56 protein-coding genes (2 of these 56 only partly in view) are annotated in these 56,324 nt (G+C 59.5%); 17 read left to right on the top strand and 39 right to left on the bottom strand.

What is annotated here, in order from left to right; translation table 11 throughout:
- Window positions 1-439: the 5' end (the start) of a propionate-CoA ligase PrpE gene (prpE, locus tag GOV38_RS04995; protein ID WP_171207828.1), read on the bottom strand. It extends 1,451 nt beyond the left edge of the window; the window shows 439 of its 1,890 coding nt (coding positions 1-439); its start codon is at window positions 437-439; its stop codon lies beyond the left edge, outside the window.
- Between the two features lie 245 nt (window positions 440-684).
- The gene (locus GOV38_RS04990; RefSeq protein WP_171207827.1) at window positions 685-2,958 is read right to left on the bottom strand and encodes an NADP-dependent malic enzyme; all 2,274 of its coding nucleotides are present in this window, start codon (window positions 2,956-2,958) and stop codon (window positions 685-687) included.
- 184 nt (window positions 2,959-3,142) lie between these two features.
- Between GOV38_RS04990 and GOV38_RS04985 the strand changes: the two genes are divergently transcribed.
- The 7 genes from GOV38_RS04985 to upp all read left to right on the top strand — a co-directional run bounded on the left by GOV38_RS04985 (window position 3,143) and on the right by upp (window position 9,543).
- Window positions 3,143-3,847, top strand: a complete 705-nt coding sequence (locus GOV38_RS04985) for a hypothetical protein (RefSeq protein WP_171207826.1) — start codon at window positions 3,143-3,145, stop codon at window positions 3,845-3,847.
- Entirely contained in the window at window positions 3,810-4,919 is a 1,110-nt protein-coding gene (locus tag GOV38_RS04980) for a cupin domain-containing protein (RefSeq protein WP_171207825.1), read from the top strand. The genes GOV38_RS04985 and GOV38_RS04980 overlap by 38 nt, the downstream gene beginning before the upstream one ends.
- Before the next feature lie 99 nt (window positions 4,920-5,018).
- Window positions 5,019-5,411 carry a cytidine deaminase gene (locus GOV38_RS04975; protein WP_171207824.1) on the top strand — a complete coding sequence of 131 codons (393 nt, stop codon included), beginning with the start codon at window positions 5,019-5,021 and terminating at the stop codon, window positions 5,409-5,411.
- Between the two features lie 4 nt (window positions 5,412-5,415).
- Complete coding sequence (locus tag GOV38_RS04970; protein ID WP_171207944.1) at window positions 5,416-6,723, top strand: thymidine phosphorylase; 1,308 nt, start codon at window positions 5,416-5,418, stop codon at window positions 6,721-6,723.
- Window positions 6,720-7,931: a phosphopentomutase gene (locus tag GOV38_RS04965; RefSeq protein WP_171207823.1), complete on the top strand. Its 1,212-nt coding sequence runs from the start codon at window positions 6,720-6,722 to the stop codon at window positions 7,929-7,931. The genes GOV38_RS04970 and GOV38_RS04965 overlap by 4 nt, the downstream gene beginning before the upstream one ends.
- Window positions 7,928-8,914 (top strand): adenosine deaminase, encoded by a 987-nt coding sequence (locus GOV38_RS04960; RefSeq protein WP_171207822.1) that lies wholly within the window; start codon window positions 7,928-7,930, stop codon window positions 8,912-8,914. The genes GOV38_RS04965 and GOV38_RS04960 overlap by 4 nt, the downstream gene beginning before the upstream one ends.
- The gene (gene upp / locus GOV38_RS04955) at window positions 8,911-9,543 is read left to right on the top strand and encodes a uracil phosphoribosyltransferase (protein WP_171102307.1); all 633 of its coding nucleotides are present in this window, start codon (window positions 8,911-8,913) and stop codon (window positions 9,541-9,543) included. The genes GOV38_RS04960 and upp overlap by 4 nt, the downstream gene beginning before the upstream one ends.
- A gap of 6 nt (window positions 9,544-9,549) precedes the next feature.
- Here the strand turns inward: upp and GOV38_RS04950 are convergent, their stop codons facing one another.
- Complete coding sequence (locus tag GOV38_RS04950; protein WP_171102306.1) at window positions 9,550-10,563, bottom strand: hypothetical protein; 1,014 nt, start codon at window positions 10,561-10,563, stop codon at window positions 9,550-9,552.
- Window positions 10,564-11,000: 437 nt separating this feature from the next.
- Between GOV38_RS04950 and GOV38_RS04945 the strand changes: the two genes are divergently transcribed.
- The gene (locus GOV38_RS04945) at window positions 11,001-11,777 is read left to right on the top strand and encodes a Hint domain-containing protein (protein WP_171102305.1); all 777 of its coding nucleotides are present in this window, start codon (window positions 11,001-11,003) and stop codon (window positions 11,775-11,777) included.
- A 60-nt stretch (window positions 11,778-11,837) separates the two neighbouring features.
- Here GOV38_RS04945 and GOV38_RS04940 read toward each other — a convergent pair whose 3' ends face one another.
- From GOV38_RS04940 to GOV38_RS04905, 8 genes are all read right to left on the bottom strand, one after another.
- Complete coding sequence (locus GOV38_RS04940) at window positions 11,838-14,039, bottom strand: 3-hydroxyacyl-CoA dehydrogenase NAD-binding domain-containing protein (RefSeq protein ID WP_171207821.1); 2,202 nt, start codon at window positions 14,037-14,039, stop codon at window positions 11,838-11,840.
- Window positions 14,032-14,520, bottom strand: a complete 489-nt coding sequence (locus GOV38_RS04935) for a cupin domain-containing protein (protein ID WP_171128706.1) — start codon at window positions 14,518-14,520, stop codon at window positions 14,032-14,034. The genes GOV38_RS04940 and GOV38_RS04935 overlap by 8 nt, the downstream gene beginning before the upstream one ends.
- The gene (locus tag GOV38_RS04930) at window positions 14,520-15,731 is read right to left on the bottom strand and encodes an acetyl-CoA C-acetyltransferase (RefSeq protein WP_171207820.1); all 1,212 of its coding nucleotides are present in this window, start codon (window positions 15,729-15,731) and stop codon (window positions 14,520-14,522) included. Before GOV38_RS04930 ends, GOV38_RS04935 begins: the two co-directional genes overlap by 1 nt.
- Before the next feature lie 11 nt (window positions 15,732-15,742).
- Window positions 15,743-16,381 carry a glutathione S-transferase family protein gene (locus GOV38_RS04925; protein ID WP_171207819.1) on the bottom strand — a complete coding sequence of 213 codons (639 nt, stop codon included), beginning with the start codon at window positions 16,379-16,381 and terminating at the stop codon, window positions 15,743-15,745.
- Window positions 16,382-16,694: 313 nt separating this feature from the next.
- Entirely contained in the window at window positions 16,695-16,907 is a 213-nt protein-coding gene (locus GOV38_RS04920) for a hypothetical protein (RefSeq protein ID WP_171207818.1), read from the bottom strand.
- A 55-nt stretch (window positions 16,908-16,962) separates the two neighbouring features.
- Complete coding sequence (locus GOV38_RS04915; protein WP_171207817.1) at window positions 16,963-18,744, bottom strand: acyl-CoA dehydrogenase C-terminal domain-containing protein; 1,782 nt, start codon at window positions 18,742-18,744, stop codon at window positions 16,963-16,965.
- 37 nt (window positions 18,745-18,781) lie between these two features.
- Window positions 18,782-19,183, bottom strand: a complete 402-nt coding sequence (locus GOV38_RS04910; RefSeq protein WP_171102299.1) for a MerR family DNA-binding transcriptional regulator — start codon at window positions 19,181-19,183, stop codon at window positions 18,782-18,784.
- Between the two features lie 255 nt (window positions 19,184-19,438).
- A complete protein-coding gene (locus tag GOV38_RS04905; RefSeq protein WP_171102298.1) occupies window positions 19,439-19,807 on the bottom strand; it encodes a MerR family DNA-binding transcriptional regulator in 369 nt (122 codons plus the stop codon).
- Window positions 19,808-19,923: 116 nt separating this feature from the next.
- Between GOV38_RS04905 and GOV38_RS04900 the strand changes: the two genes are divergently transcribed.
- From GOV38_RS04900 to GOV38_RS04890, 3 genes are read left to right on the top strand one after another with little or no spacing between them, the layout of a single operon-like run.
- A complete protein-coding gene (locus GOV38_RS04900; protein ID WP_171102297.1) occupies window positions 19,924-20,343 on the top strand; it encodes a PaaI family thioesterase in 420 nt (139 codons plus the stop codon).
- A 1-nt stretch (window position 20,344) separates the two neighbouring features.
- Window positions 20,345-20,863: a PaaI family thioesterase gene (locus tag GOV38_RS04895; RefSeq protein ID WP_171102296.1), complete on the top strand. Its 519-nt coding sequence runs from the start codon at window positions 20,345-20,347 to the stop codon at window positions 20,861-20,863.
- Between the two features lie 2 nt (window positions 20,864-20,865).
- Window positions 20,866-22,182: an MATE family efflux transporter gene (locus tag GOV38_RS04890; RefSeq protein WP_171207816.1), complete on the top strand. Its 1,317-nt coding sequence runs from the start codon at window positions 20,866-20,868 to the stop codon at window positions 22,180-22,182.
- On the opposite strand, the gene arsC is transcribed toward GOV38_RS04890, so the two are convergent.
- From arsC to GOV38_RS04870, 4 genes are read right to left on the bottom strand one after another with little or no spacing between them, the layout of a single operon-like run.
- Window positions 22,179-22,520 (bottom strand): arsenate reductase (glutaredoxin), encoded by a 342-nt coding sequence (gene arsC, locus GOV38_RS04885; RefSeq protein ID WP_171207943.1) that lies wholly within the window; start codon window positions 22,518-22,520, stop codon window positions 22,179-22,181. The two genes, GOV38_RS04890 and arsC, sit on opposite strands and share 4 nt — an antisense overlap.
- Window positions 22,517-23,575 (bottom strand): quinone-dependent dihydroorotate dehydrogenase, encoded by a 1,059-nt coding sequence (locus tag GOV38_RS04880; RefSeq protein WP_171207815.1) that lies wholly within the window; start codon window positions 23,573-23,575, stop codon window positions 22,517-22,519. Before GOV38_RS04880 ends, arsC begins: the two co-directional genes overlap by 4 nt.
- Entirely contained in the window at window positions 23,572-24,003 is a 432-nt protein-coding gene (locus GOV38_RS04875; RefSeq protein WP_171207814.1) for a DUF1330 domain-containing protein, read from the bottom strand. Before GOV38_RS04875 ends, GOV38_RS04880 begins: the two co-directional genes overlap by 4 nt.
- Window positions 24,000-24,338, bottom strand: coding sequence for a DUF952 domain-containing protein (locus GOV38_RS04870; protein ID WP_171128720.1), 339 nt, complete (start codon window positions 24,336-24,338; stop codon window positions 24,000-24,002). The genes GOV38_RS04875 and GOV38_RS04870 overlap by 4 nt, the downstream gene beginning before the upstream one ends.
- Before the next feature lie 107 nt (window positions 24,339-24,445).
- On the opposite strand from GOV38_RS04870, the gene GOV38_RS04865 reads away from it, so the two are divergent.
- The gene (locus GOV38_RS04865) at window positions 24,446-26,029 is read left to right on the top strand and encodes a bifunctional UDP-sugar hydrolase/5'-nucleotidase (RefSeq protein ID WP_171207813.1); all 1,584 of its coding nucleotides are present in this window, start codon (window positions 24,446-24,448) and stop codon (window positions 26,027-26,029) included.
- Between the two features lie 57 nt (window positions 26,030-26,086).
- Here GOV38_RS04865 and GOV38_RS04860 read toward each other — a convergent pair whose 3' ends face one another.
- Window positions 26,087-27,739: a sulfotransferase gene (locus GOV38_RS04860; protein WP_171207812.1), complete on the bottom strand. Its 1,653-nt coding sequence runs from the start codon at window positions 27,737-27,739 to the stop codon at window positions 26,087-26,089.
- Window positions 27,740-27,794: 55 nt separating this feature from the next.
- Here GOV38_RS04860 and GOV38_RS04855 point away from each other — a divergent pair, with 55 nt between their 5' ends.
- Both GOV38_RS04855 and mnmH read left to right on the top strand, forming a co-directional pair.
- Window positions 27,795-28,463, top strand: a complete 669-nt coding sequence (locus GOV38_RS04855; RefSeq protein ID WP_171207811.1) for an SOS response-associated peptidase — start codon at window positions 27,795-27,797, stop codon at window positions 28,461-28,463.
- A gap of 44 nt (window positions 28,464-28,507) precedes the next feature.
- Window positions 28,508-29,557: a tRNA 2-selenouridine(34) synthase MnmH gene (mnmH, locus tag GOV38_RS04850; protein ID WP_171207810.1), complete on the top strand. Its 1,050-nt coding sequence runs from the start codon at window positions 28,508-28,510 to the stop codon at window positions 29,555-29,557.
- Here the strand turns inward: mnmH and selD are convergent.
- From selD to GOV38_RS04815, 7 genes are read right to left on the bottom strand one after another with little or no spacing between them, the layout of a single operon-like run.
- Window positions 29,548-31,707, bottom strand: a complete 2,160-nt coding sequence (gene selD, locus GOV38_RS04845) for a selenide, water dikinase SelD (protein ID WP_171207809.1) — start codon at window positions 31,705-31,707, stop codon at window positions 29,548-29,550. The genes mnmH and selD overlap by 10 nt on opposite strands.
- 5 nt (window positions 31,708-31,712) lie before the next feature.
- Window positions 31,713-32,099 carry a Na+/H+ antiporter subunit G gene (locus GOV38_RS04840; RefSeq protein WP_171207808.1) on the bottom strand — a complete coding sequence of 129 codons (387 nt, stop codon included), beginning with the start codon at window positions 32,097-32,099 and terminating at the stop codon, window positions 31,713-31,715.
- A 7-nt stretch (window positions 32,100-32,106) separates the two neighbouring features.
- Complete coding sequence (locus tag GOV38_RS04835) at window positions 32,107-32,376, bottom strand: K+/H+ antiporter subunit F (protein ID WP_171102285.1); 270 nt, start codon at window positions 32,374-32,376, stop codon at window positions 32,107-32,109.
- Window positions 32,373-32,870, bottom strand: a complete 498-nt coding sequence (locus GOV38_RS04830) for a Na+/H+ antiporter subunit E (protein WP_171102284.1) — start codon at window positions 32,868-32,870, stop codon at window positions 32,373-32,375. Before GOV38_RS04830 ends, GOV38_RS04835 begins: the two co-directional genes overlap by 4 nt.
- Window positions 32,870-34,414: a monovalent cation/H+ antiporter subunit D gene (locus GOV38_RS04825; protein ID WP_171207807.1), complete on the bottom strand. Its 1,545-nt coding sequence runs from the start codon at window positions 34,412-34,414 to the stop codon at window positions 32,870-32,872. Before GOV38_RS04825 ends, GOV38_RS04830 begins: the two co-directional genes overlap by 1 nt.
- A complete protein-coding gene (locus tag GOV38_RS04820) occupies window positions 34,411-34,770 on the bottom strand; it encodes a Na+/H+ antiporter subunit C (protein ID WP_171128734.1) in 360 nt (119 codons plus the stop codon). The genes GOV38_RS04825 and GOV38_RS04820 overlap by 4 nt, the downstream gene beginning before the upstream one ends.
- Window positions 34,770-37,640 carry a monovalent cation/H+ antiporter subunit A gene (locus tag GOV38_RS04815; protein ID WP_171207806.1) on the bottom strand — a complete coding sequence of 957 codons (2,871 nt, stop codon included), beginning with the start codon at window positions 37,638-37,640 and terminating at the stop codon, window positions 34,770-34,772. The genes GOV38_RS04820 and GOV38_RS04815 overlap by 1 nt, the downstream gene beginning before the upstream one ends.
- 218 nt (window positions 37,641-37,858) lie before the next feature.
- Here GOV38_RS04815 and GOV38_RS04810 point away from each other — a divergent pair, with 218 nt between their 5' ends.
- Both GOV38_RS04810 and GOV38_RS04805 read left to right on the top strand, forming a co-directional pair.
- Complete coding sequence (locus tag GOV38_RS04810; protein ID WP_171102280.1) at window positions 37,859-38,332, top strand: rhodanese-like domain-containing protein; 474 nt, start codon at window positions 37,859-37,861, stop codon at window positions 38,330-38,332.
- Entirely contained in the window at window positions 38,329-39,168 is an 840-nt protein-coding gene (locus tag GOV38_RS04805; protein WP_171207805.1) for a PHB depolymerase family esterase, read from the top strand. The genes GOV38_RS04810 and GOV38_RS04805 overlap by 4 nt, the downstream gene beginning before the upstream one ends.
- 1 nt (window position 39,169) lies before the next feature.
- Here GOV38_RS04805 and mdoH read toward each other — a convergent pair whose 3' ends face one another.
- From mdoH to cbiE, 13 genes are all read right to left on the bottom strand, one after another.
- Window positions 39,170-41,041, bottom strand: coding sequence for a glucans biosynthesis glucosyltransferase MdoH (gene mdoH, locus GOV38_RS04800; RefSeq protein WP_171207804.1), 1,872 nt, complete (start codon window positions 41,039-41,041; stop codon window positions 39,170-39,172).
- Entirely contained in the window at window positions 41,038-42,537 is a 1,500-nt protein-coding gene (locus tag GOV38_RS04795) for a glucan biosynthesis protein (protein ID WP_171207803.1), read from the bottom strand. The genes mdoH and GOV38_RS04795 overlap by 4 nt, the downstream gene beginning before the upstream one ends.
- The gene (locus GOV38_RS04790) at window positions 42,534-43,751 is read right to left on the bottom strand and encodes an OpgC family protein (RefSeq protein WP_171207802.1); all 1,218 of its coding nucleotides are present in this window, start codon (window positions 43,749-43,751) and stop codon (window positions 42,534-42,536) included. Before GOV38_RS04790 ends, GOV38_RS04795 begins: the two co-directional genes overlap by 4 nt.
- A gap of 28 nt (window positions 43,752-43,779) precedes the next feature.
- Complete coding sequence (locus tag GOV38_RS04785; protein ID WP_171207801.1) at window positions 43,780-45,150, bottom strand: tetratricopeptide repeat protein; 1,371 nt, start codon at window positions 45,148-45,150, stop codon at window positions 43,780-43,782.
- A 178-nt stretch (window positions 45,151-45,328) separates the two neighbouring features.
- Window positions 45,329-46,513: a CaiB/BaiF CoA-transferase family protein gene (locus tag GOV38_RS04780; protein ID WP_171207800.1), complete on the bottom strand. Its 1,185-nt coding sequence runs from the start codon at window positions 46,511-46,513 to the stop codon at window positions 45,329-45,331.
- Window positions 46,500-48,131 carry a thiamine pyrophosphate-binding protein gene (locus tag GOV38_RS04775; protein ID WP_171207799.1) on the bottom strand — a complete coding sequence of 544 codons (1,632 nt, stop codon included), beginning with the start codon at window positions 48,129-48,131 and terminating at the stop codon, window positions 46,500-46,502. Before GOV38_RS04775 ends, GOV38_RS04780 begins: the two co-directional genes overlap by 14 nt.
- A gap of 79 nt (window positions 48,132-48,210) precedes the next feature.
- A complete protein-coding gene (locus GOV38_RS04770; protein WP_171128749.1) occupies window positions 48,211-48,669 on the bottom strand; it encodes a DUF302 domain-containing protein in 459 nt (152 codons plus the stop codon).
- A gap of 78 nt (window positions 48,670-48,747) precedes the next feature.
- Window positions 48,748-49,491, bottom strand: a complete 744-nt coding sequence (gene cobF, locus GOV38_RS04765; RefSeq protein ID WP_171207942.1) for a precorrin-6A synthase (deacetylating) — start codon at window positions 49,489-49,491, stop codon at window positions 48,748-48,750.
- Window positions 49,484-50,212 (bottom strand): uroporphyrinogen-III C-methyltransferase, encoded by a 729-nt coding sequence (gene cobA, locus GOV38_RS04760; RefSeq protein ID WP_171207798.1) that lies wholly within the window; start codon window positions 50,210-50,212, stop codon window positions 49,484-49,486. Before cobA ends, cobF begins: the two co-directional genes overlap by 8 nt.
- Window positions 50,209-51,537: a cobyrinate a,c-diamide synthase gene (locus GOV38_RS04755; protein WP_171207797.1), complete on the bottom strand. Its 1,329-nt coding sequence runs from the start codon at window positions 51,535-51,537 to the stop codon at window positions 50,209-50,211. Before GOV38_RS04755 ends, cobA begins: the two co-directional genes overlap by 4 nt.
- Window positions 51,530-52,324: a precorrin-4 C(11)-methyltransferase gene (cobM, locus tag GOV38_RS04750; RefSeq protein WP_171207796.1), complete on the bottom strand. Its 795-nt coding sequence runs from the start codon at window positions 52,322-52,324 to the stop codon at window positions 51,530-51,532. Before cobM ends, GOV38_RS04755 begins: the two co-directional genes overlap by 8 nt.
- Entirely contained in the window at window positions 52,321-52,689 is a 369-nt protein-coding gene (locus GOV38_RS04745; protein WP_171207795.1) for a cobalamin biosynthesis protein, read from the bottom strand. The genes cobM and GOV38_RS04745 overlap by 4 nt, the downstream gene beginning before the upstream one ends.
- Window positions 52,686-53,885, bottom strand: coding sequence for a precorrin-6y C5,15-methyltransferase (decarboxylating) subunit CbiE (cbiE, locus tag GOV38_RS04740; protein WP_171207794.1), 1,200 nt, complete (start codon window positions 53,883-53,885; stop codon window positions 52,686-52,688). Before cbiE ends, GOV38_RS04745 begins: the two co-directional genes overlap by 4 nt.
- Here cbiE and GOV38_RS04735 point away from each other — a divergent pair.
- Window positions 53,884-54,630, top strand: a complete 747-nt coding sequence (locus tag GOV38_RS04735) for a cobalt-precorrin-6A reductase (RefSeq protein WP_171207793.1) — start codon at window positions 53,884-53,886, stop codon at window positions 54,628-54,630. The two genes, cbiE and GOV38_RS04735, sit on opposite strands and share 2 nt — an antisense overlap.
- On the opposite strand, the gene cobJ is transcribed toward GOV38_RS04735, so the two are convergent.
- The 3 genes in view from cobJ to GOV38_RS04720 are tightly spaced (each overlapping or abutting the next) and all read right to left on the bottom strand, a layout consistent with a single transcriptional unit that may run on beyond the window.
- On the bottom strand, window positions 54,621-55,385 hold the full coding sequence (cobJ, locus tag GOV38_RS04730; RefSeq protein WP_171207792.1) for a precorrin-3B C(17)-methyltransferase: 765 nt from the start codon (window positions 55,383-55,385) through the stop codon (window positions 54,621-54,623). The genes GOV38_RS04735 and cobJ overlap by 10 nt on opposite strands.
- Window positions 55,382-56,110 carry a precorrin-2 C(20)-methyltransferase gene (locus GOV38_RS04725; protein WP_171207791.1) on the bottom strand — a complete coding sequence of 243 codons (729 nt, stop codon included), beginning with the start codon at window positions 56,108-56,110 and terminating at the stop codon, window positions 55,382-55,384. The genes cobJ and GOV38_RS04725 overlap by 4 nt, the downstream gene beginning before the upstream one ends.
- On the bottom strand, window positions 56,107-56,324 hold the final stretch of the coding sequence (locus GOV38_RS04720) for a precorrin-8X methylmutase (RefSeq protein WP_171207790.1). 412 nt of this gene lie beyond the right edge of the window; the window shows 218 of its 630 coding nt (coding positions 413-630); its start codon lies beyond the right edge, outside the window; the stop codon is at window positions 56,107-56,109. Before GOV38_RS04720 ends, GOV38_RS04725 begins: the two co-directional genes overlap by 4 nt.

Here is a 56,324-nt window from a genome sequence, read left to right as displayed (position 1 = left end):
CGTTGCTGGCAAAGCCGCCGAACACCACCGAGTGCACAGCACCCAGGCGGGCACAGGCCAGCATCGCCTCAAGTGCTTCGGGGATCATCGGCATGTAGATGATGACCCGGTCCCCTTTCTCAACCCCTTTGGCCCGGAGCGCGCCAGCAAGGGTGGCAACGCGGTTGCGCAGCTCGACATAGGAGATTTCGCGCTTGGTCTGGGTGATTGGGCTGTCGTAGATGATGGCGGTTTGTTCACCCCGACCATTTTCGACATGACGGTCCACCGCGTTCCAGCAGGTGTTCACCCGCGCGTCGCTGAACCATTCGTAGAGGGGGGCGTTCTCCGCAAACAAGGCCTTGCTCGGAGGGCGGACCCAATCGATCCCCTTGGCGGCATCCATCCAGAACCCCTCGGGGTCGCTTTTCCAGCTGTCATATACCTCCTGATAGGCCACGGCGTCCTCCTCTCCATAAACCTGTGATACCGTGTTACGGATCAGCATTGCATCGAACAAGCGGCTCGAATAACGGCGCGGCAGTTTATCGCAAAAAATTTGCAGATGCCGCTAAAATCACCTGCAAATTTTTGCAAACCCAAGAATATGCAAGCCGAATTTCACATGATCTCCCCAGTATTGCAAAACTGCAAATTTCGATCTGCAAACGGTTTGCGCTATCAGAATCAGACTCGGATAAATGCCTACCCGTAGTGGTCCACTGGCGTTCCCGCGATGGCCGCCATGTTCAACAATCCGCGTGCGGTGATCGAAGGTGTTACGATATGGGCCTTGTTCCCCATGCCCATCAGGATCGGTCCAACCTCAAGCCCGTTGGCCTTCATCTTCAGGATATTGCGCACACCGCTGGCGGCGTCCGCATGGGCGAAGATCAACACATTGGCGGGCCCTTCAAGACGCGAATTTGGGAAAATCCGTGCACGCAGTTCCGGGTCAAGGGCCACATCCAGGTTCATTTCGCCCTCGTACGTGAAGTCCCTTGGTTCCGAATCCAGGATCTTAAGCGCGGCCCGCAACCGCTTGCCCGAGCCTTCGGCCTGATTGCCGAATTGCGATTGCGAGCAAAAAGCGATCTTGGGTTCCAGCCCGAACCGTCGCACGTGGCGGGCTGCGCCGATTGTGGTCTCGGCCAGTTCCTCGGGCGAGGGCAACTGCCGCACGTGCGTATCCGCGATGAAGAGAGGGCCATCTTCGAGGATCATCAACGACAGCGCGCCGTGGGGCCGCAGATCACCTTCGTCCAGAACCTGTTCAACATAGTCCAAGTGCCAGCGGTATTCGCCAAAGGTGCCACAGATCAGGCTGTCAGCCTCGCCGCGATGCACCATGATGGCGCCGATGGCGGTTGTATTCGTACGCATGATGGCCTTGGCCAAATCCGGAGTGACACCCCGGCGCTGCATGATCTGGTGGTAGGAGTTCCAGTAATCATAATAACGCGGGTCATTTTCCGGGTTAACGATCTGAAAGTCCTGACCGGGCCTGACCGTCAGGCCCAACCGTTCACACCGCGCGTCGATGACATCAGGGCGGCCGATCAGAATGGGCGTTTCGGTCGTTTCTTCCAAAATCGCCTGAGCGGCGCGCAGAACGCGTTCGTCTTCGCCCTCGGCAAAGACAATCCGGCGCGAGGCATTGGCGGCAGCCTCAAACACAGGGCGCATCAGCAGGGCGGATTTGAAAACGGTCTGGTTCAGCTTTTCTTTGTAAGCCTCCAGGTCGTCAATCGGGCGCTTGGCCACCCCGCTTTCCATCGCGGCCTTGGCCACCGAGGATGACACAACACCAACAAGGCGCGGATCAAAGGGCTTGGGGATCAGGTATTCAGGCCCAAAGGTCAGCTGCTCACCCTTATAGGCTGCGGCAGCTTCGGCGCTGGTTGTTGCGCGCGCCATTTCGGCGATGCCGTCAACACAAGCGATCTCCATCGCGTCATTGATTTCGGTCGCGCCTACATCCAGCGCCCCGCGAAAGATAAAAGGAAAGCACAATACGTTGTTGACTTGATTGGGAAAATCGCTGCGCCCGGTGGCGATGATCGCGTCAGGCGCAACCGCGCGGGCGTCTTCCGGCAGGATCTCGGGCGTCGGGTTGGCCAGCGCGAAAATGATCGGTCGCGCCGCCATTTTCTGCACCATCTCGGGCTTCAGGACATTTGGCCCGCTCAGCCCCAGAAACAGGTCTGCACCCGCGATCACATCATCCAGCGTGCGCAAATCGGATGTCTGCGCGAACTGGTCCTTATGCGGGTTCATGTCTTCGGCACGGCCTTCGTAAACCAGTCCGTGGATGTCACAGAGCCAGATATTCTCGCGCTTTACCCCCAGCTTGACCAGCATGTTCAAGCACGCGATCCCCGCCGCGCCACCACCGGTCGAGACAACTTTGATGTCCTCAAACGCTTTGCCGGCCACATGCAGCGCGTTCTTGGCCGCAGCCCCCACGACAATGGCCGTGCCGTGTTGATCGTCGTGGAACACCGGAATGTTCATCCGCTCGCGACAGAGTTTTTCCACTATAAAACAATCGGGTGCCTTGATGTCTTCAAGGTTGACCGCACCGAAAGTCGGCTCCAGCGCGCAGACGATATCAGCCAGTTTTTCCGGGTCGGGCTGATCGACTTCGATGTCAAAACAGTCAATGCCTGCGAATTTCTTGAACAGGACGGCCTTGCCTTCCATCACCGGCTTTGAGGCCAGCGCACCGATATTGCCCAAGCCCAGAACCGCGGTCCCGTTCGAAACCACGGCCACAAGGTTGCCGCGCGCGGTGTAAAGCTCGGCGTTCGAGGCGTCGGCTTTAATCTCAAGGCTGGCTTCGGCCACACCCGGAGAATAAGCGCGCGCAAGGTCGCGCCCATTGGCCATTGGTTTCGTGGCGCGGATTTCAAGCTTACCGGGTTTTGGATGAGCGTGATAATCAAGTGCGGCCTGCCGCAGGTTTGACGTGTCCGACATAGGCGATTCAACTCCCTCTCCAAAACTGGTTTAGGGGTAATCCTTTTTTCCGGCTTTGGCCATGACGTTACGTTCCGCATGAATAGCGGCCCGTCGGTTTGGAATCTTGCATTGAATATTTTCACAAAACTTTTACATTCTCGCGATCTTCGACCCTGAAAATCGAGCAGCAAGTTTACAAAAGATGAGTCAGCAAGAAGAAAACCCGGACAAGACAGTCGCTTGGCGCGATGCCGTCGTAAGACCAGAAAACCACTTGTGGTATTGGGTTGCGCTGCTTGTTGCTGTTGCTTTGTTGGCCATCGAAGTTCTTTGGCCGATGCAGATCGTTCCGCTCAGCCAGGAAGGCGGATTGCTCGAAACAATTTCGGCTGCTGCGTTGTTTACAGCCGGTATCGTCGCGTTGGTGCGGTATCCGGGCCTCAAGCGTCTCTATCTGGGTGTGGTCTGTTTCTTATTGGCCGAGCGCGAGCTAGAAGCCGATGTCTACGCGCCCGACAGTCTGCCGTTTGCGATTTTGAACGGGTTGGACTGGGCGCTTGACCTGACCGCCGTGCGCGTCGTTTTGCTGCTCGTTGTGCTCTATGGTCTGGTTTTGCACGGTGTTCCGACCGCTTGGAAAGCGATCAAAGCAAGGGCGCCTTTTCTGATCGTGTTTGTCTTGGCAGGGCTGATGGCCGTGATCGCGCAGGTTCTGGAAGAAATCAGTGGCGCATATGGCGCGTCTCTGTCTGTAACAGCGATGACCCGTCTGTTTGTTCTGGAAGAAACGCTTGAGATGTTCTTTTCGATTGGCCTTTTGGCTTCGGTTCTGATCGGATGGCCGAAACGTCAAACCGAAGAGTCCTTGAATGACACGCCCCTCCCAACAGGCCGAAACACGCGCTGAAATTCGTTTGCCCACGCAAGAACTGCGGGACGACATTCCATTCTATACCAAGGTTCTGGGTCTGCGCATGGATATGATCTATCCGGCGGACGATCCTCGGGTCGCGGTCTTTTCGGGCCACGGGTTGCGCATTCGGATCGAAAAGGATGCGCCCGAAAGCCCCGGCACGTTGCGCATCCTGACCAATGATCCTCAAGGCTTTGCGGATGGTCAGCGCGTTTTAGTGGCCCCAAACGGCACGCGGATCGAGATCGATGAGCTGAACCCGCCCATGGTCATGCCTGAAACGGTGCATTCCTTTGTGGTGCGCAGGCTGAAAGACCAGGCGCCCTGGATTATCGGGCGGGCGGGGATGCATTACCGCGATCTTGTGCCCGACCGGTTGGGCGGCTCGATCATTGCCAGCCATATCCGCATCCCGGATGGTGGCCCGGTGCCGGATATGGTGCATTTCCACAAGGTGGGCTTTCAGCTCATCTTTTGCATCCATGGCTGGGTCGACGTGGTCTATGAGGATCAGGGCGACAAGATGCGTCTGACCGCAGGGGATTGCTTTATCCAGCCGCCCGAGATCCGGCACCGCGTGCTGGAAGCTTCGGACAATGTGCAAGTGATCGAAATCGGGGTTCCTGCCGAACATGTCACTGAGATCGATCACGACATGACCTTGCCAACGCCGCATCTGCGGCCCGACCGGGAATGGCAGGGGCAGAAATTTGTGTTCAATCAGGCCGAAGGTGCCGAGTGGGTTCCGTTTCGTCTGCCAGGTTACATTTGCCGCGACACCACGATTGCGGAGAACACCAAAGGCGTGGCCGGGGTTCAGGTGGTACGCAAAGGGCAGGGGCAGCCGCAATGGGCGACCCATGACACCGATATCCACTTTTCCTTTGTGATGAGCGGTCAGGTCACATTGGAAGGTGAGGGACGGGAGCCGTTCCGGCTGGAACAAGGCGATGCCTTTGTCATCCCACCGGCCATGCGCACCCGTCTTACGGATGCCACAGATGATCTTGAACTGCTTGAGGTTACTTTGCCGGGCACTTTCAATACGGTGTTGGACGTGGGCTGATTTTGGACCAAAAAAGCCGCAAACGGGGCTTCAATTCCCCGCGCGCTTTCCAGTAGGGTGGGTCATTCTGACCAGATGATCAAAATTTAGGGAATCGCTATGTCGCTGAAAGACGCTGCCTTGGCCGTGCGGGAAAACGCCTATGCCCCTTATTCGAACTTCAAGGTGGGCGCGGCGGTGCGGTCAGACACGGGTGAGATCTATGCCGGATGCAACGTGGAAAACGTGGCCTATCCCGAAGGCACCTGCGCCGAGGCCGGGGCCATCGCGGCCATGGTTGCTGCGGGTGAGCAGACCTTGACCGAAGTCTATGTGGTGGCCTCAAGCCCTGAACCCGTGCCGCCCTGCGGTGGGTGCCGTCAGAAACTGGCGGAGTTTGGTGCGCGTGACGTCAAGGTCACGCTGGCCACGGCCACTGGGGTTGAGATGGAAACCACAATTGGTCAATTGCTGCCGGGGGCCTTTGATGCCTCGCATATGGCGGACGTGTGATCCGATGGATGCCCGTTCGATCATTGCAAAGCTGCGCCGGGGAGAGGTGCCCACAGGCGATGAGCTGAAATGGTTTGCCCAAGGGCTGGCGGATGGCAGTGTCAGCGACGCGCAGGCCGGAGCTTTTGCCATGGCCGTGTGCATGGGTGGGCTGGGCCCGCAGGGCCGCGCGGATCTGACCATCGCCATGCGCGACAGCGGCGAGGTGTTGCAGTGGGATTTTGACGGTCCGGTCATCGACAAACACTCGACCGGTGGCGTTGGCGACAGTGTAAGCCTTGTGCTTGCGCCGGCTCTGGCCGAGATGGGGGCCTATGTCCCCATGATCTCGGGCCGGGGGCTTGGGCATACCGGGGGGACGCTCGATAAGCTTGAGGCGATCCCGGGCGTCGCCACGCAGATCGGCCAGACGCGGCTGAGGCAGGTGCTGACCGAAACCGGCGCTGCGATCGTTGGTGCCACGGGTCAAATCGCCCCGGCGGACAAGCGCCTCTATGCCATCCGCGACGTGACAGCGACTGTGGAAAGCCTGGATCTGATCACCGCCTCGATCCTGTCGAAAAAGCTGGCTGCCAGCCCGGATGCCCTGGTGCTGGATGTCAAAGTTGGCAGCGGTGCTTTCATGAAAACCCTTGATGATGCGCGCAAGCTGGCAAAAGCGCTGACCGAAACCGCCAATGCGGCGGGTTGCAAGACCTCTGCGATCATCAGCGATATGAACCAACCTCTGATCCCGGCGCTGGGCAATGCGCTTGAAGTGGCGGAGGTGATGAAGGTTCTCACCAGCGGTCAGCCTTCACCTCTGGCCGAGATATCGGCCGAGTTGGGCGGTGTTCTGCTGGCCGATGCCGGGATGTGCGACAGCGCTCGGGCTGGACGAGACAAACTGACCGAGGTGATCCGCGACGGGCGCGCTGCCGAGCGCTTTGGCCGGATGATGGCAGCCGTTGGTGGCCCTGTGCATTTTGTAGACAATTGGGCGCGGTTCCTGCCCGAGGCGAATGTGATCCAGGAGGTGAAGGCCCCCCGAGCAGGTTACATCACGGCCAAAGATGGTGAGGCGCTGGGGCTTGCGGTTGTCGCGCTGGGCGGTGGGCGACAGGTGGAAAGCGATGAGATTGATCCGGCGGTCGGTCTGTCAGGGCTGCTGCGCCTGGGCGACCGGGTGACCAAAGGCGCTCCGCTGGCTGTTATCCACGCGGCCCGCGAGGATGCGGCACAGGCCGCGTCTCAGGCAGTGTTGAACGCAATCACCCTCAGCGACGCGCCGGTAGAGGTGCCACCTCTGGTCCACGAAAGGCTCACCGCATGAGCCGGGCCTTTCTGGTGGTCATGGACTCGGTCGGAATCGGTGGCGCGCCTGACGCGGATCGGTTCTTTAATGGCACGATCCCCGATAGTGGCGCCAATACGCTGGCTCATATTGCACAGGCTTGTGCTGAGGGACGGGCCGAAGAGGGGCGGTCAGGGCCCTTGCACCTGCCGCATTTGGATGCGCTGGGATTGGGCGCGGCGACCCGGCTTGCGTCCGGTGATCCGACCCCAGGGCTGACGGCCCCGCCAACAGGGCTGTGGGGCTGCGCGCGTGAGCATTCGCCGGGCAAAGACACCCCCTCAGGCCATTGGGAACTGGCGGGCATGCCGGTGCCATGGGACTGGCACTATTTTCCGAATACAACACCCAGCTTTCCCAAGGATCTGACCCGCGCAGCGGCCGCGGCAGCGGGAACCGATGGGATCCTGGGAAACTGCCATGCGTCGGGCACGGCCATCATTGCCGAACTGGGGGCCGAGCATATGCAAACGGGCTGGCCGATTTGCTATACTTCAGCCGACAGCGTCTTCCAGATCGCTGCACATGAAGAGAGCTTTGGCCTCGACCGGTTGCTTGAGATGTGCCGCACGCTCGCCCCGCGTTTGCATCATATGAAAGTGGGTCGTGTCATAGCTCGGCCCTTTGTCGGTACGCCTGAGGATGGGTTCACGCGCACCACCAACCGCAAGGATTTCGCCATTCTACCGCCCGCGCCGGTGCTTACCAACTGGGTACAAGACGCAGGTCGCAGGGTTCATGCGGTGGGCAAGATCGGCGACATCTTTTCGATGCAAGGCATCGACACGCTGCGCAAAGGCTCGGATGTGGATTTGATGAACCATCTGTCGGACCTTGTGGACAGTGCCGAAGAGGGCAGCCTGAGTTTTGCCAATTTTGTTGAGTTCGACAGCCTCTATGGCCACCGGCGCGACATCAGCGGCTATGCGCGTGCGCTGGAGTGGTTTGACGCGGGGATCGGCGCATTGCTGGCACGATTGAAGCCCGGCGACCTTTTGGTGCTGACGGCCGATCATGGCAATGATCCCAGTTGGGTGGGCACTGACCACACGCGCGAACAAGTGCCTGTGCTGGTGGCCGGAAAGGGCTCAGGCCAAATCGGTCAGGTCAATTTTGCCGATGTCGCTGCCAGTATCGCCCATCATCTGAATATCCCGGCGCGAGGGCCCGGGCGGAGTTTTCTATGAGCGTCGCAGACCTTCCCAAAATCGAACTTCATCTGCATCACGAAGGCGCGGCCCCGCCCGCCTTTATCCGCCAATTGGCACATGAAAAGCGCATCGACCTCAGCGGGATTTTCAAACCCGATGGCAGCTATGACTTTCGTGATTTCGCCCATTTTCTCAGCGTCTACGAGGCCGCCTGTGAGGTTTTGAAATCGCCCGAAGATTTCCGTCGCTTGACGCTGGCTATTCTGGAGGAAAGCGCGGCCAACGGGGTGGTTTACTCTGAAACCTTCCTCAGTCCCGATTTTTGCGGCGGTGGCGATCTGCAGGCCTGGTGCGACTATCTGGCCGCCATTCAGGACGCGGCGGATGAGGCAGAACGCAAATTCGACATCACCCTGCGCGGTGTCATTACCTGTGTGCGTCATTTCGGGCCCGAGAAAGCCAAGGCCAGCGCTCGTTGCGCGGCTGAGACCGCAGGCGGCTGGATCACCGGCTTTGGCATGGGCGGAAACGAAAGCGTCGGCGCGCAGGGGGATTTCAAATGGGCCTTTGACTGCGCCCGCGAGGCAGGGCTGCGCCTGACCACCCATGCCGGAGAGTTCGGCGGGCCCGAAAGCGTGCGCGATGCGATCCGCGATCTGGGTGTTGAGCGGGTGGGGCACGGTGTACGTGCCATCGAAGACCCCGATCTGATCCGCGAGATCGGGGATCGGGATGTGACGCTTGAGGTCTGCCCGGGCTCAAACGTCGTTCTGGGGCTTTATCCTGACTTTGCCGCCCATCCCATCGCGCGGTTGCGCGAGGCGGGCGTCAAGGTCACGGTTTCGACCGATGATCCTCCCTTTTTCCATACCACAATGCGGCGCGAATATGAGATGCTGGCCCAGGCCTTTGGCTGGGGTGCCGAGGATTTCGCGGCCCTCAATGATACCGCATTGAACGCGGCCTTTTGCGATGAAGAGACCCGCGCGCGGGTCAAGACAAGACTGGAGACACCATGAGCGAACACCTGACCGTCGTAGATCACCCGCTGGTGCAGCACAAACTGACGCTCATGCGGGACAAGGGCACCTCGACCGCCGTGTTCCGGCAGTTGCTGCGCGAGATCACATTGTTGCTGGCCTATGAGGTCACGCGCGAGATGCCGATCACCACGCGCCACATCGAAACCCCGATGGAAGAGATGGACGCGCCTATTCTGGCGGGGAAAAAGCTGGCGCTGGTCTCGATCCTGCGCGCGGGCAACGGCATGTTGGACGGTGTGCTGGAACTGGTCCCCTCGGCGCGGGTCGGCTTTGTCGGGCTTTACCGCGATGAGGAAACACTCAAGCCGGTCCAGTACTATTTCAAGGCCCCCGAAGGGCTGAAAGACCGGTTGGTGATCGCGGTGGATCCTATGTTGGCCACTGGCAACAGCTCGGCTGCCGCCATTGATCTGCTGAAAGAGGCCGGTGCCACGGATATCCGGTTCCTGTGCCTGCTGGCCGCTCCGGAAGGTGTGGAGCGTATGAAAGAGGCGCATCCTGACGTGAAGATCGTCACGGCGTCGCTGGATCGCGAGCTGAACTCGAAAGGCTATATCATGCCTGGGCTTGGCGACGCTGGTGACCGGATGTTCGGCACCAAGTAAGCGCGCTCAACCGCCGCAGATATTCTGAAGCTGGACCCAATCGCGGTCCGGCAGCACCTGTTCCTGAGCGCGACCTGCCATCGGGTCGGCCTCAATCAATCCCAGAACCGTCTCGCCCGTGATATCCTTGGCATAGGCATAAGGGGTCGAGGGCAGGGCGGATCGTGCAAAGACGTCAAGCAGATCGTCATCGTCAAGACGGGGCTTGGGCTCGGTCAGCAATTGTTCGGTATAGTCGTCAATGATCTCGGGCGTCAGCTCTCCGGTGGTCAGCAACCGGAACGCCGCGGTTGTGCCGGTGCGGTCCAGCAGATCGTCCAGCGGATCTTTCAACTCGGCCCGTGCGCGGGCGGCGATCACATAACCTGCGGCGACCGCCGGGTCTTCGTGGTCTTCGACCAGCGCACGGTTCAACAACACGGTGCCTCCGGGCAGGCTCTGGCTGTCAGGCACACCCGCAGGAAGGACCACGATCTGACGCACGCCGGTCCGCCGGGCCAGAGTGTCCAACGAGGTCTGCACATCCGCCGAGCCGCAAGCCTGACCTGACACCCGCTCGATCCGGTTCAGGATTGCGGTTCCGATCTCTTCACGCTTGATCTCGGGCAGGACTTGCACAACATGGCGTTGCAAGGCACCGGGCAACCACAAAAGCAAAACACCCACGACAGCCAGCACAACCCCGACCACGCTGATCCAGCGCAACCGTCCGGGGTGGGGCCGTGTCCGTTCGATCGCGCGCTGCAACCGATCAATGGCATCCAGCATGGTGGTTTCGGTTTCTGCAAGCTCGAGCGTTTCGCCAGGATCGCCATCGGGGTTGAAGATGGCGGGAAACTCGCCTGGGTTTTGGCGTTCAAGTGCCGCAAGCGACCAATGGGTCAGCGCACTATCGTTGAAATCCGAAACAGTAAGCGTGGCTTCGCCAATTGAAATGACCACCTCGCGCCGCTGAGCGTCGGGCGACGGGCGCCACAGACCGGTGGCCTCGATCCGCTGGTACTGTTTTAGGGCTGTCATTTGGACATGCTGCTCGGATTATTATTCTAAATTCATAACATGGTGTAATCAAAAGGCGCAAACCTGTTGCGACCGGAACTGCCGCTGAAAACGCACAAATCAAACATCTAAGTGATTGCCGATACCGGCACCACCTGAGTTTGGGGCAAGGATGCGATCGATCCCGCTTTCCTGGCGGCGCCTACCCCCGGCCTGTGCGAAAACCGCCAGGAGATTCGGGTATTGTTTTGATCGCAAAGGCGAACTTTCGTTTCCGATCAAAATCGCAATTCGCCAGGATCAGCCTTTTTGTTTCGGATTTAGCGTGCAAATAGGCCCGATTAACCCTGATTAAGGCGCAAATGTGTCCCAAATCTGACCCCTGCTAAAAATTAGTGCTACCTAAAAACTGTGTTTGTTTAAGGGTGCCGAGTGGGGGTTGGCACAGGTGTAGGGTAATGAGTGTAGTAGAGTATTCGAACAAACAGGGGCATGTTGCCCCAACGTCGTCGGGTGCCTTGGTTTCTGCGCGCAGAGGGGGTTTTGTGCATGGAACCAAGGTGGCCACGACAAGCGGTTGGAAACCGGTAGAGCGTCTTGTTCCGGGGGACAGGGTTCGGACGTTGGATAATGGTTTCAAGGAAGTGCGACGCATTTCCACTGATACCGTTGCGATCCCTGAGCATGAGCAAAACCCTGACAACCTGCCCATACTGGTGCCGTCGCGTGCTGCGTATAACGGGCGGCCGGTCTGGCTCATGCCGGAACAGGGTATGGCGCTGGACCACAGCAAAATCGATCCGACGACGGCTGGTTCAACCGTTGTGGCCGCGCGATTGTTGAAGGATATCGGTCCCTTGCGCGCTGGAGTTCCAGCGGCAACTTTCGATGTCTGTACGCTGTTTTTCGACGAAGATCAGGTCATTTTTATCGAAGGCGGGCTGCAAGCCTACTGCGCCGCCAGTCGATTTGGGCAACGGTCGATGAACGCGTCCACGTCGTATCACGTCACAGATGAACACGGCGCTGCGGATCTGCTGCGCTACGTGGCAGCACGCGGAAGTCTAACCGTGTTGTCCAATCCGCTAGGCGCATTGCCCGCACCCATTCCCAACGAACCGATTTTTCCTGTGCGTCCGGCGAAGTCCCGTCGGCGACCGGGAAGACCCGGTAGACCGGGATTGCCTACACTGTTCCTGCGCTCCGAATGGATGATGATCGCTCATCACCCGTAAGGAAGATACGCTGAACGGTGGGAAAGCTGGCGCATGAGGGGTATGCGCCAGCTTTTTTTGTCAGGCAGCTTTCGCGTCGGGGGCGAAGCGGCCATAGAAGCTTTGACCTTTCTGCGCCATTTCGCGCAGCAGAGGCGGGCAGACGAAGCGATCACCATAGGCCTTTGCCAGCTGGTCGCAGCGTTCAGCGGCGTAAGGCGTGCCGATGATGTCCAGCCAGCTGAGCGGGCCACCCGACCATGGAGCAAAGCCCCAACCCAGAATGGCACCCACATCGCCTTCGCGGATGTCTTCCAACACGCCTTCTTCCAATGCGCGGACCGCTTCCAGAACCTGAGCGAACATCAGGCGTTCCTGAACTTCGATCAGATCAGGCTGATCTTCGGTGTGCGGATACTTGTCTTGAAGTCCTTTCCAGTACTCGGTGCGTTTGCCCTTATCGTCATAGTCGAAGAAGCCCGCGTTTGCCTTGCGGCCCAATCGGCCCTCGGCCTCCATCCAGAAGATCAGATCATCTGCCGGGCTGTCTGGATAAGCATCGCCCATCGCGGCCTTTGTGGCGCGGGCAATCTTTGCGCCCAGATCAATCGAGGTCTCGTCGTTCAACTGGATCGGTCCCACGGGGAAGCCCAGTTGACGCGCGGCGTTGTCGATCAGCACAGGGCTCACGCCTTCTGTGATCATCCGCAGACCTTCGTTGATATAGGGTATGATGCAGCGGTTGGCATAGAAGAACCGCGCATCATTCACCACGATCGGCGTTTTGCGGATCTGGCGCACATAGTCCAGCGCCTTGGCAACCGCACGATCACCGGTGTCTTTGCCTTTGATGATCTCGACCAGGAACATCTTTTCAACCGGAGAGAAGAAGTGGATGCCGATGAACTGCTCAGGCCGTACGCTGGCCTTGGCCAGATCAGTGATCGGCAGGGTCGAGGTGTTTGACGCAAAGATGCAATCCTCGGGAATGATTGCCTCGACCTTCTGGGTCATCTCGGCCTTGACGCCAGGGTCTTCGAATACGGCCTCAATGATCAGATCACAGCCTTTGAGGTGATCCAAATCAGGGGTCGCGGTGATACGGCCCAGCATTGCCTCTTTCTTTTCTGCCGTGACTTTGCCGCGCTTGATCCCTTTGTCCAGATAGGTCTCGGTATAAGCCTTGCCTTTGTCAGCGGCTTCCTGATTGCGGTCGATCAGCACAACCTCCATACCCGCTTGGGCCGAGACCAAAGCGATACCAGCACCCATCATGCCCGCACCCAGAACCCCGATCTTCTTCACGCGCTGATCAGGTACGTCCTTGGGCCTTACCGCGCCTTTTTCCAGCGCTTCCTTATTCAGGAACAGCGACCGGATCATTGCGCCCGAAGACGGGTTCATCAAGACGGATGTGAACCACCGCGCCTCGATCTTCAGCGCGGTGTCGAAATCGACCAGCGCGCCCTCATAGACGGCACTCAACAAGGCCTTGGCTGCCGGGAAAGCGCCCTGGGTCTTGCCGTTGACCATCGCCGAGGCTCCGACGAAATTCATGAAACCCGCCGGATGATAGGGCGCACCGCCTGGCATCTTATAGCCCTTGGCGTCCCATGGTTTGACAAGATCCGCATCCTTGGCGTTCAGCACCCATTCCTTGGCTGCGGCCATCGGATCTTCGGCGATTTCGTCGACATAGCCTGCGCCCTTGGCCTTCTTGACGTCCAGCATCTTGCCTTCCAGCAACAGAGGAGCCGCCGCGATCGCGCCAACCTTGCGGACCATCCGGGTTGTGCCACCCGCGCCAGGGAAGATACCGACCATGATCTCGGGCAGGCCGAATTTCGCCTTGGGATTGTCCGCCGCAAAAATCCGGTGCGTGGACAGGGGCAGTTCCATCCCGATCCCAGCTGCGGTGCCGGGCAGCACCGTTGCAATCGGCTTGCCACCCTTCTTGGATTTGGGGTCCATACCTGCCAACTCGATCTTGCGCAGCAGGGCGTGCATTTTCATCGTGCCTTCAAACAGGCCCTTGGCCGGGTTGTCACCTGCCTGTTCCTTCATCACGGCCAGCAGGTTCAGATCCATGCCGCCTGCAAAAGAACCGTCCTTGCCCGAGGTGATGATGATGCCTTTGACGTCGTCATCTGCCAGTGCGTCGTCGATGCAGTCGCTCAGCTGCGCGAGCCCGTCAAAGGACATGACATTCATGCTTTTCCCGGGCACGTCCCAGGTGATCGTGGCGACGCCGTCCGCGTCTTTGGTCAGAGTGAATTCAGTCATTGTCATCTCCAATCTGGTCAGGTGTCAGCGGGCTGCCATCTTTACGTGTGAAAGAGAAACCGTTCTCATCATCCTTCACCATCATGTCCAGGTCGCTGTAATAGGCGGTTTCTGTCGGGGTCCGAGTGCCTACCACCAGAAAACTCGCAGGCGCGTCGGTTTTGTTCACAAGGTGATGGCCATTGGCCTCACCGGCAGGCCAGGTCGCGCAATCGCCGGGCAACATCTCATGCTCGCCGTCATCGTCGATCAAAACGCACCTGCCGCTGAGCATGATGGCGAACTCATCCTGCTCCATGTGGTAGTGGCGCAGCGAGGACAAACCGCCCGGTTCAAGCCGCACGATGTTGACCCCGAATTGAGTCAGCCCGCCTGCATCCCCCAGCGCCTGGCCAGAGCGGCCCGAGACCGCATCAGCCAATTTCCCGGGATAGGAGGTGCGGCTTTGGAACGGGATTTTCGAAAGATCCAGTTTGGGCATCAGACACGCTCGATAATGGTTGCGGCGCCCATGCCGGACGCGATGCAGAGCGTGGCCAGGCCGGTTTCCTTGTCCTGACGTTCCAACTCATCCAGCAGTGTGCCGATGATCATCGCGCCAGTTGCACCCAGCGGATGCCCCATCGCAATCGAACCGCCGTTCACGTTCACCAATGCCGGATCGACGTCAAATGCCTGCTGGAACCGCAACACGACCGAGGCGAAGGCTTCATTCACTTCAAACAGATCCAGATCGCTGATCTTCATGCCATTATCGGCCAGAATCTTCTCGGTCACTGGAACCGGGCCGGTCAGCATGATGGTGGGATCAGTGCCGATCTTGGCGGTTGCCTTAATGCGTGCACGCGGCTTGAGGCCGTATTTCTCACCAAATTCCTTGTTGCCGATCAGAACCGCCGCAGCGCCGTCAACAATGCCCGAGCTATTGCCCGCGTGGTGGATGTGGTTGATCCGCTCAAGATGCGGATATTTCAGCATGGCCACCTTGTCGAAACCGGGCATCTGCTCACCCATCATCTGAAAAGACGGGTTCAGAGCGCCAAGTATCTGCATATCGGTGCCTGGGCGCATATATTCATCGCGGTCCAAAATGGTCAGGCCGTTCTGGTCGGTGACGGAAATGACCGACTTTTCAAAGCGATTGTCTTCCCAAGCGGCTGCCGCGCGCTTTTGTGACTCGACCGCCAGGGCATCAGCGTCATCGCGGCTGAACCCGTATTCGGTGGCGATGATATCGGCCGAAATGCCCTGCGGGACAAAATAGGTCTCCATCGCCAAAGAGGGATCAACGGCGATTGCGGCACCATCGCTACCCATTTTGACGCGACCCATCATCTCGACACCACCGGCGATGTAAGCGTCGCCCGCGCCACCTTTGACCTGGTTTGCAGCCAGGTTCACGGCTTCCATTCCGCTGGCGCAAAAGCGGTTGATCGCCAGACCGGGGATCGATTGGTCCAGATCAGAGGCCAACACGGCGGATCGCGCCAAACAGCCGCCTTGCTCCATCACCTGCGTGACATTGCCCCAGATCACGTCTTCAACGGCATGACCTTCAAGATTGTTGCGCTCTTTCATCGCGTTCAGCGTCAGGGCGGACAGACGCACCGAGGTCACCTCGTGCAGGCTGCCATCTTTGCGGCCCTTTCCGCGCGGGGTACGCAGGGCGTCATAGATATAAGCTTCGGTCATAGGTCTTCTCCTTAAGCGCGATCCGACGGGTTGCCGGGCATCAGGTCATAGGGGTGTTTCCAGCCGGGCTGAGCAGACAGGCGCGTCAGCCAGGCATCGATATGGGGCCAATCGGTGCGGTCAAAGCCAAATGGCTCGGGGTAATAAAGATAGCCGCAACAGCTGAGATCGGCATTTGTGATGCCATCGCCGACAATCCAGTCGCGCCCATCCAGATGGGTGTTGAGCGTGTCGTAAGCCGCTTTCAGACGCCCTTGGTTAAAGGCGATGACATCTGGGTTGCGATGTTGTTCGGGCAAGAAATTGATCAGGAACCGGGTCAACCCCGCCATCGAGCTGAGCTTGTGATTGTCCCACAGGACCCAGCGCAGCACGTCATACCGCTCTTGCCGGTCTTTTCCGCCGAACTTGCCGGACTTTTCGCTAACATAAGCCTGGATCGCACCAGACTGAGAGAGGCTGAACTCCCCATCAACCAAAACTGGTGCCTCACCCAACGCGTTGACTTCGCTGCGATATTCCGGTGTGCGCGTCTCGCCGTTGAAAAAGTCGACAAAGACAGGCTCCCATTCTAGCCCCGACATCTCAAGCGCAAGGGCCGCTTTGTAGGAATTGCCGCTTTCTCCGAAACAGTGAAGTTTGATTGTCATTTCAACGCCCCTCCCGTGGCGCGTTTGGATAGGTCGGATTTTCCGTATTTGTAACGAGAAGAAGCCAAGGGGCTTTTCACACGTCGTAAGGCTTCATTAAGGTTAATGTGGTCTTGTCCTGTGTGCGGTACAGGCTGCCGAGCCGATGACCGCACGAGGTGAAGCCCCGCCGTCCCGGTTGCGTTTTGCCAGTTAAGTTTGCGACCCGGATCACGGGGTGGACGAGAATGTGCCTTCTTCTCGTTCCAAATACGGCCGCCGGAGGCGGATTCAGACTTTGCCGTAGGTGAAGTGGTTAATATTGAGCCCTGCATCATCTTTTGCGCGCTTCCAGTTCCGAGTTGAAGATGCGCAGGCGGTGGGTCAGGTTCTCCTCATTTATGACGCTGTTGAAATTCTCGAACAGAAACGACAGCGCCTCACCTTCATCCAGACCTGCCTCGCGGGCAAAGCCGCGAAGCTTGCGAAAACCGTCCTCGGTCATGGCAACCGGAAAGCGACGGGTCAGGCGAAAGCGTTTGGGCATTGGGTCTCCTTTGTGCGGGCGGGCCTGGGCAAATCCGTCCAGGCCCAGACTGCGATCAGAATTGCGCTGCGTCCAATGACATCACGGTGTCTGCCCCGGTCTGAATGCGGGCGAGGTGCATTGCGGTGGCGGGCAGGCGGCGCGCCATATAGAAACGGCCGGTGGTGATCTTGGTCTCGTAGAACGCAGTATCCGATGCACCGCCGTCCAGAGCAACTTGCGCAGCCTTCGCCATCTGCGCCCACATCAGCCCCAGGCACACATGGCCGAACATGTGCATAAAGTCGTAAGATCCAGACAGCGCATTGTTCGGATTTTTCATGCCTTCTTGCATGAAGTACATGCCCGCAGCCTGCAGATCCTTTGACGCGGCCTTCAGAGGTTCGATAAAGGCTTTGTCATAGGCCTCGTCTTTGCCGCCGTTCTCTTTGCAGAAGCTTTTGACCATCTCGAAGAACGCCATGACATGCTTGCCGCCATCCTGCGCCAGTTTCCGGCCCACAAGGTCCAGAGCCTGAACGCCGTTGGCCCCCTCATAGATCATCGCGATCCGGGCATCGCGGGTGTATTGCGACATGCCCCATTCTTCGATGTAGCCATGGCCGCCATAGACCTGCTGGGCCTGTACTGTCATGTCATAGCCTTCGTCGGTCAAAAAGCCTTTGATCACCGGCGTCAGCAGCGAGATCAGGCCATCCGCATCCTTGTCACCGGACCGGTGTGCTTTGTCGATCATCGTGGCGCCCCACAGGATGAACGCGCGTGCGCCTTCGGTAAAGCTTTTCTGATCCATCAGGTTGCGGCGGATATCGGGGTGTACGATCAGTGGGTCAGCCGGGCCATCGGGGTTTTTCACACCGGTTACGTCGCGGCCCTGCAGCCGGTCCTTGGCGTATTCCACCGCGTTCTGATAGGCGGCCTCGGCTTGTGCCAGCCCCTGCATGCCAACGCCCAGACGGGCCTCGTTCATCATGGTGAACATGGCGCGCATGCCCTTGTGTTCTTCGCCCAGAAGATAGCCGGTCGCTTCGTCATAGTTCATCACACAGGTCGAATTGCCATGGATGCCCATTTTCTCTTCGATATTGCCGCAGGCCACACCGTTGCGCGCGCCCAGGCTGCCATCTTCGTTCACGTGGAATTTGGGCACGATAAACAGCGACACGCCCTTGATTCCCTCAGGGCCGCCAACGATCTTGGCCAGCACCAAGTGAATGATGTTATCGGCCATGTCATGCTCTCCGGCCGAGATGAAGATCTTTTGACCCGAGATTTTATAGCTGCCATCTGCTTGCGGTTCCGCCTTGGTGCGCATCAGGCCCAGATCGGTTCCGCAATGGGGCTCGGTCAGGTTCATGGTGCCGGTCCACTCGCAGCTGACCATGTTGGGCAGATAGGTGTTCTTTTGCTCGTCCGTGCCGTGGGCCAGAATCGCCGAAGCCGCGCCATGCGTCAGGCCCTGATACATGGTAAAGGCCTGGTTTGCGGCCGAGAACATCTCACCCACTGCAGTGCCCATCACATAGGGCATGTTCTGCCCGCCATATTCCTCGGGCATGTCCAGTCCGGTCCAGCCGCCTTCCTTGACTTGCTCAAACGCGTCTTTGAAACCAGTGGGCGTGTAAACGACGCCGTTTTCCAACCGACACCCTTCGGTGTCACCTACCACATTCAACGGGTGCAGGACGTTGCTGGCGACTTTGCCGGCTTCTTCCAGCACCGCACCGGTGAAATCGGCTTCCAGCTCATCATAGCCGGGGATGTCCGACTGCGAGACGTTCAGAACGTCATGCAGGATGAATTGGGTATCTTTGGTGGGCGCGGTGTAGATGGGCATGTGAACCTCCCTGGTTTCGTCTGTCCAGAGGGCGGGCTTATTCAGCCGCCTTCTTTTCCTGTTTCATCGAGGCAATGACTTTTTCGCCCCAGCGTAGCTGTTCTTTCAGATCATCGATGGCCTGTGTCAGCTCGTCCCGGCGCGATTCCATATCGGCCAGACGTTCGGTCGCGATCTCATATGTCCGGCACATCTGGGTGAGCTGCTGGTCGCCCACGTGATAGAGATCCAGAAGTTGACGGATCTCTTCGAGGCTGAAGCCAAACCGTTTTCCGCGCAGAATCAGCTTCAGGCGCGCCCGGTCGCGTTTGGTGAACAAACGCTTTTGGCCTTCGCGGATCGGAAACAAAAGCTCTTTCGCCTCATAAAACCGCAGGGTGCGCGGCGTGACATCATAGGCCTCGCACATCTCGCGGATCGTCATCAGGTCTTCGGTCATGTCTCAAACTCTCATCACTGGCGTCATGCCAACCGACTTGCGCAGTCGTCGCGTGTTTTACAACATGCCGATGACGTTTACGTAATGTGGACGCTGCGTCACAAATAAGTTGACGTAACTTCCATTCGCGTAAATGGGCCGCGTTGTAATTTTCTTGCCCTTAGGGCAGCCCAAATTTCAGGTGAAGGGAGAATTGCAACGACCTTCGTGCCTGGAGCGCGCAGATGCACAGGTCAGGCCGCCACGGCGTGTGATCTATTTCAGCAGCTTTGCAGTTTGGTCGCGCAGTTCCTGCAAGGCCGTCATGGCTTCGTCCAACTGTTCGCGTTGCTTTTGCAACTCGGGCATCTGACGATCCGCCATTTCGATGAATGCCGCCATTTGCGCCTGGTTGCCCTGATCCTCGTAGATCAGCAGCCATTGACGGATTTCTTCCAGCGAAAAGCCGAATGTCCGACCGCGCATGATCAGCTTCATACGGGCGCGTTCGCGCGGGCCGTAGTAGCGCGTTCGCCCCTCACGTTCTGGCTGAAGGAGTTCGATATATTCGTAATAGCGCAATGTACGTTTGGTCACGTCAAACGCGTCGCACATTTCGTTCAGTGTCAAACGGCTTTCCGACATACCTTTCCTCCTCGGCTGCACGTTAGGCGGTCACTGTGGGCAGCGCAACAGCCGGGGTTGCTCTTTCTGGTGGTGCGGGCTCATAAAGGGGCACGACCAGAACAGGACGCAAGCCCATGGTAGACAAGACAGTTTTAGCCCGTCAGTTCATTGAGGCGATCCCGCACGCCAAGGCGCTGGGGCTGAACCTGACCAGCATTGGCGAAGGAGAGGCTGAGATCACGATGCCATACAATGCGCAGCTGATCGGTGATCCGCGCACCGGTGTTATCCATGGGGGCGCGGTGTCGACGATGCTGGATACCTGTTGCGGAGCGGCGGTCATGAGCCATCCTTCAGCGCCTGGCGGAACAGCAACAATAGATCTGCGTATCGATTACATGCGAGCCGCCACACCGGGGCAAAGCATACGGACCCGTGCCACCTGCTATCACATCACGCGCAACGTGGCTTTTGTGCGGGCCACCGCAACGGATGATGACCAGGAAACACCGGTCGCAACCGCGTCCGGTGCCTTTACCGTTGAGGGTGGTTAAGATGGCGCGCTCCCGTCCAGAACCCATGCAGGTGGTCAAGCAACGCCGTGACGCGGCGCTTAAAGCGCTGGTCGAAGGCGTGCCCTATATCCGCTTTCTCGACATCACCTTTGATCGGCGCGGCGACGAGCTGACGGGTGTGTTGAACTTTGACGAAAAGCTGATTGGCAATCCTTTTCTACCCGCGATTCATGGCGGTGTCACCGCGGCTTTTCTGGAAGTGACCGCCGTGATCACGCTGAGTTGGGAAACCATGTTTCCCAGAATTGAAAGCGGCGAGATTGAAGCACAGGACATCCTGACCGACGAAAGCATCCGCTTTCCCAAAACGATCGATTTCACGGTCGATTATCTGCGCTCGGGCCTACCACGCGACGCCTATGCGCGCGCATTTGTGAACAGGTCGGGGCGGCGCTATGCTTCGGTCCGGGTCGAAGCCTGGCAAGATAATCACGCGAAACTGTTTGCACAGGGAACCGGGCATTTCCTGATGCCGCAACCCCCCAAACCAAAGGGCTGAGTGTGGAGGACGCCAACGCGCCCATCACCCATCGGCGCGTTCTGAAGATCGCGCTGCCGATTGTGCTGTCAAATGCGACCGTGCCCATTTTGGGTGCGGTCGATACCGGTGTGGTCGGGCAGATGGGTCAGGCGGCCCCGATCGGGGCGGTTGGCATGGGCGCAGTGATCCTGTCGGCGATCTATTGGATCTTCGGATTTCTGCGCATGGGCACAACCGGTTTGGCCGCACAGGCGCGCGGGGCCGGGGACACAGCCGAGACAGGTGCGCTCCTGATGCGCGGTTTGCTGCTTGGGGGCACCGCCGGTTTGGTCATGATCGTGGCGCAGCTGGGTTTGTTCTGTGGCGCCTTTGCCCTGTCACCCGCCAGCCCCGAGGTCGAGGCCCTGACGCGGGATTACCTGGAAATCCGCATCTGGGGGGCGCCCGCGACGATTGCGCTGTATGCGATCACAGGCTGGTTGATTGCCATCGAACGCACGCGCGGCGTGTTTCTTTTGCAGATCTGGATGAACGGGCTGAATATTGTGCTCGATCTGTGGTTCGTTCTGGGGCTGGGCTGGGGCGTGGAGGGCGTGGCCATCGCTACGCTGATTGCCGAATGGTCGGGGCTGGCGCTGGGCGTATGGTTGTGCCGCGAAGGCTTTGCTGGCCAAAGATGGAAAGATTGGCCGCGCATCTTTGATGCCCAACGGCTTAAGCGGATGTTGCAGGTGAATACGGATATCATGATCCGGTCTGTCCTGCTGACCGGGTCTTTCACCACGTTTCTGTTTGTCGGGTCTGATCTTGGGGACGTAACTCTGGCAGCCAATCAGGTGCTGTTGCAGTTTCTTGAGATCACCGCCTTTGCGCTGGACGGGTTCGCCTTTTCCGCCGAGGCGCTGGTGGGTGGCGCGGTGGGTGCACGTAACCGGGGCGCGGTCAGGCAGGCCTCGATCATGGCGTCCCAATGGGGCGTGGCGGGGGCCATCATGCTGGGGCTGATCTTTTTCCTTGCAGGGCCCGCGCTGATCGACCTGATGTCAACATCACCTGAGGTTCGGGTGGCAGCACGAGACTATTTGATCTGGGCGGCTCTTGCCCCTGTGATCGGGGTGGCAAGCTGGATGTTTGATGGCATCTATATCGGCGCCACCTGGACCCGGGCCATGCGAAACGCGATGATCCAGTCTGTTGCGATCTACGTGGTGGCTCTGTTCGTTCTGGTGCCGATGATGGGCAATCACGGGCTGTGGGCCGCGCTTATGGTTTTGAACATCGCGCGCGGTCTCACGCTGGGATGGCGATATCCCAAGCTTGAGGCGGGGGTGGCCTAAAGCAGATCCAACAGGGTCTCGGGCGGGCGTCCAATCGCCGCTTTGTCACCAGCGATGGCCAAAGAGCGCTCGATCAGGATCGGGTTGTCCGCCATGGCCTGGATTAACACGTCCTCTGAGTCTGTCTTCGAAAGCCCCAGTGCCTTGAAGGTCTTTTCGCCCTTGCGCATCATATCGAAGGCCGGGAGACCCAGCTTCTTTAGCGCGGCCCGGATCTCAGCGGTGGTGGGCGCATCCTCAAGATATTTCCGAACCTCAATCTGCGCGCCTTGATCTTGCAGCAACGCGAGGCCCGCACGTGACTTTGAACAACGCGGATTGTGCCAATATTCGATCACAGCCATTCCTCTCGCTTGCTGCCAACAGCCTGCGCGACAATAGTGTATCCATCTCGCGCCAAAAGCTGATCCAGCCCGTGGGCGATCTCAGCCGCCAAAGAAATGCCGCCATAAACCATCGCGGTATAGAATTGCACCGCCGAGGCCCCGGCGCAAATCTTGGCATAGGCCTGCTCTGCCGTGCTGATACCGCCAACTCCGATCAAAGGGATTTCGCCACCTGTCAGCTGGCTCAGCTGCGCCAATACGCGGGTAGACTTGTCGAACAAGGGTGCGCCCGACAATCCTCCGGCCTGATCCTTATCGGCGCTGCGCAAGCCATCGCGCGACAGGGTTGTGTTGGTGGCGATCACCGCGTCCACCCCGGTCTCGCGCGCGACATCGGCGATGTCTTGCAACTCGTCTGCCGTCAGATCAGGTGCGATTTTCAGAAAGATCGGAATGGGGCGGGGCAGAGCGTCGCGGGTTTCGATCACACCACCCAACAGCGCGCCAAGCGCGGCCTTGCCCTGCAAATCCCGCAGCTTTTCGGTATTGGGCGATGAGACGTTGACCGTCGCGAAATCCAGATGCGTTGCGCAATGGGCCAGCACTTTGGCAAAATCGCCGGGACGGTCGTCGCTGTCTTTGTTCGCGCCAAGGTTCAGACCGATCACCGCATCTTTGGGACGCGCAGCCAGTCGCCCGGCCATGACTTCCATGCCTTCATTGTTGAACCCAAAGCGATTGATCGCGGCGCGGTCTTCGGTCAGGCGAAACAGGCGTGGTTTGGGGTTCCCGGGCTGCGGGCGTGGCGTGACCGCTCCGACCTCGATGAATCCAAACCCGGCGCGCGACAGAGGGGCCAGCGCCTCACCGTTTTTGTCGAACCCGGCGGCAAGCCCAACGGGGTTGGGCAAGGTCAGCCCGGCCACATTTGTTCTCAGTCGTTCGGATGTTACCGGCCCCGGTGTCGGCGCAAGACCGGCGGTTAGAGCCTTAATCGACAGCCCATGCGCGGTTTCAGGGTCAAGCCGGTGCAGGGCTGCCAGCCCCAGTCGCTCAGTCAATTTCATCCGAAAGACGCTCCACCTTCTGTGGGCGCACACCGGATCAGGCGAGAGGTTTCGACCGCCGCTTGCCGGTGCACCACCGCGGCGCGATAGGCCGGGTCTGTTACCATCTCCAGAAACGCGTGTGCGGTGGGGTATTGTGCTATGAACACCGCGTCCCAGGCTTCGTCCTGCGGACCGATGAGCATCGTCTGAAATGCCCCGCGCCACAGGATCGACGCGCCAAGCCGGTCGATGATCGGAGCCGTTTCCGCTCCGTAGTTGCGATAGGCCTGCGCTCCGCTTAGCCCGGCGCCCGCCAGCGCATGATCGGTGGGGTAGTCTGCGATCTTGCGGAATTTGACCAGGTTGAGCATCTCGATCGGGTGGTCACGGTCGAGGGATTTGAATGCTTCGAATTGTTCGCGCTCGGGATCGATGAAACCGGTCATTCCATCTCCTCGGGGAATTGGTGCGCCTGACCATCAAACGGCAGGTCGCGGGCCCAGATCACATCTGACATGCGGATTTGACGGTAGAGATGTGGGAACAGCGCGCCTCCGCGCGAGACCTCCCATTTCAGGTCGTCTCCCATAGCTTCACCATCGCAGGCCAGAAGGGTGAGATCGTGTTCACCCGCAAAATGCTTGGCCGCAGTTTCCTGCGCCTGCGCGGCGGTCGAGAAGTGCACAAAGCCATCGCTTACGTCAATTGGGGCCCCATCCGTGGCGCCCGTCGCCTGCAACGCGGCCCATTCGTCGGCGCGGAAAATCTTGTAGATCAGCATGCGTGTGTGATGCCCCGCGCGGCGGGTAGAATCAAGCCGGATTTCCCCCTTTGACTCTTGGCCATCCACGTCGCACGATCATGCGCATAACGACAGGGAGTCCAACTATGTTCAACCGTTTGCTGACATCTGCCGCAGCACTTGGCCTGACGGCCGGTATGGCGTTTGCAGATTACAAACTGACCATTCTACATACCAACGACATCCACAGCCGCATCGAATCCATTAACAAATACGATTCGACCTGCGGCGCCGAGGACGAAGCCGAAGGCAAGTGTTTTGGTGGTGTGGCCCGGCTGAAAACACTGGTCGATGCCCGCCGCGATGCGCTGGCAGATGACAATGTATTGTTGCTGGATGCTGGTGACCCGTTCCAGGGGTCGCTGTTCTATACAACCTACAAAGGCGCTGCCGAGGCCGAATTCATGGAAGCCATCGGCTATGATGTGATGGCCGTGGGCAATCACGAGTTTGATGATGGCCCCGAAGGTCTGGCAGCATTTATCGAAGCGGTCAGTTTTCCGGTGATTTCAGGCAACCTAGACCTGAGCTCGTCGAAAGAGCTGAAGGGCAAGGTAGACAACCATGTGGTACTGGAGGTCGGCGGCCAGAAAATCGGCATCATCTCGGCCTTGGCGACAGATACGGTCGATACATCAAGCCCGGGCAAGGACGTGGTGTTTCAGGATGAGATTGAAAGCCTGAAAGCGGATGTTGCCAAACTGCAGGAAGAGGGCGTCAACATCATCATCGCCCTGAACCATGTGGGTCTGGCCAAGGATATTGAAATCGCCGAGCAGGTGCCCGGCCTTGATCTTGTGGTTGGTGGCCACTCGCACACACTCTTGTCCAATACGCAAGAAGGTGCGGCGGGCAGCTATCCCATGATGGTGGGCGATGTGCCGGTCGTTCAGGCTTATGCGTATTCGAAGTATCTGGGCGAAGTCACACTGACATTCGACGATGATGGCAACCTGATTTCGGCAGAGGGCGAGCCGATCCTGCTGGACGCTTCCGTCACCCCGGATGAGGCTATTGCTGCACGCGTGTCCGAGATGGGCGCTCCTATCGAAGAGATGAAGCAGCTGGTGGTGGCTGAAAGCGCCTCGGCCATCGAGGGGGACCGCTCGGTTTGCCGTGTGCAGGAATGTGAGATGGGCAACCTTGTGGCCGATGCGATGCTGTCTCATGTGGCAGGTCAGGGTGTTCAATTGGCCATCGCCAATTCGGGCGGTCTGCGAGCGTCGATTGACGAAGGCGAGGTCACCATGGGTGAAGTGCTGACAGTGCTGCCGTTCCAGAACACTCTGTCGACCTTCGAGATCAGCGGGCAGGGCGTCATCGATGCCTTGGAAAACGGTGTCAGCCAGGTTGAAGAGGTCAAAGGTCGTTTCCCGCAGGTGGCTGGCATGACCTTTACCTGGGATCCATCTGTCGCACCGAACGAAGGCCGGATTACCGAAGTTCTGGTGGCCAAAGGGGATGGGTTTGAACCTATCGATCCTGCGGCGACCTATCTGGTGGTGACGAACAACTATGTCCGCAATGGCGGCGACGGTTACTCGATGTTCGAAGGCGACGACAAAAACGCCTACGACTTTGGCCCGGACCTGGCAGATGTCACGGCGGCATACCTAGCCGAAAACGCACCCTACAAGCCCTATGTGGATGGGCGCATCAAGCAGAAGTAATCTCGGTAGAACTCGGAAAGGCAGCACGATACGTGCTGCCTTTTTTCGTGTCCGGGGTCAGGACAAATCGTATTCCGGCCAAAGCGCTGGATCAAAACCTTCAAGCATTGGCCGGATGTGGTCTTCGACCGCGCGCCATCCACCAATTGACTTGGTCGAAATCTTGTTGCGCACCTGGTCTATGCTGGCTGTCTTTACCAGTTTTGTATTCTTTTCAGGCTGCACCATTTTTTCGTGCCACGGAATGCCGCAAAAATCTGTCACTTTGCGGCTCAACGTCTCGGGGTCCGAGACCAGATCCTCGTAAGGTACGGTCAGGATGCGATCCCCAAACCCTTTTTGCCAATGGGCCATGTATTTGCGGTAGAGGTTCGCAGAATGTGCGATGGCTTCCAGATTTGACGCATAGCGCATCCCTGGGGCCGGGAAACGACGTATCCATTTCGAAAGGCCCACGTCGCGCGGATCACGTAACATGTTGATCACGCGGGCATTGGGAAACGCCGCCAGCAAGAACCCAACTTGTTGATAGTTATGGGGCATCTTGTCCACGAAAGCGATGGTGTCTTCCGGGATCGGGGGCAGCAATTTGCGGTATTCACCAGCGAAAACGGTGGCATCTTCCGAGGTGAAGGGCACACCCTTCTGATAAGGCTCAGCGCTGAGATCTCCTGAGATCATCAACTCACCGCATCCTGCTATGCCCGGAGCAGAGCTGAGCATCATCTCCATAAGTGTGGTGCCAGATCGCGGTTGGCCAATGACGAAGATCGGTTGAGGGGATTGGATCACATCAGAAGACGGCGCCGGAGCATCTACAGGGAACAGGCGACAAAGCGTTTCGAAGGTCTGTTCTTCCAGATTGGGATCATAGGGATTGGATTCGTGCTGCGCAGTATTTGCCTTTGCGAACTGAGGCATGGATGCGTCCAGACCTTCAGAGCGCCGCAGCAAAATCGCTTTGGCAAATTCAAGCACCGAGTCCTGTTGCTCGCTTTGCGCGATGGCGTTCTCGATCGCCGTTCGCAAAACGGGGAATTCATCTTCGGGCGCGCTCTCAGCCAATGGGTACAATACCGCAGCATTTTTGGGATTTCGCGCAAAGATACGGTCAAGTATCTCCTTCGCACCTTCCTTGTCCCCCGACTGATGCAGATTCGTGGCCCGTCTGATCGCGATGTCTTCGACGTCCGGGGCAAGTTCGTAGGCACGAGCGATGTCAGATGTGGCATGTTCGTTAAATGCTATTTGCCCATAGGCGCGTCCACGGTTGGACAGCATTTCCGCGTTGTCGGGTTCCGCCTGAAGGCGTTTGGTTGCGTGGTCAATAATAAGCCGCCAGTTCTTGCCCTTTAACTGAATCTCGTCTGTGACACGGACCAGTTCCTTGTTGTCGGGAAAAACCTTCAGCTTCTGCTCGGCATAGCTCAAGGCGCGCGGGATCTGACCTGTTTGCATAAGCGCGTTCGCGAGGTTTTCGGCAAATTGCGGATCTTCGGGCTTTCGTTTTGCAGCCTCAGCAAAATAAGGGATCGACTTGCGATATTGTTGCATCTCGGTCAGCACAAACCCTGCGATGGCAAGATAGTCTGTGTCTTTGGGGAATTTCTTGACCCCCAATTGTGCCTTTTTCAATGCCTGCGCCAGCTTTCCAGCCTCAAGATCGTTTATTGCTTTGGTCTTGAGCGATTTCGCTGTTTGTTGTGCCATGTCGGTGATTTTAGACCTTGTGTCTGAACGAATACGCCTTGAAAGTTGTTTATCCATGTGTGGCCGGATTGCAAACACTCTCCCCAATGACGCCATGGCGCAGCTGTTTTCGGCGCGCCCATCCAACACTCTGCCCGAGGTGCCGAATTACAATATCTGCCCAGCCAATGGGGTGCATGTGGTCCGGTCGGGCGCGGGCGGGCGCAAGCTGGATTCTTTGCGATGGGGGTTCTTGCCACATTGGTACAAATCACCGACCGATGGGCCGCTGCTGATCAACGCGCGGGCAGAGACGTTGGCGGAAAAACCTGCCTTTCGCGCGGCCTGCCGCGAACGCCGCTGTCTGATCCTTGCGACCGGCTTTTATGAATGGACCAAGACCAAGGACGGAAAACGCCTGCCGTGGTACATCCAGCGACGGGATCAAGAACCGATTGCTTTTGCGGGCGTCTGGCAGGATTGGGGGCCGGAAGACGCGAGACAATCCACATGCGCCATCGTGACCACCGCCGCCAATACGCATCTCGGTGCGATCCATCACCGAATGCCCCTAATTCTTGAGCCGGAGAACTGGTCGCTATGGTTGGGAGAGGAAGGAAAAGGCGCGGCGCGGCTGATGCAGCCAGGGGCCGAGGAGGTATTGGACTATTACCGCGTGAGGGTCGCGGTGAACTCGAACCGGGCCAGCGGCCCCGAACTGATCGAACCGTTTGACGCAGAATGACCACCGAACTTCCCTTTCACCGCGTCGCAGATTAGATCGTTGATATGGCTATGACATTCTCCAGCTTGCCGCAGCTTTACGCGCACGGGTTTGACACGGTGATCGATGTGCGCAGCCCTGCGGAATATGCCGAGGATCATTTGCCGGGGGCGATCAACCTGCCGGTTCTGGACGATGAGGAACGCGCGCGGGTGGGGACGATCTATGTGCAGCAAAGCCCGTTTCTGGCGCGCAAGCTGGGTGCAGCTTTGGTGTTTCGCAACACCGCCGACCACATCGAACAACGCCTGAGCCATCATGAGGGCGGCTGGCGACCGTTGGTTTATTGCTGGCGCGGCGGGCAGAGGTCGGGTTCATTCGCGTGGACGTTGCAACAGATCGGTTGGCGTGCGGATGTCGTCGACGGCGGATATCGGACCTATCGGCGGCTGGTGAACGCTTACCTGTATGAGGACCCGCTTGCGCATCGGCTGGTGGCGTTGGACGGCTATACGGGCACGGCAAAAACCGAAATTCTGGCGCGATTGCGGGCGCGGGATGTTCAGGTTCTGGACCTTGAAGACCTCGCCAATCATCGCGGGTCTTTGCTGGGTGAACAGCCCGGAGGGCAACCCAGCCAAAAGGCCTTTGAATCGCAACTGGCGGCTGCGCTTTGTGCATTGGATCCGGCACGGCCCGTGGTGGTTGAGGCGGAATCGTCCAAGCTTGGCAAGCTGATCTTGCCGCCCAGTGTCTGGCAGGACTTATGCGCGGTGCCGCGCATTCGAATCGAGGCCTCGGTCGCGGCCCGAACGGCCTATCTGGTGCAGGCCTATGACGATATTCTGTCCGATACCGAGCGCCTGCGCGACAGGCTCTCACCGCTTCGGGCGCATCGGGGACACGCGGTTGTCGACGGATGGATGGCGTTGATCGCCGTTGGTGACAAACCCGCGCTCACGCAGGCGCTGATGGAGCAGCACTATGATCCGGCCTATGAGAAATCTCGGCGCGGTCGTACCGTAGAGGAGGTCGCGCGCATTCAGGTGGCGCTGGATGGGCAGGGTCTTTCCGTCGCGGCGTCGCGGATCGAAGAGATTTTGGCTCAGCTTTGAAGCGCCAGACCTGGTGTTTCGGTCAGATGCCCAATGATTGCAGCGGGATAGCCTGCGGCCTTCAACTGATCACAAAGCACGGTTGCGGTATCCGGCGCGATGGCGGCCAGTAGACCCCCGGCGGTTTGGGGATCAAACAGCAAAGCGGCTTTTCCGTCTTCGGGCAGGTTCGGCACAAGCGCGCGGTTTTCCGGGTAGAGCGTCGAAGCCACACCGCGCGTGGACAGCTCGACCGCTCCAGGCAGCGTGGGAATAGCATCAAGATCCAGCACCGCGCCGCAGCCAGAGGCTACGCAGAGCCCTTGCAAATGCCCGGCCAGACCAAACCCTGTCACGTCGGTCATCGCATGGGCCGCGTGCAGCAGTCTGGAGGCCTCGCTCTGAGGCTGGCTCATGTGCGTGTAGGCCTGGGCAACCCATTGCCCTTCCGCATCCCCAGCCATTTCGGCAGCCATCAGGACGCCGCTGCCCAAAGGTTTGGTCAGGATCAACGCGTTCCCCGGCTTGCCGCCAGACAGGGTGATCGGCTCGTTTTCACACAGGCCGGTCAGGGTGAAGCCGATGGTCATCTCATCGCCCATCGAACTGTGCCCGCCGACAATTTCCGCTCCGGCTGCGCGGATGACCGCGTCGGCTGTGGCCATGATCTCGGTCAGCGTGCGGCTTTGCAACGTGGCGGACATGCGCGACAGGATGATAGTGGCTGTGGCCGCCTGTGGCTGGGCCCCCATTGCCCAGATATCGCCAAGCGCGTGAACCGCGGCGATGCGGGTCATCAGCACCGGATCGTGTACAAAGCTGCGTAGGTGATCGGTGGTCATGACCTGCTGCGCGTCGCCGGTTTTCAGCAGGGCGGCATCATCGCCGGGCAAGGGCACCACATCGTCGCGCGACGGGGGGGGGCGCTGGTTCAAAACGTCCGTTAACGCGGCACGTCCCAACTTGGCCCCGCATCCGCCGCACATGGGCTTGTCCCCCAGCGCCTCTTGCACCCCCGCCGCGCGTGCGTGGGGCAGGGCCGGAGGTTCCATCTTGGGCAGATCGCGAAACTTGTTCATGAAGTTTTGATCGATGTGGTCTTTCCAGCGCCACATCAAAGACCCGCTTAAGGACTTGCCCAGCCGTTCACCCAGCGCGGATTTCCCGCCCAGCGAGATGAGCTTGAGGTAATCATTCTGCGGTATATAGCGTTTCAGCCGTCCGGACCCCAGCGCTGCACGGAGGTTGTTGTACAGGATAGGCGCTTCCCGCACCGCATAGACGCCTGCTTTGGGGCGTGGGTTTTCCGTCAGATGCGCGCAGTCGCCTGCGGCAAAAATCAGCGGGTCACTGGATTGCAAATAGCTGTTCACCTTGATGAAGCCGTCCTGCATCTCAAGTCCGGTTTCGGCCATCCAATCATAGGGTTTCGCCCCGGCCGCCCCAGTCACGAAATGCGCCGCGATCTGTTGCCCGTCCGTCAGTTCCACATATTCTGCGGTGATCCGCGCTATGCTGGCGCTTTCGATCAGAGTCACACCCAATTCGGCCATCGCCTTGCGAATGGTATCGGCTGATTTGGGCTTGGTTGCGGTCAGCGCGGTGGCATTGTCGATCACGGTCACCGTGCCTTGCCTGCGCCGGCTAAGCAAAGCGTGAGCCATCGCCATGGCAAGCTCGGCCCCGGCCACGCCGCCACCGATCACGACAATGGAGGCAGGACCGTCGCCTGACAGGTATTCGGCCCAACGCGCTGCAAAACGTCCCAGCGGCTTGGCGGGGACGGCGTGTTCCGCAAATCCGGGCAGGGCAGGCATGTCCGAGGTGATGCCCACATTGATCGAGGCCACGTCAAAGGCAATCGACGGTCGGTCGGGCAGATGAACCCTGTGGTTTTCCGCGTCGATCCCCTCTACGGCGCCCAGAACCACCCGGGCCCCGGCAAAACGCGCCAGTTTGATCAGATCGATATCCAGCGCGTCTCGGTCATAATGCCCCGCCACAAACCCCGGCAGCATACCCGAGTAGGGCGCGGTCGGGCCGGGGTTTATCACGGTCACGCGCGCACCCGGCAGCGGGTTCATGCCCCATTTGCGCAAAAGCAGCGCGTGGGTATGGCCCCCGCCAATCAGCACCAGATCGCGGGTCAAAGGCAGGGGCGGTCTGTTCATGGGTCTTAATTCGCGCTGTGATCCGGGACGTCTTCGACCTGCTCAATCGCGTGGGTGGCCCAAAGCTCATCCTCGCCCGCGTCCGGCAAATCCTGTGGCTGTTCATGGCGGTGAATATGCCATTTGGCAATGAACAGGGCCGTGATCGGTGCTGTGAGGAAAAGAAACAGCGTGATCAACAGCTCGTGCAGAGACAGTTTGCCTTCCAGCAATACAGAATGCGCGATGGACGCCAAGAGCACCCCGCCAACGCCCAGCGTTGTCGCCTTGGTGGGTGCGTGCAGTCGCGACATCGGGTCTTTCAACTTGATCATCCCGAACGATCCGACAAAGCCGAAAATGCCAGAGACGATCAGAAAAAAGGCGATCAGAATTTCGAAAATACCTGTCATGCCAGCCTCATTCGATAATGTTGCCGCGCAGCATGAAACGCGCATAGGCCACGGTTGAGACAAAGCCGAGCATGGCGATGATCATAGCTGATTCAAAGAAGATCTCGGTGCCTTCCTTCAAACCGTAGAGGATCATCAGAGCAATGGTATTGATCACCATCGTATCCAAGGCCAGCACGCGGGTGCCCACACCATCTGCGGTGATGATCCGCCACAGGCACATCATGATCGCCGCGCCGAAACAGGCAAAGGTGAAATAGAGCGCATAGGTGATCATTCGAAAATCTCCTTCAGGCGGCGTTCGTAACGTTGTTTGATCTCATCCCGAACGGCGGCGGGGTCGGGGGCGTCCAGGCAATGGACCAGCAGATTGTGCCCCTGCGCCGACAGATCACAGCTGACTGTACCGGGTGTCATCGTGATGGTGCCAGCCAATACCGTGATCGCCTCGGGCGTGCGCAGATCAAGCGGGACGCACACCCAGTTCGGCTCGCGGTCAGAGTCGCGTTTGAACAGGATGATCCGAGCCACGGTGATATTTGCGATCACGATATCCCACAGCACAACCAGGATGTATTCGACCACCATGGACCAGTTGCGCAGCTTGGGGCGGTCTGGCCAATAGGGCTGCGTAATGAACGGGATGATGATCCCCAATAGCAGGCCAAACACGACCGAGTTCAGCGAGCCATTATTGGCCAGCAGGACCCACACAACCGTCAGCAGGAAAGTCAGGTGCGGGTGCGGGAAAATTCGCCTGAGCAGCTTCATCATTCTTCCCCTCCCAACACAGCCGAGATGTAATCATCCGGCGTGAACAATTGCGCCGCTGTCCCGCTGGCATAAGTCAGCGCCGGGCCGGCAAATATGGTCAACAAGGCAAGCCCCGCGACGACCCCAAACACGGATGCAAAGGCCAATCCAGGCGACGGCTCTGGCGTGCTCGATACCTGCATGTCGTCGTCTGTTTCCCCGGCGGGTGGCGGGGTGATCGCGGCGTCATAGCTCTTCCAGAAGATCGACGTGCCCGCGCGGGCCAAGCCGACAATGGTCACGAAAGACCCGATCAGGATAACGGCCCAAACCGCCGTGGCATCCGGTGCGTCGCGGGAGGCATCAAGCACCAACAGCTTGCCGATGAAGCCCGACAGCGGCGGCATGCCCGCCAGCGCGATGGCACCCACAAAGAACAGGGCGGCGATCAGCCCGTTCTGTGCCATCGGGGCCTTGGGCTCAATCGCGCCTCCGCGGCGTTCCATGACCATATCCGCCACCAGAAACAGCAAAGCAGTCGCCAGCGTGGAATGGAAGATATAATACAGCGCCGCAGCAGTGGCGGTCTCGCTGAACAAAGAGATCGCGATCAGCAGGGTCCCCATCGAGGCGATGGCGCAAAAGGCAAAAATTCGCGCGATATGGTTCGAGCCCAATATGCCGATTGTACCAACAGCCAGCGTCAGCAAAGCGGCGGGTTGCAGCCAATCGCCGATCAAACCATCGGTCACCGCCACGTCGGGGCCAAAGGCCAGAGTATAGACCCGCAGGATCGAATAGGCTCCTACCTTTGTCATGATCGCGAACAGCGCGGCTACCGGCAAAGGCGCGTTGGCATAGCTGGCGGGCAGCCAGAAATGCAGTGGCAATACAGCGGCCTTGATGCAGAAGACGAGCAACAGCAAAACCGCGCCAACCCGCAACAGGGCGGTATCTTCGGGTGGAATCTCGGCCACGCGCACGGCCAAGTCGGCCATGTTGAGCGTGCCGGTCACGCCATAGATCGTTCCCAATGCGAACAGAAATAGGGTCGAGCCGATCAGGTTATAGGCCACATATTGCACGCCGGCCTTTAATCGCACTGCGCCACCGCCATGGGTCATCAGGCCGTATGAGGCGATCAGCAGCACCTCGAAGAAAACAAACAGGTTAAAGGCGTCGCCGGTCAGAAAGGCGCCACACACGCCCATCAGCTGGAAATGGAACAACGCATGGAAATGCTTGCCCCTTTCGTCCCAGCCCGAACCGATGGCGTAAAGAACAATGGGCAGGGCCAGCAACGCGGTCAGCAGCACCATCATCGCTGAAAGCTTGTCCAGCACCAGAACGATCCCGAACGGCGCGGGCCAGTCGCCCAGCTCATAGACCTGAATATCACCGCCCGAGGCCTGCGCGGTGATGGTCAGGGCAATGCCCAGCAACCCGACAACACCGGCGATTGAGAAGATGCGCTGCAAGTCCAGGTGATAGCGCAGCACCATGATGATGAAAGGGGCCAGGATCGCAGGAAGAACGATCGGCGCAACGATCCAATGGTTCATGCGTCTTCTCCCGGCGCGTCCACGCTGTCATCGGGTTTCATGTCGATATGATCGTCCTTTGACGACAGATAGGCGCTGAGCGCGATCATCACGATCACCGCCGTCATCCCGAATGAGATCACGATGGCTGTCAGCACCAACGCCTGAGGCAGCGGGTCGGTATAGGCGACGTCTTCGTATTTGTTCAAAACCGCAGGCGCGTTCAGCGCCAGACGCCCAGTGGCGAACAGGAACACGTTGACCGCATAGGTGATCAGCGAAAGGCCCAGAATGACGGGAAAGGTCCGGCGACGCAGGATAAGGAAAATTCCGGCCGCCGTCATGACGCCCACGGCAGAGGCTACAAGCGCTTCCATCAGCCCTGCTCCTTCTCTTTATCGTCTTCCGGCGGACTGTCCCGCAGCGGGTTGATGTCCATCGGGAACTCTTGTGCCATACCCGGCTGCCAGGCGAAGCGGGACAAGCTGTCCAGCGCCAGCATCACGGCCCCAAGCACGGCCAGGAAAACGCCCGTGTCAAACAGGATTGCGGTGGCCCACTCGAACTCTTCCAACGGCGGCCAGTTGATATAGCCGAAATCACTGGTCAGGAACGGCCGCTCGTTGAACCAGGCGCCGATGCCGGTGGCGGCGGCGATCAAAACGCCCCAGCCGATGGTGCCATGGTAGTAGAACCGTTGCCGCTCAATCGCCCAGGTATAGCCGCTGGCCATGTATTGCATCAGGAAGGCAATGGCGACAATCAGACCGGCGATGAAACCGCCTCCGGGTTGGTTGTGACCCCTGAAGAAGATGTAAGCGCCCACCATCAGGGCTATGGGCATCATCACACGGGTGGCCACAACCATCATCAGCGGGTGGGAATCGCCTGATTGCGGCCAATGCGGTTTGCGGTTCAGCAGATAGGCGCGGACATTGCTGCCCAGAACGGCCTCGGTCAGGGCAAAGATGATTAGCGCGGCGATCCCCAGCACAATAATCTCTCCGAACGTATCAAAGCCCCGGAAGTCTACCAGGATCACGTTCACCACATTGGTGCCTCCGCCGCCTTTGTACGAGTTGGCGAGGTGAAAGTCTGAGATCGTCGGGAAGGCAAAGTCCCTCAGCATGATGGCATAGATCAGTGCGCCAGAGCCAATGCCCGCCACAACGGAAATCGCGGCGTCGCGCCAACGTCGCCCGGCGGTGCTGTCCCAGGGTGTGTCGGTGGGCAGAAAGTTCAGCGACAGCAACAACAGGATCATCGTCACCACCTCGACCGAGATCTGGGTCAGTGCCAGATCCGGGGCCGAGAGATAGTTGAACGCCATCGAAACGATCAAGCCGACCACGCCAATCAGCACCAGCGACAGCAGGCGGTTTCGGTGGAACCACATGATCGCCAGCGTCGCGCCCACCAGACAGATCCAGCCAATGATGGGAATGATCTGCGCAGGCAAGGGTACGCGCGTTGGCAAACCCATACCGCCCGTGGAAAAGGCGTAGTAGCCCAAGGCAACGGTGAAGGCGATCAGGATGATGGCATAACGGCTGATCACACCGTTATGCAGTTCATCGGTGATCCAGTTGCTCAGGCGGGTCAGCGCATTGATAATGGCCTCGAAAATCACCTTGGCCTCGGGGCGGGGCAGGGCGTTCCAAAGGCGCTCGGCATGGCTGTGCAAAGACAGCAGGAACAGACCGCCCAAAGTGGCAATCACCGACATGTAAAGCGCAGGTGTGAAGCCGTGCCAGAGTTTCAGAGAATAATAGGGCAGCTTTTCACCCCCGATCACCGCGCTTGAGACGACGGCGACCAACGGTCCCACGATTGCTGCAGAGTACAGACCAATTAAAACAACCAGCACGACCAGGAGCGAGGGCGCAATCCAAAGACCCACAGGCGGGTCATGTGGCTTGGACGGATAGGAGTCGCGCTGCGGCCCAAGGAACACATGGCTGACGAAGCGGAACGAGTAAGCGGCTGAGAACAGCGCCGCGACCACGGCCAGAACAGGCACCAGGTAATCCGAGTTCAGCCAGGTCGTGTGAACCGTCTCCTCCAGCATCATTTCCTTCGACAAAAACCCGTTCAATGGCGGAAGACCCGCCATGGACAGGGCGGCGATTGTGCCAATTGTGAAGGTGATTGGCATCAGGTGCCGCAGCCCGCCCAGCTTTTTGATGTCGCGGGTGCCTGTCTCGTGATCGACAATGCCTGCGGTCATGAACAAGGCGGCCTTGAAGGTGGCGTGGTTGATGATGTGAAACACCGCTGCGACGGTGGCGAATTTGGTGCCAAAGCCCAGCAGCATGGTGATCAGGCCCAGATGCGACACGGTCGAAAACGCCAGCAAGGCCTTGAGGTCATCCTTGAACAGCGCAATCACGGCGCCGATCAGCATGGTGATTAGGCCTGTGGTTGCCACGATATAGAACCACGCATCCGTACCCGCCAGAACCGGCCACATCCGGGCCATCAGGAACAGGCCTGCCTTCACCATGGTGGCCGAGTGCAGATAGGCCGAAACCGGAGTGGGCGCCGCCATCGCGTGAGGCAGCCAGAAGTGAAACGGGAACTGCGCGGATTTGGTGAAGCAACCCAGCAGGATCAGGATCAGCGCGGGCAGGTAATAGGGCGAGGCCTGGATCAGCTCTTTGTTTTGAAGAATGACGCTGAGGTCATAAGACCCCACGATATTGCCCAGGATTAGCATCCCCGCGATCATTGCCAACCCGCCTGAGCCAGTGACAGCCAGCGCCATGCGTGCGCCCTGCCGCCCTTCAGGCAGGTGTTTCCAATAGCCAATCAGCAAGAATGAGCTCAGCGATGTAAGTTCCCAGAAAATAAGCAGAAGAAGGATATTGTCAGACAGGACGATCCCCACCATAGCGCCCTGAAACAGCAGCAGATAGGTATAGAACTGACCCATCGGGTCTTCGCGCGACAGATAGAACCGCGCGTAGAGGATGATCAGCAGGCCGATGCCCAGGATCAGCAGCGCAAAAAGAAAACCCAGCCCGTCCAGCATGAAGTTTGCGTTCAGCCCCAGGATCGGGATCCAGTCAAACCGGGCGGTGATCACCTCGCCGCGCATCACCGATGGGATATGGATCAGCAGGCCCATCAGGGCCAGAAACGTGGTCAACCCTGCGGCAGATGCGGCCGCATTCCGGCCTGCACGGATCAGCAGGGCAGGAAAGACAGCGCCAAGGAAGGGAAGGGCCGCGATAAGGAATAGGGACAATTGCGATACTCCGGGGTGGGCGGTCAGGGTGAAACCAATTTTGTAAGGATATTTTTTCCACTGTCCAGAACTTGCAAGTTTTTCACGGTGTTCTACGGACCCCCTACGGTGCGGGACTGAATGCGATATAATGACGCGAACTTGATCAAAGCCCGGATTTTCGGCGCGGCAAGCCAAACCCATCTGTGGTAGAAGGCACCAACGCACAGGAGGCGACAGTGGCACAGAAGACGAACCGGACTCGGCGATGGGTACTGGTCGGCGGCGGCGCAGCCGTTGCCGCTGGGTTTGCCATACGCGAATACCGTCTGATCCCCGAGGCGCATGCGGGTGGGCGCATTACGGTCACCGAGGCGCATGATCAGGCCACGCAAGGCAATATCCTTCTGGTCGATATCAGAACACCGCGCGAATGGCGGGCCTCAGGCGTTGGCGCGGGTGCGGTGCCTTTGGACATGCGGCGCGAGGATTTCGTTCAGGCGTTGACGGATCTGGTCGACGGCAACGCAGCAGCGCCGGTCGCTCTGATCTGCGCGCGCGGTGTGCGGTCGGCACGGCTCAGCAATCAGCTGATCGCAGCAGGGTTTACCAATATCATTGACGTGCCCGAGGGCATGTTGGGCTCGGCCGCCGGGCCGGGATGGGTTCGGGCCGGCTTGCCGGTACAACAATATCAAGAGGATGCAGGATGATCCGAGAGTTTAGCCTGGCCGCCGGATTCGCCGTAATCGGCCAAACAGCGATTGCCGCCTGTGCCGATCAGGACGGGGTTTGTGAAACGCCGATGGGGGCCTATCACATCGAGTTGCCAGACAATGACAACGCACCAATGGTCGTGTTCCTGCATGGCTATGGTGGCAGTGGACAGGGCACCATGCGCAATCGCGGTATGGTTCAGCCGCTGCTGGATCGCGGTTATGCCGTAATGGCACCCGAAGGGCTGGAACGCCCTGATCGCGGGGGCACCCAAAGCTGGAACTTCTACCCCGGTTTTGGCGAGCGCGACGAAACGGCCTTTTTGAGCGAAGCGGTGCAGGACGCCGCAGACCGGTTCGGCATCAATGCGGAACACGTTATGCTGGGCGGGTTCTCTGCGGGGGGTTTTATGGTGAACTACCTGGCCTGCGAAGCACCGGAAGCTTTCTCGGCCTATGTTCCTGTCTCGGGTGGCTTTTGGCGCCCGCACCCGGAAACCTGTGAGGGGCCCATCCGTATGCTCCACACCCACGGCTGGACCGACAATGTGGTGCCGCTGGAAGGGCGGCTGCTGGGCGGCGGGCGCTTTCAGCAGGGTGATATCTATGCCGGGTTCGAGATTTGGCGCGAGGCCAATGGCTGCGTGGATCACAAACCCACAGGCTTCAGCACCACCGGCAATTTCATGCGCCGCCACTGGAGCAACACCTGCGACGAAGGCAGCGCGCTGGAATTTGCCTTGTTCCCGGGCGGGCACACAGTGCCAACCGGATGGGCTGACATGATCGTGGACTGGTATGAAGGGCTTCCCGACAGCGAGGCCGGGGGCTAATTCATTCGGCCGGGGTCAGATTGGTTTTACCCTCGACCAGATCTTTCAATTCATTGCGATAGCGGCGGGCCGAGCGGGTGATCGCAGGCTCGCTGAAATCCTCGCGCATACCAACCATTCGACGCGCAGCCCCGGCAGATACTCCACTAAGTGCTGACAGCGGGATTGCCAGTGCAAGGCTGATCGCAATCGGTGCCAGCCAGATCGAGACAAGGCCCGACAGGATACCGACACTCAGCGCAACGCCGCTGACCGTCTCAAGCGCGTGACAAATAAGCAGTGTTCGCAGCCCATAGCTGCCGCCATCGCGCGCTTGCGGTGACCATCCGCGCTGAACGCCAAAGGCGGTGCGGAACACAGCGATCATCTGCTGAACCATCAGGATCGGCGCATAGAGGATGGACAGAACCACCTCGGCCAGAAACGAGGTCACAAATCGCCGCTCGCCACCGAAATCGGCATAACGCACACCGCTGAGCGGCAAAGCCAGAACGCCCAGCACCTTAGGGGCCAGCAGCATGGCATACATCACCAGAATGATCAGCACATGGCGGGTTTCGCTCATCTCGGGCCATTGCGGGAACAGCGGGTTGTCAGGGCTGAAATAATGCAGAACCGACGCGTCCTCACCCTGACCAATCACAGCCCACATCACCAGCAAGGCAAACCACAAGGGCGACATCAAATAGCCCACGGCACCATGGAACATGTGAAAGCGCGACACGGCCCGGAATCCGCTGGAGCCCAACAGTTTCAGATGTTGCAGGTTGCCCTGGCACCACCGCCGATCCCGCATCGCGTGGTCGATCAGAGTGGGGGGTGTTTCCTCGTAAGAACCACGGATGCGCGGCAGGAACCGAACGGCCCAACCGGCGCGGCGCAGCAGACCGGCCTCGACAAAATCGTGGCTCATGATCAGCTTGTCCTGACCGCTGAATGACCGCAGCTTGGGCAAACCCGCACAAGTGGCAAAGGCCTTGGTGCGGATAATGGCGTTATGGCCCCAATAGTTGCCCTCTTGCCCGCACCAACGGGCCAGACCTTCGGCAAAAGCGATGCCATAGACGCCATTGGCGAATTGCTGCATCCGGGCAAAGACCGATTGTGCGCCGATCAGCTGCGGATAGCTTTGGATCAACCCCGCACCCGGATCACGCGCCAGCGCATCGGTCAGGCGATAGATCGCGCGCCCGGTCATCAGGCTGTCTGCATCCAGCACCAGCATCGCGTCCCACTCTGCGCCCCAGCGGCTGACCCAGTCCGAGATATTGCCAACCTTGCGGTCGGTATTCTGTTCGCGGCGGCGGTAATAGAGCTCTAGCCCCGGGGCCAGCGTGGTGCGCAATGCCTCGACGCTGGCCTGTTCCTGCGCTGCGATTTCGGGGTCGCGCGTGTCCGAGAGGATGAACATGGCATAGTGATGCTGCCCACCCCGCGTCTGAAGATCCTCAAGCATTGTGCGGGCATTGCCGAGCACGTTCCAAGGCACTTCGTTATAGATCGGTGTCAGCAGCGCCACGCGCAGCGGCTGCGCCTTTTGGTTCCGGTTGGGCGCGTCCTGACGCGCCAGCGACACCATGCCCAGCAGCACGGTGCAGACCGTGAAGGAAATCCAGAAGAAGTTGAACGAGATCAGCGTCAGCAGGATCGCTTCGACCAGATTGATCCCTTCCGCACCAAACCAATCGCTCATGACCCACAGCAGGCCAAGCGTTGCGGCCATGGCAGGCGAAAACGCCAGCGCGCGCCAGAACCCGGCCGAGGGGCCGCGGGCGTTGGACGGCGCATCCGCGTCGCGAAACCGCGCCTGAAAACTCTGCGCTGGCATCGCCAGAGGTGCCTCGGGCGGCATGATATGCAGATCGCGGTTCATATGGTCCAACGGTAGAGCCAGACCTCAGAGGCTGGCTGTTTGTCTTTCAGAAGCTGCGCGCGCAGCTCAACATGGTTGCGCTCGCCAGGCTGGAAGGAAAACGCCAGCCGCAAACCGCCCGTATCGGGGTTGCGTTGCAAAACGCCATCCGAGGTTTCGGCATGAGGCGAATCCACAAAAATCGTCATCGCGTCAATGTCGTCAAACAGATCGCTGGCCTCGAAATCGATTACCGCCAGACGACCTTCTCCAAAGGTGTTTTCCCCCATGGCCGAGTTGATCACGCGTGGCATCGGCGTGCGCTGAGGCTCTTCACCCCAGATCAGGCGATAGGACAGGTCAACCTGGCTGCCTGCGGCATAAGGCTCGGCTGGGCGCCAATAGGCAACGATATTGTCATAGATCTCCTGATCTGCCGGTATCTCGACCAGTGTGACCGTGCCTTTGCCCCAATCTTCATTTGGTTCTACCCAAAGACCGGGTCGTTTGTGGTAGTTGGCCTCAAGATCGGCGTAGTCCGAGAAGTCGCGCTTGCGCTGCATCAAGCCGAAGCCGCGCGGGTTCATATCCACGAAAGACGAGATTTGCAGGCGCGTAGGGTTGGCCAGTGGACGCCACAGAACCTCACCCGCGCCATTGCGGATCATCAGACCGTCGCTGTCATGTACGGCAGGGCGAAAGTCATCGAACCGGCTGTGATTTGTGTCGTCAAACAGGAACATCGAGGTGCCCGGTGCGATACCCACATGCGGCAGATCTTCGCGGGGGAAGAGGGTGGCTTCGACATCCATCACGCAATCCGCGCCCGCCGTGACGTTGAAACGATAGGCGCCGGACACAGATGGGCTGTCCATCAACGCGTGCACAACCATGTTGCGCTGGCCCGGTTTGGGACGCTCCAGCCAGAAGCGAATGAATTCGGGGAATTCCTCGCCATCCGGATCACCGGTTTTGAGTGCCAGGCCACGGGCCGAGAGGCCATAAACCTCGTGCAGGCCAATAGCGCGGAAATAGCTGGCCCCCTGCCAGACGCAGAATTCGTCAGTCTTGCCGGGGCGATGCATCTCGGTACGCAGGCGCAGACCCGAGAAGCCCAGAGTGTCATCGATCGGCAGCTTTGGCACGTCTTCGGATTTGTCGAACATCGCCAGATCGAAGACGACCGGCTTGATCATGCCGTCCTCGACCGTCGAAACCTTTACGGTGCGTGGGAAATACAGCCCAGGAGTAAAGAAATCGACGTTGAACGGCGTCTCGGTCTCATACCACAGCGCGCGGTCCAGACGGAACCGGATCGAGCGATATTGCTGATAGGTCAGGTCCTGCCATTCCTGTGGCACCATTTCGCGCTCAGCATAGGGTCGGCTGGCCAGATCCCTGGCCATTTCAATCACATCATTGCGATCAAACGGAACCTCGCCCCCCGTTGCATATGCTGAAGGGGCCAGCGCCAGCGCTGTTGAAGAGGCCAGAAACGCGCGACGGGTAAAATTCATTTCTTCGACCTCCAGGGTTGTGACTTGAACCAAGCTGCCAGATAGGCCACGCCGATGATCATCGCAAAGCCAATCATGTTGGCCGCAAAGACAGTGGCAACATCCCGCCCAGCCTGATCCAGAACGACGCCGATCAGGCGGGCAGCGGCCATGGAAAACACAAACACAGCAAGGGATTGCTGACCGACCTTGGTGATGACGGCCAACAGGGCCTGCCAGATCCGGGCACCAACGCTATGGCCTGTGGCGATCAGACGGTGACCCTTTTCGCCCGCTGCGACCCAGCCCAGATAGGCCAGCGCCAAGAAGTGCACATAGCGCAACAACCCAAATTCGGTCTTGCCGCGCAGCTCTTCGGTCAGCGGCCAGCCCTTGCGCAGCACCGCCCCCAAATCCGGGGCCGCATTGTTGATCCAGCTAAAGACTTTCCACGAGCCGAAAGGCGCAGACAGAATCAGGAATGCCACCGCGACCCAGATCAGGGTTTTTGATACAGGAGGGGCAGGGATCCAGCCGCGCATGAAGGCAAAGCCCGTGAAAAACAGCAACTGCCAGCCGAACGGGTTGAAAAACCACTGCCGCTCTGACCACGGCTCGGCCGGCAAGGCCAGCACACCGGTCTGCGCCACCAGCCATATCGCCACACACACGCCCGCCATCAGCCAGAAGCTGACACGATAGAGCGCCATGTAAAGCGGCATCAGCGCCAGCACCACAAGATACATTGGTAGGATGTCAAAGTAGTTGGGCACATAGGTCAGCGTGAAAATCCCGACCATCTGGGAGGCAGGGTCCTTGAAGAAATGCTGCAGATTCAGCGACGAGATATAGGTCTTTTCAAACGCACCGGTCTGATCGAGCGCGGCCATCGTCATGGCAACAAAGAAAAACAGGCAGATATGGGCCCAATAAACCTGCCAGATGCGGAATGCCACGCGTGCGGTCCCCATCCACCAGCCTTTTTTCAGAAAGGCTCCGCCAAAGGCGATTGCCGATGCCATGCCCGAGCAGAACACAAAGATCTCTGTCGCGTCGGAATAGCCAAACCGGGCCGGGATCCAGCGCGCCCAGGGGTCGTTCGGGATATGCGCAATCAGGATGATGAACATCGCGATGCCGCGATAGAAATCCAGCCGCGGATCACGCGTACGAGCAGGGGCCGCGGCCTGGGCTGCAGCGGGTGCAAAGTCAGAAGAGGGCGAAATTGTCGCCATTCGGTCTTGGTCCTTATTGGTCTTGTCGTTACTCAGCCGGAACGCTTTGTGCGTCGCGATTGTCGCGGGCCGCTTCGATCAATGCGCGACGGGCCAGCGCATAGTTATCCTCTCCGCCACAGCGTTTGGCGCGGCGGTCATCCAAAATTCGCTCTACATCATCCAGGCGCCCCGCACGCAAGCCGGAATCGATTGTAATCCGTTCGAAAACGTCCCGTTGCGCGTGACTGCCGCCTGCCAGCTGCATACCCGCGCGCGCGGCCGATAGGAAGTTGAACGCTTCGCCGTACAGCCCGTCACCAAAGGCTTCGAGCCCTTTTGCTGCGGCAACGCCCGGGTCTGACATGCGGATTGCCGTATCACCGTGATTGCGCTGCGCGTCCTTCTGGATTCGGTTCAGCATCTTTCCAGTGGCATCGCCACGGTTGTCACCGGTCAGGGCCAACAGATAATGCAAATCGGCAAAGATCAGGCAGCCGTCCTCGGTGCGCGCTGCACTCAGGTCTGCCAGCTCTTCCCACCGGTTACCGACATTCACGCCCTCAAGTTCCAGCCGCGACAGCAGCGAGGTGGCGTTCGAGATATCCCGGTAGTCGTCGGTCTTGTCTTTGCGGATATGTTCATCGTAGAGCGCCATCACCTGATCGACTTGACCCAGATCCAGATGCATCAGCGCCTTATGCCACCAGACGTGATAGCGGAAGTTGTTGCAATGCGCCCAAGCCTCTTCGCGCCCGGCCAGCCAGTCGAGACCAAGCTGCGCGTTGCCCGTCATTTCATGCACATGCGCCACCGCGTGTAGGCCCCAGGCATCGTCCGAGACCATCCACAAAGCCTGACGGCCCGCGATTTCGGCCTTGTCATAGGCTCCGGTTTCTTCAAGCGCGAAGGAGTGACAGCCCAAAAGGTAGCCACGCCCGGCATGGCTGGGCTCATAGGCTGGCATCACCCGTTCAATCGAGCGGCGCATGCCCTCTGCGTCGCCCAACACGAAACGGGTCGCATGGCTGAGTTTCATGGCAAGCGTGTCTTCGGGATGCGCGCGCAGAATCTCTTCAAATTTCTGCACTGCCTGCGACGGTAAATCGGCCAGATAGAGCGTCAAAGCGTCAACATAAAGCTGTTCGCGTGCCGAAACGGGCTGCCTCTCAATTGCGGCCTTGGCGGACGTCAGCGCTTCGGCTGCGACCGGATACATCTCGCGCCGGCCCAGCAGGATCATGAAAAGGCCCTTCACCGCATGGCCGAGCGCGAAATCTGGCTCAAGCTCCAGCACCTTGCCCAGGTGCTGAGGGGTGACGGCGGCATGTGCCATGAACCCAAGCAGAACACCATCCCAGGCTTCGACGGCCGCCGGCTGGGTCAGGGTGTTCAGTTGTCCAAAAACGTCGTGTTTCATGCTTGGGTCCAATCTGGTTGCGGTATTTACACTGTTCGATGTAGCAGAGTGTGCATTGCCCACGTACCAGTATCGACCGTGCTCTCGAATTGGTGAAATGCCGTGTGCGCAAAACCCGAATTAAACCGCCGATTCAACGGCATGTTTCAGCAACTTGCCGCCGAATTGGGCAAGTGTTTCAGTCTTCGAAGGGGTTTTCGGCGTTCAGAACAGACGATGTGTCCGCGCCGCAGACCGGAGGGGCGCTGCGATATGTTACAGGTGTGCGTGACAATTTGAGCGGATTCCCGATCAGGTTGACTGTTCCGGGCTGCGCTTGCATGGCGATCTGCATCTGCCTGGCAGCAACCTGATCCGTTGAAAAAACCTGATCCAAGGTCTGCACCGGGCCCACCGGAACCTTGACCGCCTCAAGTCCCGAGATGACCGCCTGCGTCGTCAGGCTTTGAACCGCCGGGCGCAGGATCGCATTCAATGCATCCCGATGTTCAAGTCTGGACGGGTTGGTTGCAAATCTGGGATCCTCGGCCAGTTCGGGTTGGTCGAGAAAACCACAGAGCTTGCGAAACTGACTGTCATTGCCCACTGCCAGGATCACGTGCCCATCGGCTGTTTCATAGACGTCATAGGGAACGATGTTGGGGTGCCCATTGCCACGGCGCTGCGGAACGTTGCCGGATGTCAGATAGTTCACGCCTTCGTTGATCAACCACGACACCTGTGTATCTACCAAAGCCAGATCGATTTGCTGTCCTTCGCCGGTTTGGTCGCGATGCCGCAGCGCGGCCAGAATTCCAACCGTCGCATACATCCCGCACATGACATCAGCGATGCCCACGCCCACTTTCATCGGCGCACCGTCGGGATCCCCGGTCAGCGACATGATCCCGCCATAGCCTTGGGCCATCAGATCATAGCCAGGTTTGCTGGCGTTCGGTCCGGTCTGTCCATAGCCCGAGATTGAACAATAGACGAGGCCGGGAAACTCAGCTGACAAAGTAGCATAGTCCAGCCCGAACTTGGCCAGTCCACCGGGTTTGAAATTCTCGATCATAATATCTGCATGAGACGCCAGCCGCCGGATCTCGGCCTGACCTTCGGGCGATGAGATATCCAGCGCCACGGATTTCTTGTTGCGATTGGCCGACATGAAATAGGCGCTGAGATCTGAGGCATTACCCTCTGCATCCTTCACATAGGGCGGGCCCCATTGCCGTGTGTCGTCGCCACCCGTGGCCGGGTTTTCGATCTTGATCACAGTGGCGCCCAAGTCACCCAGCAATTGCGTGCAGGTCGGACCGGCCAGAATGCGGCTCAGGTCCAGAACTTTCACGCCTTTCAGCGGTCCTTCAGATGCGGCCATCATATGCTCCACGGTCAATTTCAGCCGCTATAACGGTGAACTTGTCCGCTTGCACGGCTTCATTCAAAGCTGCGCGCAATTCCGCACGGTTGCGCACTGTGTGACCATATCCGCCAAAAGCGCGTCCCATCGCCGCAAAATCGTGGCGGTCGAAATCGACGCCGCGATTGCCCATCTGACGCTGACGTTGTTTCAGCTCGATCAGCGCAAGGCTCGCATCCACAAAAACCAGAAAGATCGGGTTATGCCCCGGGTTTCGTGCCATTTCGGCGGCTGTCGACAGCTCTCCGGCTACCATCAGGAACCCCGCATCCCCGGAAAAGCTGATAACCGGACGGTCTGGCGCGGCCAATTTCAGCCCCATCGCCATCGGCACCGCACATCCCATCGTGCACAGAGCCGAGGATTGGATCAGCCCGCGTTCTTCATGGCAGTTCCACATCTGGCTTAACAGGATGCGGTGGGCGCCACTGTCTGCGGTGGCCAGCGTTTCAACGGGCAGGGTGGCGCGCGTCTCGGCGATTACTGCCGCAGGCCCCCAGTCTTCATCTGTCGGAAACGCCTGCGCCAGCGCGGCCTTGACCTGTTCAGGCTCACAAGCAGGCCACGTTTTCCGCGCGGGGTTGCCCTTGGCGATGGCTTCCAAAGTCTCACCCGTGTCTGCCACAAGGTTCAAACCGGCCTGATGCATATAGTGATCGTTGACCACCGCAGAAATATCGATGACGCGCTTTTCCGCCGGATCCCAGATTTCACGCCAACCGGGGCGCATTTCGATGGGGTCATAGCCCAGACACAGGACCAGATCGGATTGCTCGACCAGCGGCACCAGATGCTTGTCGGCCAGTGGCGACAGGCCAGCACCACCCAGACATAGGGGATGATCTTCTGGCACCACACCCTTGGCCTTGTAGGTGGTTACAAAGGGAATGCCGAAATGTTCCACAAAAGCCTGAACCACGCTGCGCGAGTCATCATAGAGCACATCCAGACCGATGATGGCGATGGGCCTCTCGGCCTCGGCCATCCAGCGGCGCGCCTTTTCCAGACACTCGCCACCGGGGCTGACCGGGGCCACCTTGGCCAACCGGCGGCGTTTGACACCGGTGACGGGTGTATCTGCGACCGAGATGGGTACATCGATATGCACGGGGCCCGGGCGCGGCTGATTGGCCAGCGAGACGGCTTTGTCGGCAATGATATCGGCGCCCTTGGCGGTCAGTGTAAAGCTGCCTTTGGTGATCGAATGATAGACCTGACCGTGATCCATGACCTGATGGGTATAGGTCAGCGCCTCATCCGCATCGACACAGCCGGTCAACACGATCATCGGCACTCGGTCTTGCAACGCATTGGCGACAACGTTGATCCCGTTCATGGCACCGGGCCCTAGGGTGGCGACCAGAATGGCAGGCGCGCCGTCGCGGTGATGTACCGCTTCGGCCATGAACCCGGCCGAGTTCTCGTGTTTGGTCAGATGAAAGGTGATCCCCGCCTTTTCCAACGCGTCCACAAGGGTCAAAACCTCACCGCCAGGCATCCCAAAGGCATGGCGGCAGCCCGCCTCATAAAGTCGTTGGGCCAAAAGATCCGCAGCGCGGGGCGAGGGGTCTTGCATCAAACATACTCCGAAATCACTTCTGACCTGCAAATTGCGGAGGTATGGCGCGGAAGCAAGTCGGTTCACGCCAGTGTGACTATTTGACTGCGTCTTCGGCGATGTTTTGAAACGTTTTGTCCAATTCGCGCGCGATTTCCTGCAATGGTGCGCCGCCTTCAAAGACATAAGGCGCAAAGACAAAGCTTGGGGTTTTGTAGGACAAGTTGGCCGAGCCGTCCGGGTTTTCAGTCACATAAAACCGGATCGGTGCTTCGATCATGGCGCTGGTTGAGGTTTCCAGAACGCGCACCGCATAATCGTTGTTAAAGACGCCAATCACCCGATTGCCGGGTATCGTAATGCCTCGTGCCGCCGCCGCTTTGGTCGGCCCGGCCTGCGTCACCACGATCAGCCCGTTTTCCTTCACCGCCGCTTTGGTTGCATCGACCAATTCGTCATAGCTCTTGTCTGTCGGGTAAACCGCCCAACCGTCTGGCGTGTCCTGCGCCATGGCGGGCAGGGTCCAAAGAAAGAGCAATGGGATAAGGCGTTTCATGGCATGTCTCCAGTCTCTCAACGCAGCCTATGTGCCAGAAATGCAGGTTTCATGCACACACAAAGCCGTGTGGTCCGTTTAGCCGTCGCGCTGTTTCAGCAGATAGATATCCATGATCCAGCCATGATCTGCGCGCGCCTTAGCGCGGGTGGTCAGGATCTCTTCGGCAACCCGGTCCAGAGGGCCCTTGATCAGCAACTCTTCTTTCATGCCAACATAGGCGCCCCACCAGATCTCGTATCGCTCCATATCAAGGTTTTGAAAAGAACACTCCCCGTCCAGCATGACGGCAACTTTCGAGGCCGATTTGGGCCAGCCTTCGTCGCGAAGCCGGCGCCCGGTGGTCACCACATAAGGCGCGCCCAGATCGTTGATTGGAATTGCATGGGCTGCTGTCAAAGCCTGCAACGCGGTGATGCCGGGAATAACCTTGATCTTCGGGTTGTGCTTCAGACGCGCGGCAATCCGCAATGAACTGTCATAGAGCGACGGATCGCCCCAGATCAGCAGGGCGATGCGCTCAGCACCGGGATGCGCGTCCATCGCCTCTTGCCAGCGCAGGGCGATGGCATCATGCCACTCATCAACGCCGCGCAGGTATCCGTCATCGCTCCGGCGTTTCGGGATATCGAAATAGGCCAGTTCCGGTGAGGTGTCAGTCACTTGAGCGATGATGTCTTCGCGCAGCCCCGCCAGATCAGCTTTGTCCACACCCTTGCGCGGGATCAGGATCACCTCGGCTGCGCGGATCGCCTGAACGCCCTGCAGCGTGACGTGATCGGGATTGCCAGTTCCGATACCGATCAGGCTCAGCTCAATCATCGTCAAACGCAGCCAAAGGCCCATAGAGGATCAATGCCGGTGCTTTGCCAACCTCGGATTTCAACTGCTCGGCCAGTTCCCCAATCGTTGCCCGCTGCAAGGTCTGATCGGCTGTCGAGACCGATTCAGCCAAAAGCGCGGGTGTGTCCAATGGCAGGCCGTTGCGATGCAGCGCTTCAACCAGCAGGGGGAATGTGCGTTTGCCCATGAACACGACGCTTGTCGCCAAAGGGTCGGCCAGCGCGGCCAGGTTCAGGTCATCGGGCAATGCGCCGCTCACGTCATGACCGGTCACAAATTGCACGCGCCGTGCGGTCAGGCGGCGGGTCAGGGGAATGCCGGCTGCGGCAGCCGCAGCCACGGCGGACGGGACACCTGGGATGATCTCATAGTCGATCCCGGCGGCCCGCAGCGCCACCAGCTCTTCTTCCAACCGGCCAAACATGCCGCCATCGCCCGATTTCAGGCGAACAACTTGCTGCCCGGTCTTGGCGTAGTCCACCAGCAACCGGCTCACATGGTCCTGCTTGGGCGAGGGGCGCCCGGCGCGCTTGCCCACACCCACCAGATCGGCATCGGCACGCGCATGGCTCAGGATCGGTCCGCTGCTCAGATCATCGAACAGAACCGCATCTGCCTTTTGCAGCCGGTCCACGGCTTTCAATGTCAACAGCTCGGGGTCTCCGGGGCCCGATCCGACGAAGGAAACAAACCCGCTCATGCCGAGGCCTCGGCGATCAGGTGAAAGAACGTGCCGGTGACAGGGCCACGCACCGACCCGGTTTGTGGCCCTTCCGCACCCTCGGCGTCAAAAACCCGGGCCAGTGGCGCATCGGGTTGCTCGACGATTGAGGAATAGTGAAACTCATGCCCGCGCAGCGCCGAGCCGACGGCGAGGCCGGGCATCGGGGCCAGCAATTCGGCGCGGCGATAGCCAAGGTTGAACTTGCGTTTTTGGTACGAGGTCACCAATCCCAACAGGCCCGCCATCTGATGCTGCACGCCCTCCTTGTCGATCAGCGCCTGACCCAGAGCCATATAGCCTCCGCATTCCCCATGCACAGGTTTGGTTTCTGCATGTTTGCACAGCCCGTTTTGAAAGTTTTGCGCAGCGGCCAAAGTGCCTGCGTGCAGTTCCGGGTAGCCACCCGGCAACCAGACCAGATCAGCGTCATCTGCCGGCGCTTCGTCCGCCAGCGGTGAAAAAGGCAAAATCTCGGCCCCTGCCGCGCGCCATCCTTCCAGCAAATGCGGATAGGTAAACGAAAACGCCGCATCCCGAGCCAAAGCGATGCGCTGTGCCGGAGGCCGCGGCAGCGCGGCTGACGATGGCCCAACAGGGCCTGAGGAAGCCGCCCGTTTGATCGCCTCCAGGTCCACATGCTCACGCAGGAACGCCGCATAGCCCACAATTGCGCTTTCCAGATCGGGGTGCTCAACCGCTTGAATCAGACCCAGATGCCGTTCGGGCAGCGTCAAATCTCCGCGCCGTGGCAGGACGCCCAGCACCGGCAGGCCCGCGCGCTCCATGCCCAGCCGCGTCAGCCGTTCATGGCGCGGGCTGGCGCAGCGGTTCAGGATCACGCCCGCAAAAGGCAGATCGGGGTTGTACATCTTAAACCCCAAACCCGTTGCAGCCGCCGATTGCGCTTGACCGCCCACATCCAGCACCAGCACCACCGGCCAGCCCATGCGCAGCGCCGTCTCAGCGCTTGAACCGTGCCCCAGCTCACCGGGTTTGGCCACACCGTCAAACAATCCCATCGAGCCTTCGGCGACCACAATATCCGCGCCCTCAGACTGGGCCGAGATTGCACTCAGTAGCCCGTCACTCATAGCCCAGCTGTCCAGATTGAACGAGGCCCGCCCCGCCGCCGCGCGGTGAAAAGCCGGATCGATGTAATCCGGTCCGCTTTTGAAGGGCTGCACGGTCAGCCCATCCTGGGCCAACGCGCGCAGCAGGCCCAGCATCACGGTGGTTTTGCCGGTGCCCGAGGACGGGGCCGAGATCAAAAGGCCAGGGGGGTTCGTTATTGGCTCACTCATTCTCGGGGCTCCAGCTCGACCACGGGCTGTCCGCACTTTGCGGGCGATATCTTCGGTCATAATCCTTTGAATACAAGCAGCTTTCGTCGAACCCTTCCCCCGCCAAAGCCGGGCCCACCAGAATCAGTGCCGTGCGCGAGATTCTGTCATCCAAAGCGTCTTTCAAAGTGGCCAGCGTCGCCCGGATAATCCGCTCATCGGGCCAACTGGCGCGGTAAACCACGGCCACCGGACAATCCTCGCCATAGGTCGGGCTCAGATCGGCCATCACCGCGTCCAGATTTCCGATTGACAGGTGAATGGCCAGAGTTGCCCCGGTGCGGGCAAAATTCGCAAGCGTTTCGCCCTCGGGCATTGATGACGCGCGCCCCGGTGTGCGCGTTAGCACCACCGATTGTGCCAGCCCCGGCAGTGTCAGTTCCGTACCCAACGCCGCAGCCGCAGCGGCAAAGGACGGCACGCCGGGGGTCACGCTCACCGGGATGCCCATGTCCTTGAGGCGCCGGATCTGTTCTCCCATCGCCGACCAGACCGACAGATCGCCCGAATGCAGGCGCGCCACGTCCTGACCGGCCTGATGCGCGGTTTCGATCTCGGCCATGATCTGGTCCAGATCCATCGGCGCAGTGTTTACGATCCGGGCACCGTCCGGGCAGTGGCTGAGGATTTCTTCCGGCACCAGCGACCCGGCATAAAGGCAGACCGGACAAGACGCGATGATATCGCGCCCGCGCAAGGTCAGCAGGTCGGCGGCACCTGGTCCGGCACCGATGAAATGAACGGTCATGTCTGTCCTCCGATGGCAATGGCGCAAGTGGCCAGCCGGTCGTCTGAAATTTCTCTGGGGCCAAGCAGCCGCGCACCCGCTCCTGCAGCGGCAAGTGCGGATGCCTCTGCCACGCTGCCGGTTCCGTATGCGGCCCGACTATGGTTCGAGCTTGTAAGCGTCCGCTGCTGCGCCAGATCATGCTTTTCGATCAGGTGCAGCGGCAATGCAAGGCTGTCTGCAAAAGCGGCAAGCGCCGGATGGCCGTCCTTGTCCCTGACCGTCGCAAGCGCCGTCACGAGATGCCCATCCGTCGCTGCGCCATAGGCCGCGCGCAGGCTGTCGATGGTGGCACCCGATGAAAACCCAAGGCCAGCCACGATCATAGCGTGACGCTCCATTGCACGACCGGATAGGCCGATTTCCAGCCTCGACGTGGTCCCAGTGGGGCAGAGTGCGCAAGCTCGATGCGCAACAGCTCTCCGCCTATATCCGCCTGCCACTGCGCCAGCAGCGCTTCGCTTTCCAACGTCACGGCATTGGCCACCAGTCGCGTGCCTTTTGGCAAGGTATCGCGTAACCAGCCCAGCAACTCGGCGCTAAGGCCGCCACCGATAAAGACCACATCCGGCAAGGGTAAACCCGACAAGGCTTCGGGCGCCGTGCCATGCACCACGCTCAGCCGATCCTGCCCCAACGTGTCAGCGTTGCGACGGATTCGCTCGGCGCGATCTTCTCGCGGCTCGATAGTGGTGGCGGTCAAAGACGGATCACACATCAGCCATTCAATGCTGATCGAACCGGTACCACCGCCGATATCCCATAGATGCTCACCGCGCTGCGGGGCCAGAGCCGACAGAGTCAAAGCCCGGATCGGGCGTTTGGTGATCTGGCCGTCGTTTTCGAAGATCTCATCCGGTCTGCCGGTGGCTTTGGGCAAGGCGCGGCCTTGTCCGGCGACCTCAAGCCCGACGCAGACCGGGTGGTCGAAGGTGCCCAGCAGCGCCTCGGTCAGCGAAACGGAATGCGCCCGTTCACGCGGGCCGCCCAAGGCTTCCATCACGTGCAACTGTGTGTCGGCAAATCCTGTTTCGGTCAGATACCGCGCCAGTTCAGCGACCGCCGCGCCGTTGCGCAGCAAGATGATGGCGCGCAGCCCCGGGGAAAGGTGCGGGCGCAACCGTGTCAAAGGCGCCGCGTGCAGGCCGAAGGTTTGCGTGGCTTCCAAGGGCCATCCCAAACGTGCAGCAGCCAGCGAAAAGGTTGATTGGCCGGGCAGGGCGGTCCATTCTCCGGCCGCAAAACTGCGCGCGATAACCGACCCTGCGCCAAACCAGAACGGATCGCCCGAGGCCAGAACCACGGTGGACCGCCCGCGATATTGCTGCAACAACGGCACCCCCTCGGCAAAAGGTACGGGCCAGGAGATCCGCTCGGCGCTGCTTTCGGGCAGCAATGACAGGTGGCGGGGCGGGCCCATGATGATCTCGGCCCGGTCCAGCACTTGACTGCTTGCGGGCGACAGGCCATCAATCCCGTCTTCGCCCAACCCCAAAACGGTCAGCCACGGAGCGTCAGTCATGTCTACCCCCCTGATCCCAAATCTGTTGATCCTGGGTGGTACGACCGAGGCCAACACTCTGGCCAAAACCTTGTCCGAACAGGGTGCTGCAGCGACTTATTCCTACGCCGGACGCGTGGATACGCCCCGCCCGCAGCCGCTGCCGACCCGTGTCGGAGGGTTTGGCGGCGTCGAAGGGTTGATCCATCATCTGCGCGAGAACACTATCACTCATGTGGTGGATGCCACCCATCCCTTTGCCGCCCAGATGAGCCGGAACGCCATCGAGGCTTGCACTGCAACCCAAATCCCCCTGGCGGCGCTGACCCGCCCGCCATGGGTCGCCGGGCCCGGTGATACGTGGCAGCATGTTGCGGATGTCCCGGCTGCTGTTGCCGCCTTGGCAGGCGCGCCGCGCCGGGTGTTTCTGGCCACGGGTCGCTTGCATCTTGAGGCGTTCGCCGCGCAGTCCCAGCACCATTATCTGCTGCGGCTGGTCGATGAGCCTGACGGCGTGCCATTGCCTCAGGCCGACGTGGTTGTGGCGCGAGGTCCCTTTACCGAGGAAGGCGATCGCGCGCTGATGCAGCACCATGGGACGCAGCTTGTTGTTTCGAAAAACGCCGGGGGCACGGGGGCGCAGGCCAAGCTGGATGCTGCGCGGTCCTTGGGCCTGCCTGTACTGATGATCGACCGCCCAAGCCTGCCGCAGCGGGTCGAGCTGTCGCATGTCTCGCAGGTTCTGGACTGGCTGGCTCATTCCTGACCCTTATCAGGGGTAAAGCGCGGAGTGTAGACAATCGGGGATCCCGCACGCTCAATCAAGCGTGTTCGGGACGAGCCGACAATCACCACCGTCTGCATATCCGCCATGTCCGCCGTGGCTTCGGCCAGGGTCGACACCCGGATCGCTTCATCCGCGCGCGACACCGCACGCGCAAACAGGATCAACCGGTCCGGCTCGCAGATATTGCGCAGGATTTCCAGTGTTTTCTCAAAGCCTTCTGGGCGAGACTTCGAGCGGGGATTGTAGAAGGCCATCGCGAAATCAGCCTCGACCGCAAGGCGCAGGCGTTTTTCGATCAGTGCCCAGGGCTTGAGGTTGTCGCTGAGGTTGATGACGCAGAAATCATGCCCCAACGGCGCGCCCGCACGTGCCGCAGCCGCCAGCATCGCAGTAATTCCCGGCAGCACGTCAATCTGTAGGCCGCGCCAGGCTTTCGGGCCATTCTCAACCGCTTCGAACACAGCTGCAGCCATCGCGAAGACACCGGGATCACCGGAGGAGACGACGACAACCCGTTTGCCCTTTGCTGCCATCTGCAACGCGCGCTGCGAGCGGTCGATCTCAACCCTGTTATCGCTGGCGTGCAGGGTCAGCCCCGGGCGTTCAGCTATGCGGGCGACATAAGGGATATATCCAACAATGTCCGTAGCCTCAGCCAGTGCGGCAGTTACCTCGGGCGTAACAAGTGCTTCACTGCCCGGCCCGAGACCTGCGATCTTGACCCATCCGCTCATGGGCGTCGACCCTGACCATGGACCAGAATGATCGAGAAATAGGGAGTGAAATCCGGGCAATTCTCGGATAGTTTGCAAACCCTCTGGTTCGGCATTTGCGCGTATTCGACGATCCAGGCGCGCTCATACATCCCGGCGGTTTTCAGCGCGCGGACCACCTTGTCAATGTTGCGCCCGATCTTCATCACCACCAACGCGTCGGTCTGCGCCATCTGTTGGGCCAGGACCTCTTCGGGCAGGGTGGCGGCCAGCACTGTCAGGATATCATCCCCCCAGGTGATTGGATCCCCTGTGGCCGTCCAGGCGCCGGACATGCCGGTAATGGCAGGGACGACCTCGACCTGAACAGTATCGCGTAAGCGATTGTAAAGATGCATGAAGGATCCATAGAAGAACGGATCCCCTTCACACAGAACCACCACATCCTCGCCGCGATCGGCCAAGCCCTTGAGGTGCTGCGCGCAATCTTCATAGAACTCGGAGAGCAACGCATTGTATCTCGGATCACTCAGAGGGATTTCCGTGGTGACCGGGTATTCCATCGGAAATTCAACCGCGTCAGTCGAGATCACGCCTTCGACGATCTTGCGGGCCTGACCGCTGCGCCCGGGTTTGCGGAAGAAAGCCACATGGCGCGCGGTGCGCAACAACCGGTCTGCTCGAACGCTCATCAGGTCGGGATCACCCGGGCCAAGTCCCACACCGTATATGGTGCCGCTGCTCATTCCGCGCGGCTCGCGATGGCGTTGATGGCCGCCACTGTGATCGCGCTGCCGCCCAAGCGCCCTTTGACGATGCACGAGGGTACGGGTTGAGCGGCCCAGAGCGCATCTTTGGATTCGACCGCGCCCACGAACCCCACGGGGCAGCCGATAATGGCCGCCGGGCGTGGGCAGTCCGGGTCTTCCAACATGTTCAACAGATGAAACAGCGCGGTGG

This window comes from Ruegeria sp. HKCCA5839 (assembly GCF_013035585.1).
In the GTDB taxonomy this organism is placed as follows: domain Bacteria; phylum Pseudomonadota; class Alphaproteobacteria; order Rhodobacterales; family Rhodobacteraceae; genus Ruegeria.
Note: the sequence above shows the minus strand (reverse complement) of the source record. Positions and strands in the feature narration are given on the sequence as shown.

Coding starts and splice junctions, on each gene's coding strand:
- GOV38_RS04990 (WP_171207827.1), bottom strand. CDS start 2,958: ATGTCGGACACGTCAAACCTGCGGCAGGCCGCACTTGATTATCACGCT.
- GOV38_RS04985 (WP_171207826.1), top strand. CDS start 3,143: ATGAGTCAGCAAGAAGAAAACCCGGACAAGACAGTCGCTTGGCGCGAT.
- GOV38_RS04980 (WP_171207825.1), top strand. CDS start 3,810: ATGACACGCCCCTCCCAACAGGCCGAAACACGCGCTGAAATTCGTTTG.
- GOV38_RS04975 (WP_171207824.1), top strand. CDS start 5,019: ATGTCGCTGAAAGACGCTGCCTTGGCCGTGCGGGAAAACGCCTATGCC.
- GOV38_RS04970 (WP_171207944.1), top strand. CDS start 5,416: ATGGATGCCCGTTCGATCATTGCAAAGCTGCGCCGGGGAGAGGTGCCC.
- GOV38_RS04965 (WP_171207823.1), top strand. CDS start 6,720: ATGAGCCGGGCCTTTCTGGTGGTCATGGACTCGGTCGGAATCGGTGGC.
- GOV38_RS04960 (WP_171207822.1), top strand. CDS start 7,928: ATGAGCGTCGCAGACCTTCCCAAAATCGAACTTCATCTGCATCACGAA.
- upp (WP_171102307.1), top strand. CDS start 8,911: ATGAGCGAACACCTGACCGTCGTAGATCACCCGCTGGTGCAGCACAAA.
- GOV38_RS04950 (WP_171102306.1), bottom strand. CDS start 10,563: ATGACAGCCCTAAAACAGTACCAGCGGATCGAGGCCACCGGTCTGTGG.
- GOV38_RS04945 (WP_171102305.1), top strand. CDS start 11,001: ATGAGTGTAGTAGAGTATTCGAACAAACAGGGGCATGTTGCCCCAACG.
- GOV38_RS04940 (WP_171207821.1), bottom strand. CDS start 14,039: ATGACTGAATTCACTCTGACCAAAGACGCGGACGGCGTCGCCACGATC.
- GOV38_RS04935 (WP_171128706.1), bottom strand. CDS start 14,520: ATGCCCAAACTGGATCTTTCGAAAATCCCGTTCCAAAGCCGCACCTCC.
- GOV38_RS04930 (WP_171207820.1), bottom strand. CDS start 15,731: ATGACCGAAGCTTATATCTATGACGCCCTGCGTACCCCGCGCGGAAAG.
- GOV38_RS04925 (WP_171207819.1), bottom strand. CDS start 16,381: ATGACAATCAAACTTCACTGTTTCGGAGAAAGCGGCAATTCCTACAAA.
- GOV38_RS04920 (WP_171207818.1), bottom strand. CDS start 16,907: ATGCCCAAACGCTTTCGCCTGACCCGTCGCTTTCCGGTTGCCATGACC.
- GOV38_RS04915 (WP_171207817.1), bottom strand. CDS start 18,744: ATGCCCATCTACACCGCGCCCACCAAAGATACCCAATTCATCCTGCAT.
- GOV38_RS04910 (WP_171102299.1), bottom strand. CDS start 19,183: ATGACCGAAGACCTGATGACGATCCGCGAGATGTGCGAGGCCTATGAT.
- GOV38_RS04905 (WP_171102298.1), bottom strand. CDS start 19,807: ATGTCGGAAAGCCGTTTGACACTGAACGAAATGTGCGACGCGTTTGAC.
- GOV38_RS04900 (WP_171102297.1), top strand. CDS start 19,924: ATGGTAGACAAGACAGTTTTAGCCCGTCAGTTCATTGAGGCGATCCCG.
- GOV38_RS04895 (WP_171102296.1), top strand. CDS start 20,345: ATGGCGCGCTCCCGTCCAGAACCCATGCAGGTGGTCAAGCAACGCCGT.
- GOV38_RS04880 (WP_171207815.1), bottom strand. CDS start 23,575: ATGAAATTGACTGAGCGACTGGGGCTGGCAGCCCTGCACCGGCTTGAC.
- GOV38_RS04875 (WP_171207814.1), bottom strand. CDS start 24,003: ATGACCGGTTTCATCGATCCCGAGCGCGAACAATTCGAAGCATTCAAA.
- GOV38_RS04870 (WP_171128720.1), bottom strand. CDS start 24,338: ATGCTGATCTACAAGATTTTCCGCGCCGACGAATGGGCCGCGTTGCAG.
- GOV38_RS04865 (WP_171207813.1), top strand. CDS start 24,446: ATGTTCAACCGTTTGCTGACATCTGCCGCAGCACTTGGCCTGACGGCC.
- GOV38_RS04860 (WP_171207812.1), bottom strand. CDS start 27,739: ATGGCACAACAAACAGCGAAATCGCTCAAGACCAAAGCAATAAACGAT.
- GOV38_RS04855 (WP_171207811.1), top strand. CDS start 27,795: ATGTGTGGCCGGATTGCAAACACTCTCCCCAATGACGCCATGGCGCAG.
- mnmH (WP_171207810.1), top strand. CDS start 28,508: ATGGCTATGACATTCTCCAGCTTGCCGCAGCTTTACGCGCACGGGTTT.
- selD (WP_171207809.1), bottom strand. CDS start 31,707: ATGAACAGACCGCCCCTGCCTTTGACCCGCGATCTGGTGCTGATTGGC.
- GOV38_RS04840 (WP_171207808.1), bottom strand. CDS start 32,099: ATGACAGGTATTTTCGAAATTCTGATCGCCTTTTTTCTGATCGTCTCT.
- GOV38_RS04835 (WP_171102285.1), bottom strand. CDS start 32,376: ATGATCACCTATGCGCTCTATTTCACCTTTGCCTGTTTCGGCGCGGCG.
- GOV38_RS04830 (WP_171102284.1), bottom strand. CDS start 32,870: ATGAAGCTGCTCAGGCGAATTTTCCCGCACCCGCACCTGACTTTCCTG.
- GOV38_RS04825 (WP_171207807.1), bottom strand. CDS start 34,414: ATGAACCATTGGATCGTTGCGCCGATCGTTCTTCCTGCGATCCTGGCC.
- GOV38_RS04820 (WP_171128734.1), bottom strand. CDS start 34,770: ATGGAAGCGCTTGTAGCCTCTGCCGTGGGCGTCATGACGGCGGCCGGA.
- GOV38_RS04805 (WP_171207805.1), top strand. CDS start 38,329: ATGATCCGAGAGTTTAGCCTGGCCGCCGGATTCGCCGTAATCGGCCAA.
- mdoH (WP_171207804.1), bottom strand. CDS start 41,041: ATGAACCGCGATCTGCATATCATGCCGCCCGAGGCACCTCTGGCGATG.
- GOV38_RS04795 (WP_171207803.1), bottom strand. CDS start 42,537: ATGAATTTTACCCGTCGCGCGTTTCTGGCCTCTTCAACAGCGCTGGCG.
- GOV38_RS04790 (WP_171207802.1), bottom strand. CDS start 43,751: ATGGCGACAATTTCGCCCTCTTCTGACTTTGCACCCGCTGCAGCCCAG.
- GOV38_RS04785 (WP_171207801.1), bottom strand. CDS start 45,150: ATGAAACACGACGTTTTTGGACAACTGAACACCCTGACCCAGCCGGCG.
- GOV38_RS04780 (WP_171207800.1), bottom strand. CDS start 46,513: ATGGCCGCATCTGAAGGACCGCTGAAAGGCGTGAAAGTTCTGGACCTG.
- GOV38_RS04775 (WP_171207799.1), bottom strand. CDS start 48,131: ATGCAAGACCCCTCGCCCCGCGCTGCGGATCTTTTGGCCCAACGACTT.
- GOV38_RS04770 (WP_171128749.1), bottom strand. CDS start 48,669: ATGAAACGCCTTATCCCATTGCTCTTTCTTTGGACCCTGCCCGCCATG.
- cobF (WP_171207942.1), bottom strand. CDS start 49,491: ATGATTGAGCTGAGCCTGATCGGTATCGGAACTGGCAATCCCGATCAC.
- cobA (WP_171207798.1), bottom strand. CDS start 50,212: ATGAGCGGGTTTGTTTCCTTCGTCGGATCGGGCCCCGGAGACCCCGAG.
- GOV38_RS04755 (WP_171207797.1), bottom strand. CDS start 51,537: ATGAGTGAGCCAATAACGAACCCCCCTGGCCTTTTGATCTCGGCCCCG.
- cobM (WP_171207796.1), bottom strand. CDS start 52,324: ATGACCGTTCATTTCATCGGTGCCGGACCAGGTGCCGCCGACCTGCTG.
- GOV38_RS04745 (WP_171207795.1), bottom strand. CDS start 52,689: ATGATCGTGGCTGGCCTTGGGTTTTCATCGGGTGCCACCATCGACAGC.
- GOV38_RS04735 (WP_171207793.1), top strand. CDS start 53,884: ATGTCTACCCCCCTGATCCCAAATCTGTTGATCCTGGGTGGTACGACC.
- cbiE (WP_171207794.1), bottom strand. CDS start 53,885: ATGACTGACGCTCCGTGGCTGACCGTTTTGGGGTTGGGCGAAGACGGG.
- cobJ (WP_171207792.1), bottom strand. CDS start 55,385: ATGAGCGGATGGGTCAAGATCGCAGGTCTCGGGCCGGGCAGTGAAGCA.
- GOV38_RS04725 (WP_171207791.1), bottom strand. CDS start 56,110: ATGAGCAGCGGCACCATATACGGTGTGGGACTTGGCCCGGGTGATCCC.